The following is a 57,671-nucleotide window of genomic DNA, read 5'->3' on the forward strand; positions in this document are numbered from 1 at the left end:
TTGGTAGAGCCACTTGGTAAAGCCAGTCGGGTGCCGCCATTCAACAAGCAGCCCACCTGGCAGGCCGTAAAGCCCGAGCTGGTTACCTCCACCCGGTAGCTGCCCGTACTCAATCCCAGCCGCGCCCCTTCGTGCAGCAGCTCGAAGCGGCTGCGGTCGATGGTGGTGCGCCCGCCGTTGGTAAGAATGCCCACCTGCCGGGTGCGGTAGGCCTCGTAGTCGTACTTGGGGTAGACGGAGCTGTCGGGCTGCACGTAGGTGTCGCCCACCACGTACAGCTCATGGGTCTGGTAGCGAATGCCGGCGGTCACCTCTTCGCCGCTGCGCAGGTCCTGGGCCAGGGCGTCCTGCACCTGCGCCGTCAGCGGCAGCCGGCTCCCTTGGCCCGGGTCCCAGGCCGGAAACTCAAACCGGTTCTGCAGCGACTTGAGAATACCCTGTTGCATGGGGTCGCTTTCGGCGCAGATGCCGGCCAGGTAGAAGTTTCGGAAGGTATTCTTTTCGGCCTGCAGGTCCAGGGGATTACCAGTGCGGATGATTTTGCCATAGATACCAAAGAGGGCATTTTCGAAGGTGTTGTCTTCGATGGGCGTAGACCGCACGTTCCCATCGACGGCGATATGGCGCAGGGCCACGTGCAGGCCGTCGTCCCAGGGCTTGGCAAAGCGGGCCGCGTCGCTATCGAAGGTGCAGCGAAGCACGTAATCACTGCTGGTAGAAGAGCTTTGCGCCCGGTTCAGGTCCAGGCTCTGGCGGTTGTTCCAGAACGTGGTGCGGTCAAAGCGGAAGTACGGCGGTGTGTTACCGCCGGCATCGTCGAATACGATGCCATTGGTGCTGTGCTCAACCCGCGTGTGCGGCTCGGCCTCTACGCCGCCCGCGTCGCTTGTTACTTCCACCTGGTCCCACATCTCGCCGCAGGCGGCCGTGATAGCAGCGCCCACCTGCAGCGTCAGGGTGGCCCGGTCGCGCAGCACCAGTCGGGCATTTTTGCCCATGAGCAGGGTGCAGCCCGGCGGCATCACGAATGCCCCGGAGCTGAACTCTACCGTGGCGCCGTCGGGAATATGGTAAAAGGCGTTCTGGTTGAAGGTGTAGCTGCTGTACGAGGGGTTCGTAAGCTCGTCCTGTATAAATACGACATCCCGTAGGCAGCAGCCGGCAATTACCTCTACAATAAAGGTGGTTGGCGCGCCACAGCCGCTGCTCACCGTATAGGCAGTGGTGATGCTGGGTGCCACGGTAATGCTGTTGGCGGTAGACGAAAGCACCTGCCCTCCGCTCCAGTTATACACCAGCCCATCGCCGCCGCTGGCGGTCAGGGTTACCTGAGCACCACGGCAGACGCTGTTGTCGCCGGCAATCACTAGTGGGGCACAGGGCAGCGCCGCGCAGGAGCCCACCGGTGTAGTGGGCACGCAAGAGCTGCCGTTGCCATAGGGGTCGGGTGTGCTGGAAATATACCCCAGAGGGCGCCAGCCCCAGGTTTTCATGCTGCCGTTGGTTTCCACGCTAGTAAACATCAGGCCGCTGCCTTTAATCTTTACGCCCGCGCTAAACGACGGGCCAGGGCCGGGAGCAGGCCGGTCCTGCTCGGTAGAGCAGGTACCAAAGTAGCCCAGGTCGTTGCTGCCCCACATCTTGGTGGCTCCTGTTGTTCCCGGGAGCACCGCACAGCTGGTATGTTCCGTGGCCGCGATATCTACAGCACCCAACGCCCCCCAGATTACCTGGGGGCTCGGCTGGTCGCTGTAGCTGCCGTTGCCCACGCTACCATACAAATTGTAGCCCCATCCATACACAAAGTTATTTTGCCCCAGCGCTAGTCCATGGCTAAACCCTGCCACAATCTTTATAACCGGGCTGGATGGACTGGGCATTACAATGGCCCCCGGGCCCAGAATGGCCCCAATGGCGGCACCTTGCCCCAGCTGTCCGTGCCCGTTGTAGCCCCAGGTATATACCTGACCGTTGCTGCACAACGCCATGACAAAGTCGGAGCCCGCATCAATGGCCGTAACCGGATAAGGAATGCCGGTTACCTGAGCAGGGAGGTAGCGGTTGGGCCCGCTGGCCCCGGTACCAAGCTGTCCCAGGTTATTACGGCCCCAGGTCCAGACGCTCCCATCGGTGCCCAATGCAACCCCGAAATCCAGCCCGGCCGCTACATCTTTTATCGCGGCCGGAAATCCGGCCACCCCGCTGCCTACCAGTGTTGGGGTCGCGGTTGACGTCACGGTGCTGCCGATACCCAGCCGGCCATTGCCATTGTTGCCCCAGGCCAGCAGCTGCCGCTGTCCCGGTATCTGTTCCTTAATGGCGAAGCTGGTGGCCGTGCCTACCGCCACACTGACGATGTTGGTAAGACCTACCCCAGAAAGAGTAGCGGGATAAGTAGTAGGATTCGCCAGGGGACCTAGCTCACCGGCTGAATTGGCTCCCCAGCCTTGTACGGTGCCATCCTGGCACACCAGCAGCGCATGGGAGCTAGGTGTTCCGCTACCACCCGGCTGGCTGGACTGTGCCTGGACCGCATGGCTGCTCATCATCCCAGCCAGCAGCACCAGCAAGCAGATAAAGCCGTGATAATGGGGGGGGGTAGCAAGGCTACCAATCGTAGTAAAACGTTTTTTCATGCAGCAAGAGAGAAAAGGTGAGCGGAACAGATGTATCGCTGCAATGGTAAGTAAAAACCAGCACTTTTCCTTCTATCCCGAGCGGCTTCCTGCATTAATATAACATAGCGTCAGGGAAAGGCTACCTGCCTCATTCCCATACGCAAGTACTGCCTCAGTTGCTGCTCCGCTGACCGAGCAGGCTTTCCGCGGCAACAGGCCGTTCCGCTGGCGCAGGTAGCCGGGCAGGCCCCGCCTCTACCCCACGCAAAAAGGCCCCCGTCCGGATACCGGACGGGGGCCTTATAACAAGCAGCAAGGGTCGGCACGGGCCCGGGCGGTGGTGGTAGAGTCATATACCCCGCCCTGGGCGGCGCGGCCCGCTGCCGCGCCGGCTTAGCCGGCCAGGGTGGCGCGGTGAGCCGTTATCTGGGCTATGAGGTCTTGGACCAGGGGCAGCTGCGGCGTGAGCAGGGCTTGCTCCAGCTCGCGCTCCACCAGCTTCTCGGGGCCTACGCGGCGTTGCCGCGAGAGCAGGGCATCGCGGCGGTCGGTTTTGATGCGCAGCTCGTCGCCCAGCTCGTCGCGCTCGCGGCCGGCGGGCAGGGAAGCCAGGGCCGGGGCCATGGCCGTGAGGTAGGTGTTGAGGCTGCTCAGCTCGTTGCTGATGCTGGTGGCCGTTTCGGTGGTGTTGCCCACGCTGCGGTCGGTGGTGGTGTCGCGGAAGCTGAGCGTGCCCAGCTTCTTGTTGGCGGCGGCCAGCACGGCGTCGCACTGGGCATAGGTGGTCAATAAACTTAGCGAGTAAGCCATGTCAGGTAGAATTTAATGGTAAACATTTGACGACTCGCCGCTAATGTAGCTATTGATTTTAATATTCCATCATTGCCCTGCCATACGATTTTGTCGACCGCTTTGAAGGGCAACATCCGAGCTAGTTTCGGGTGGGTTAGCGAACCCCAACGGGGTTCCGTAGCCCCCGTTTGCGGTATCCCCTAAGCCCTGCTCCAATACGGAACCCCGTGGGGGTTCGTCGTTCCAGGTGAACTTCCTGACCCCGGGTAGGCTGGCGCCAACCCGGGGCTAGACTATTGAACCCCGTTGGGGTTCTTCTACATGTACTGCTAGTATACCCCTTCGCTTCTGCCCTCATTCATCAAGCAGGGACTTATTGGACTTGTTGGATATGTACGGCGGACTCTGTGAGTCCGCGCGCCTGAATGCTAGTCCGTGCGAGCTCCCGGAGTCCGCGGTACGGGCAGCAAGGCGGCTTGCAGGGCGGCGGCTTCGGCTTCCAGGGCATGCAGGCGGGCCTGGGCCAGGACGTGCTGGCCGGGGCTGAGGGGCGGCGGGGCGGCCTGGGTATGCGTTTCCAGCCCGGCCAGCCAGTGCAGGTCGGCGGGGGGATTGGGCGTGGCCCCGGGCCAGCGGGCGGCGCTGGCGGCGTCGGGCAGCGCCGCCAGGGCCGGGCGCAGCACCGCTACGGCCCAGCGGCGGCGGGCGGCGTGCCGGGCCGGGTCATCCTCCTGTCCCAGCTCGTAGCGGGCTTTGGTGAGGAGGTAGCGGCAATGGTCCAGGCGCTTTTGCAGCAGCTGGGTATCGGCCGCGCTCAGCAGGGGCGAGTCGTGGCGCGCGGCGAAGTCGGGCGCGGCCGGGCCCAGCCCATCGGGCGGCGGCAGCTGCCGGGCCAGCACCCACAGTCGGTAGCGGGGCGCCTCGGCCAGCTCCCGGCGGCCCGCCTCTACATTGGCCAGCTGGGCACGGCTCACTCCAACAAACCGGGCCAGCTCGTCCTGGTTCAGGCCGAAGTGGGCCCGCACGGCTGCGGCCAGGGTTGGGGAAGGATAGCAAGGACGGCCCATAAGCACACAGGTGACATGAAAGGTGGGAAGCGCTTGAAACAAATGATGCAGAAATCCATCATTTGTTTCACCAGTGGGGGGCTCAGCGTTGAAACAAATTATATAAAATAAAATAATTTGTTTCAATGACGTGGGGGTGTAGCGCGGAATTTCATTCCGCGTTTCCGCACGGTTTCTGCCGCCCAAACGGCGCAGCGGCGCGGAATGGGATTCCGCGTTACGGCTTATCTCTACTTTGGCAGGTTCACTTTTTGAGCAAATGAGCGGCTAAGGCGGCACCGTTTTACCCCACCCCCGCCCCCTCCCCTCCGGGAGAGGGGAGCCAAACAACACCCAAAAACGGTAGAACGCACCCCTCCCCCAGAGGGGAGGGGCTGGGGGTGGGGTCCAGCGACAGGGCCACGTGCTAACCTGCCAAAGTAAAGTTATTTGGCCGGGCTGGTCCAGGGGCTGCCTGGCAGGCGGAAGCGCCAGGGCAGGGCGGCGGCTTCGGGGCCGGCATATTCCAGGCCCACGCGGGCACTGGCCACGATGTCGGCCGCGGCTACGGGCTCGTCGTGGTCGGCTAGCCAGAGCGTGGGGCCGGTGAGGGGCTGCCCGCTCAGGGCCGGGGTGATGCCCAGGGCCTGGCTGAGCACGCCGGGGCCGGCCGTGAGGCGACGGCCAGGCGCTGGCAGGCCGCGGCGGCGCAGCATCTCCTCCACCCCCAGCCGGGGCTCAATGGCCCGGATGAGCACGGCATCGGGGTGCGCCGCATCGTGGGTGGTGAGGTTGAGCAGGGCGTGGCCGCCGTACACGGTGTAGATGTAGGCGTGGCCCCCGGGCCGGTACAGCCCCCGCGCCTGCTGCCGCTTGCGCTGCAGGTGCAGGGCCAGGGAATGGTCGCCCTCGTGGCTATAGGCCTCGGTTTCGACAATGCGCCCGCCCGTGACCACGCCCCCGATGTTGGTGTAGAGGTGCTTGCCTAGCAGCTCCCGGGCTATCTGCAGCACATCAGGCCGCTGGTAGAAAGAGAGGGGGAGCATGTTGGGTGATGTGCTGATGTGCTGATTTTTTGATGTGCTGATGGTTTGATGTGCTGATGTGCTGATGTGCTGATGTGCTGATGTGCTGATGTGCTGTTAAAAAAGAACGTCATGCTGAGCGGAGCGGAGCGCAGCCGAAGCATCTTGCCCGCGGCAGTAATCCAATCGAAAGGGTTTACTCTCGTGGTAAAGATGCTTAGCCTACGGCTGCGCCTTCGCTCAGCATGACGTTCTTTTTTAACAGCACATCAAAAAATCAACACATCAAAAAATCAACACATCAGCACATCAAACCATCAGCACATCAGCACATCAGCACATCAGCACATCAAAAAATCAGCACATCAAACCATCAGCACATCAGGAAACCAGCCCTTTTTCCAGCAGGTACTCGGCAATCTGGACGGCGTTGGTGGCGGCGCCTTTGCGGAGGTTGTCGGCCACTACCCAGAGGTTGAGGGTGCGGGGCTGGGTGCCGTCGCGGCGCACGCGGCCTACCAGCACGGCGTCGCGGCCGTGGCTGTCTTTGGGCATGGGGTACTGGTTTTGCAGGGGGCTGTCGACCACCTCCACGCCGGCGGTGTGGCGCAGCTTCTCGTACACGTCCGACACCGAGAACTCCTCGGCAAACTGCACGTTGACCGACTCGGAGTGGCCGCCCATTACGGGGATGCGCACGCAGGTGGCCGTGACGCGAATGCCCTCGTCGCCCATGATTTTCTTGGTTTCGTTCACCATCTTCATCTCCTCCTTGGTGTAGCCGTTGCTTTCGAACACGTCGATGTGGGGCAGCACGTTGAGGTCGATGCGGTGGGGGTAGGCCGGGTCGGTCACGGGCTGGCCGGCGCGCTCCAGCATGAGTTGGTCGACGGCCTTTTTGCCGGTGCCGGTCACGCTCTGGTAGGTGCTCACCACGATGCGGCGCACGCGGTAGGCCTTGTGCAGCTCGCTCAGGGCCAGCACCAGCTGAATGGTGGAGCAGTTGGGGTTGGCAATGATTTTATCGTCGCGGGTAAGCTCGTGGGCGTTGATTTCGGGCACCACCAGCTTCTTGTCGGGGTCCATGCGCCAGGCCGATGAGTTGTCAATAACGGTGGTGCCCACTTCGGCAAAGCGCGGGGCGTGCAGCTTCGACACCGAGCCGCCGGCCGAGAAGATGGCAATGGCCGGGCGGGCGGCAATGGCGTCGTCCATGCTCAGCACGGGGTATTTCTTCCCCTGAAACTCAATCAGCTGGCCCACGGATTTCTCCGAGGCCACGGGCAGCAGCTCGGTGAGGGGAAAGTTGCGCTCGGCCAGCACGGCCAGCAGCTCGGTGCCTACCAGGCCGGTGGCACCTACAATAGCAAGTTTCATAAAAGACTGGAATAAGAAAGAAGCAGCGAAGCTAAGCCGGGCAGCCGACAATCCGGCCGGCGGCGGCTTCCGGCTCAAAAGCAGCACAACAACCGCCGCCGGCCCAAGTAGTTCCCCAAGCAGCCGCCCGGCATAGGAGGAATGTCGCTAAAAATGGATTACTTGGGGTTAAATACCCCTATATCCATTTTGCATCTACCCGGCTTGCTAATGAAACTATTCCTACTGCTTTTGCTGCTGCTTCCCACCCTGGCCCTGGCCCAGCTGCGCGACGACTTCGCCGACGGCAACTTCACGGCCAACCCCGCCTGGACCGGCGACGTGGGCAGCTTTCAAGTGACCAGCAACCAGCTGCAAAGCAACGGCCCCGCCGTGACGGGCTCCCAGATTCAGCTGGTGACGGCCTGCCAGGCCAGCACGGGCACGGTGTGGGAGTTCTGGGCCAACCTGCGCCTGGCCACCAGCTCCAGCAACCTGGCCGACGTGTGGCTCATGGCCTCGCGCCCCGACCTGCGCGACCCGCACTGCGCCGGCTACTTCGTGCGCCTGGGCGGCACCGCCGACGAGGTGAGCCTGTTTCGCAAAGACTCGGCCCGCAGCGCCACCATGCTCATCGACGGGCAGGACGCCACCCTGCCCGGCACCAACAACGTGGTGCGGGTGCGCGTCATCCGCAGCACGGCCAACCAGTGGAGCCTGGAGTACGACCTGGCCGGGGGCCGCAACTTCGTGGCCGAGCCTGCCTCGCCCATCGACGCCACCCACCAGCGCAGCGTGGCCCTGGGCGTGTCGCTGCTGTACTCCTCGGCCAACGGCCGCAACTTCTACTTCGACGACTTCGTGGTGAGCGACGCCACCGCCCCCCAGCTGCTGCGCGCCGTGCCCCTGAGTGCCCGGCAGGTGGACGCGGTATTCAACGAGGCCGTGGCCCCGGCCAGCGCCGGCAACGTAGCCGCCTACCGCCTGCAGGGCGGGGCCACGCCCGGCACGGCCCAGGTGCTGCCCCACAACCCCGCCGTGGTGCGCCTGACCTTCCCCGCCGACTTCGACGCCCAGAACGTGCTGGAAGCGCGCAACGTGGCCGACCTCTACGGCAACACCGCCGCCGGCCCGCTCACGGCCAGCTTTGGGGGCCCCACCTTGGCCCCGCTGCCGGGGGAGCTGGTCATCTCCGAAATCTTCGCCGATGAAACGCCCCAGGTGGGCCTGCCGCTGTCGGAGTACCTGGAAATCCACAATCGCACGGCCACCAAAACCCTGAGCCTGCGCGGCGTGCGCCTGAGCAAGCCCGGCAGCAGCACCGTAGCCGCCTTCGCCGACACCATGCGCCTGCGGCCGGGCGAGTACGCCATTGTATGCGCCAGCACGCGGGTGGCCCAGTTCGCGGCCTACAATGCCAAGGTGTACGGCCTCACCAACTTCCCCTCCCTCACCAATGCCGGCGACCAGCTGGTGCTGCGCAGCCGCACCGGCAGCACGCTGTTTGAGATAACCTACTCCGACACCTGGTACCGCGACGCCGTGAAGCGCAACGGTGGCTGGAGCCTGGAGATGATAGACGTGAGCAACGTGTGCGCCGGGGCCAGCAACTGGATAGCCAGCAACGACCCCAGCGGCGGCACCCCCGGCCGCGCCAACTCCGTGCGCGCCGTTAACCCCGACACCACGCCCCCTGCCNTTAACCCCGACACCACGCCCCCTGCCCTGCTGCGGGCCGAGCAGCTCAGCCCCACGCTGGTACGCCTGCACTTCTCCGAGAAGCTGGACAGCGCTTCGGCCGCCACCACCAGCCGCTACTCCCTGTCGGCGCCGGCCCCGGGCGTGGTGAGCGCCACGCCGGTGGGACCCGATTTCCGGGCCGTCGACCTGGCCCTGAACGGTACCCTCTCGCCCAGCCAGCGCACCACCATCACGGTGCAGATGGCCACCGACTGCGCCGGCAACATGAGCGGCCCGCTGCAAACCATCAACTTCGTGGAGCCCGCCGTGGCCCCGGTCCGGGGCGAGCTGGTCATCTCCGAAATCCTGGCCGATGAAACCCCGGTGCTGGGGCTGCCGGAGTCGGAATACCTGGAAATCCACAACCGCAGCGCCACCCGGGTGCTTAGCCTGCAGGGCGTGCGCCTGAGCAAGCCCGGCACGTCGGGCAGTGCCGTGTTTCCGGATACGGCCCGCCTGCGGCCGGGGCAGTACGCCATTGTGTGCGGCAGCACGCGGGTGGCCCAGTTCGCCGCCTTCAACGCCAGGGTGTACGGCCTCACCAACTTCCCTGCCCTAACCAACGCCGGCGACCAGCTGCTGCTGCGCGGCCGCGACGGCAGCACCCTGTTTGAAATAACCTACTCGGATAGCTGGTACCGCGACGCCCGCAAGAAAGAGGGCGGCTGGAGCCTGGAGATGATAGACGTGAACAACGTGTGCGCCGGGGCCAGCAACTGGATAGCCAGCAACGACCCCAGCGGCGGCACCCCCGGCCGCGCCAACTCCGTGCGCGCCGCCAACCCCGACACCACGCCCCCTACCCTGCTGCGCGTGGTGGCAGTAAATGCCACCACGGTGCGCCTCACCTTCTCCGAAAAGCTCGACAGCACGGCGGCCGCTACCACCAGCCGCTACTCCCTGACGGCCCCGGCTCCCGCCATCAGCAGCGCTGCCCCCGTGGGCCCCGACTTCCGGCAGGTAGACCTCACGCTGGCTTCGCCCCTGCTGCCCAGCCAGGGCGCCAGCCTGCGGGTGCAGATGGCCACCGACTGCGCCGGCAACGCCAGCGGCCCCCTGCAAATAGTCAACTTTGCCCTGCCCGAAGCGGCCGTAGCCGGCGATGTTGTCATCAACGAAGTGCTGTTCAACCCCCGCACCGGCGGGGTGCGCTTCGTGGAAGTGCTCAACCGCAGTACCAAGTACGTGAGCCTGCAGGGCCACCAGTTCCTGCGGGGCCGGGTAAACGGCCGGGCCACGGCCACGCCCATCACGCTGGAGCCCCTGGTGCTGGCGCCGGGCCAGCTCCTGGCTTTCACGCCCGGCATTGAGAATATTCAGCTCAACTACCCCACCAGTCACGAGCTGGCCAACCTGTACCAGGTCGCCTCCCTGCCCGCCTTCGCCAGCACCGTCGACACGGTGCTCCTGCTCAACGGCCGCGGCATCGCGCTCGACCAGCTGGCTTATAGCAAAAACATGCACCTGGCGCTGCTAACCACCCAGGATGGCGTGTCGCTGGAGCGCATCCGGCCCAACGGCCCCACGCTGCCCAGCAACTTCCACTCGGCGGCCAGCACCGTGGGCTATGCCACGCCCGGCCGGGCCAACTCCCAGGCCCAGGACACGCCCGGCGGCAACCAGGACCTGAGCGTTGACCCCGAGGTATTCACGCCCGACGACGACGGGCAGCAGGACTTTACCACCCTCAACTTCCAGCTCGACCAGCCCGGCTACGCCGCTTCGGTAACCGTGTACGACGCCCTGGGCCGCCTCACGCGCCGCCTGCTGCGCAACGAAACCCTGGCCACCAACGGCTTCGTGCGCTGGGATGGCCTGGACGAGCGCGGCCGCAAGGCCAGCGTGGGCTACTACATCCTGCACGTGGAGCTGTACCGCCCCGGCGGCGGCGAAAAGCGCGACTATAAAAAGACCGTGGTGGTCGGGGCGCGGTTCTAAGGTGCCCTTGGTTGGGTGAAAAGTGAAGAGGTAGCTGATGATGGCGCGGGGCTCGTCCCAAAGTGCCCTGCGGAAATGGCGGATGTAGAGACGCAACCGAAGGTCAGCGCAGCTAACATTTTGCGTCTCGGCGTTGAACGACCCGGCAGATTGAGCAGATGGCCCAGCCCCGGTTCTAACGGCGCGGTCCCGGAGACGCAAAATGTTAGCTGCGCTGACCTTCGGTTGCGTCTCTACTTCGTTCAGGTCTCGCAGACCATTTCGCGAAAAGTATAACTACCACCAACTCCCCCACTAAACCCGGGCCCGGCTTTTCCATCGAAGGGCCATGGACAGCACCCGGCAACTACAGCACCTTTACTGGCGGGCGGGCTTTGGCCCCCGGCCGCAGGACCTCACGGCGGGGCTTAGTCCGCGCAAAGCCCTGCGGCAGCTGCTCCGGGACTCCGAGAAGTTCGAGCCGCTGCAAGTGGCCGCGCTGCCGGGCAGCGCCGAGCCCACCATGGCTGCGCCTGCCCCGGGTGCGGCTCCTCGCAGTGAGCAAACCCCGGAGCAGCGCAAAGCCCGCCGGCAGGCCGCCCGCGACGCTTACCGGAGCATGAGCACGGCCTGGATGCGCCGCATGGCCGAGTCGCCGGCCCAGCTGCGCGAGAAGATGACCCTGTTCTGGCACGGGCACTTTGCCTGCCGCGTAAGCCAGCGCCCCGAGGCGGCCCTGCAGCTGCACAACACCATGCACCGCCTGGCCCTGGGCAAGTTTCCCGAGCTGCTGCTGGCCGTGAGCCGGGAGCCGGCCATGCTGCAGTTTCTCAACAACCAGCAAAACCGCAAGCAGCAGCCCAACGAGAACTTCGCCCGCGAGCTGATGGAGCTCTTCACCCTGGGCCGGGGCCACTACAGCGAAACCGACGTGAAGGAGGCCGCCCGCGCCTTTACCGGCTGGGGCTACGACGACAGCGGCAGCTTCCGGTTTCGCGCCCGGCAGCACGACGACGGCCTGAAAACCTTCCTGGGCCACACGGGAAACCTGACGGGCGAAGACGTGCTGCGCATCCTCCTGGAGCAGCCGCAGGTGGCCGTTTTCCTGACCACCAAAATCTACCGCTTCTTCGTCAACGACCAGCCCAGCCCCGCCAGTATCGAGCCCCTGGCCGCGGCTTTCCGGCAGAGTGGCTACGACCTGGCCGACCTGCTGGAGCGGCTGTTTTCGGCCGACTGGTTTTACGAGCCCGCCAACATCGGCACCCGCATCAAGTCGCCGGTGGAGCTGCTGGCCGGCATGCGCCGCAGCCTGGGCGTGCGCTTCGAGCAGGAGCAGCCGCTGCTGGCTTTGCAGAAAGCCCTGGGGCAAACCTTGTTTATGCCGCCCAACGTGGCGGGCTGGCCCGGCGGCCGCAGCTGGATAGACTCTTCCTCGCTGCTGCTGCGCCTGCAGCTGCCCACCGTGCTGTTTCGCAATGCAGCCTTTGCCGTGGCCCTGAAAGACGACGACAACGACCTCAGCCCCAACGCCAGCCTGGCCGAGCGCAGCATCGGGGCCGCGCCGGACGCCCGGCTGGCCCTGGCCCCGCTGCAGGCCCTGCTGGCCGGCACGCCCCCGGAAAAGCAGGCCGGCCGGCTGGCCGGCTTCCTGCTGCAGGTTCCCCTGCGGCCCGAAGCCCTGGCCCTGGTACAGCAGCAAGCCCGGGCAGCCGCGCCACCAGAGACACTGCGCAATACCCTCATCGGCCTGCTAAGCCTGCCCGAGTACCAGCTAGCCTGATAGCACGACAAGCTCCCCTCCTTTTTTAAAGAGGGGACGCCAAGCCGACAGGCCTGGCTGGGGTGGTTAACGTCGTTGAACGATACCCGAACGATTAATACCCAACGACACTCCAAAGCCCTGACGACGTCCACCACCCCCGTTTCAGCCTGCGGCTGAAACATCCCCTCCTTAAAATAAGGAGGGGAGTTTTTTCGCTTTTCTTACCCTTCTCCGCTATGCAACGCCGTAACTTCCTCCGCACTTCCGCCCTGGCCAGCAGCTTGCTGCTGGTGCCCAAGCTGCTGCACGCCCTCGACCACGGCTCCGGTCTGAGCCGGCTGCGCGACGCCGGGGGGCGCCGCCTCATCGTGGTGCAGCTGGGCGGGGGCAACGACGGGCTGAACACCATCATTCCCTATAAAAACGACTTGTACTACCAGGCCCGGCCCACCCTGGCCATCCGCGAAGCCGAGGGCATTCTGGCCCTGGACCAGGACCTGGGCCTGCACCCGGCCATGCGCGGCCTGAAGGGCCTGTACGACCAGGGCCAGGTGGCCATTTTCAACAGCGTGGGCTACCCCAACCCCGACCGCTCGCACTTCCGCTCCATGGACATCTGGCAAACCGGCTCGGCCGCCGGCCAGAGCCTGAGCACCGGCTGGCTGGGCCGCTTTCTCGACGCCGACTGCGCCGGCTGCTCCCATTCCTACAGCGCCCTGGAACTCGACGACACGCTCAGCCTGGCGCTCAAAGGGCAGTCCCGCAAAGGGCTGGCCCTGAAAAACCCCGACAAGTTCCGGCAGCTTACCAAAAGCCGGGCCGTGGCCGCGGCCACCCAGGCCCACCCCCACCACGAGCCCCACAGCGAGGTAGACTACCTCTACCAGACCCTGGCCGAAACGACCTCCTCGGCACAGTACCTCTACGACAAGGCCCGAATCTATAAGTCGCCCACGGCCTACCCGGCCTCGGAGTTCGGCAAAAGCCTGAAGACCACCGCCGAGCTGATTAACTCCGGCGTGGAGTCGCGGGTATTTTACCTGGCCCTGCCGGGCTTCGACACCCACGTGCGGCAGCAGGAGCAGCACCGCCGCCTGCTCACCGACCTCTCCGATGGCCTAGCAGCCCTGGCCGCCGACCTGCAGCGCAGCGGGGAGTGGGCCAACACCCTGGTGCTGGTGTTTTCGGAGTTCGGGCGCCGCGTGCAGCAGAACGCCAGCAACGGCACCGACCACGGCACGGCCAACAGCGTGCTGCTGCTGGGCGGCAGCCTCAGGCAGCGCGGCATCCTCAACGCCGCCCCCGACCTGGCCAGCCTCGACCAGGGCGACCTGCGCCACCAGGTCGACTTCCGCGGCATCTATGCCACCATCCTCAAAGACTGGTTGGGCGGCGATGACGCAAAAATTTTAGGCGCTGACTTCAAGCGGGTTACAGGCTTCGTCTAGCTTATAGATTTTAGCTCGGCAATATCCTTTTGGAAAAGCTGGTCGTAAAGGCAGACATCTTTCCACATTCTTTCCACCTTTAATCTACCTTCCCAATGAAAGCCATATCCCCCACGCTGCACGGCGTAATCGACTACCTGACGGTAGGCTTCCTGGCCCTGGCGCCCACCATTTTCGACCTCGACGGCACGTATGCCACGGTGTGCTACATCCTGGCAGCCGGCTACCTGGTAATTACCCTGCTCACCAACATGCCGCTGGCTATAATGCGCGCCATTCCCTTCAAGGTGCACGGCCGGCTGGAGCTGATTAGCGCCCTGGCCCTGCTGGCCTCGCCCTGGCTGTTCGGCTTCGCCGACGACAACGAAACCGCCCGTAACCTGTTTGTAGGCCTGGGTGTGGCCTTCCTCGGCACCTACTTCCTCACCGACTGGAACGCGGAAACCCACGCGGCCAACAACCACAACCACGGCCGTACTATCACGGGCAAAGGCCCGCAGATGGCTTAACCATTCTGAGTAAGATTTTTAAGCCCGGCTTCTGAAAGGAGGCCGGGCTTTTTTATTGAGCCCGCGCCATCACGCCTCCTGCGCGACACAAGTCGGCAAGCCTGCCCGCTTCATTATGTTATTCTAAACAAAAACCTTAGCTTGCTGGCCTATCTATCCATAAAAAGTCTGCCATGCCGGCCCCCGACGCCCCTCTTTACCCACTTAGCCCAGCGGCCGTGCCGGCAGGCTTTACCCAACCCAGCGGCCGCTACAAGTGGCTGGTAGCCGCCATGCTGGTAAGCATTGTGCTCTTTATTGGCTTGTACCTGGCTTTGCTGGCCGGTGCCGTCGGGCTGGTATACCTTACGCTTACTCTCCATTTTGAGAGCTATGGCCTCTGGAGCGGCCTGTTCCACCTGGGCTGCATTTTGGCGGCACTCATGCTGGTAGTCTTTCTGGTGAAAGCCGTATTTAAGCGCAGCCCCTCCAACGGCCTTGCCGAGCACCCCCGCCTGACGGCCGAGGCCCACCCGGCTTTGTTTGACTTCGTGCACCGGCTGTGTGCCGAGGTGGGCGCCGCCCAGCCCAAGTACATCTGCGTCAGCTCCGAGGTGAATGCCGCCGTCTTCTACGACAGCTCCCTGCGCAGCCTGTTCTGGCCCACGCGTAAAAACCTGCTCATCGGCCTGGGTTTGGTCAATGGCCTCAACCTGTCGGAGTTCAAGGCCGTGCTGGCCCACGAGTTCGGCCACTTTGCCCAGCGCAGCATGCGCCTGGGCAGCTACGTGCACACCGCCAGCCGCCTGCTGCACGACATGGTGTACGAGCGCGACAAGTGGGACGAGATGCTGCTGCAGTGGCGCGCCCTCGACATCCGCCTCTCGGCCGGCGCCTGGCTGATTTCGGGGCTGGTGTGGGTGGTGCGCAAGCTGCTGGAGCTGGCTTACCAGGGTATTCACTTGGTGCACGCCTCGCTGTCGCGGGAGATGGAGTTTCAGGCCGACCGCGTGGCCGTGCGCCTGGCCGGCTCCCGGGCGATGTGCGACGTGCTCTACCAGCTGGAGCCGGTCAGCAATGCACTGGCTTCGGCCACGCAGCAGCTGGGCCTGGCCCTGGAGCATGGCCTGGCCACCGACGACGTGTTTTTCCACCAGTCGCGCTACCTGCAGGAGCAGCTGGCGCTGCGCCCGGCGCCGGCACCCGCCGCGGCCGGGCAGCCCCTGCGCCGCTTTGCCCCCGACGAGCTGCGGGTGTCGGCCATGTACGCCAGCCACCCGGCCGACTACCTGCGCGAAGAGCAGGCCCAGCGCGTGTTTATCGACGGCCCCAGCGACGACCGCTCGCCCTGGCTGCTCTTCCGCCAGCCCGAGCAGCTGCGCAAGCTGGTTACCCGCACCTTGTACCCGGCCTTTGAGCCCGGCACCGAGCCCGAGGTGCAGCCCGCCGCCCAGGTCGAGGAGTTTCTGGCGGCCGAGCGGGCCGAGCTGGAGTATGCCGCCCATTATGCCGGCACCTACGACAACCGCTTCGTCACCTTGTTCAACCCCCTCGAGCTGCAGCGGCTGGCCGATGAAGCCACCCTGCCGCCCGGCACCCTGGCCGAGGCCCGCGCGGCCCTGTACGGCCCGGAGCTGCAAACGCGCACCGCGGCCCACAGCACCCGCCTGGCCGACCTGCAGAAGCTGGCCCTGTTTCAGCAGGGACTGGCTAAAAGCCCCACCTTCGTGGTGGCCGGCACCAGCTACCCGGCAAAAGAAGCGGCAGCCGTTGCCGCCCGCCTCGAGCAGGACTGCGAAGGCCACAGCAGCTGGCTCGCGGCATTCGACCAGCAGGTGCTGGCCGTGCACTGGCGCATGCTGGCCAGCCAGCCCGAGCGCCGTGAGGACTGGCTGGCGCGCTTTAGCTTTCACTACGCTATTCAGCGGGCGTCGCGGGCCGTGCGCGAGGCCCGGGCCAGCGCCGGCCAGGCCCTGCAGGAGCTGGAGCAGCGCGGCGACCTGACGGAAAAGGACGTGGCCAGCTACAGCAGCCGCTTCGAGCAGAGCCGCATGGCCCTGGAGCATGCCTTGCTGGAAGCCGGCCCGGTACCTATGCTGCCGCTCACCCACCTCAGCCGCTTCGCCACCCTGGCCGAGTACGCCCGGCATGACCTGACACTCCCCGGCCCGGCCCAGTTCAACGGCGACTGGATAAACAGCTTTTTCGCCGTCCTCAACACCATGGAGGAGCGGTTGCGCCGCGTCTACTTCAAAAACCTGGGCGTGCTGCTGCGCCTCGAAGAAGACCTGGCTGCGGCGCATACGGTGCCCGTAGCCGCGGTTAGCCCGGCTCTATCGGCGGTGTAACCCTTATTGTATAGAACAATTGGGTGGATAAGCGGCTTCCCTTAAGCCCGGCTCCGGCAAAACAAGCCCGGCTTCTCTACGGAAGCCGGGCTTGTTCTTATACTTATTGCGAAGTGGTTTGCGAAAAACGAACGATGTAGAGACGCAACATTTTGCGTCTCCGGGGCTGCGCCGTTAGCACCGGAACCGGGCTAACTGCCCGTTCTGCTGGGTCGTTCAACGACCAGACGCAAAATATTAGCTGCGCTGACCTTCGGTTGCGTCTCTACTTCCAGCAGATGGCTTGCGCAATTCGCCTTGTGAGGAGGTTAATACACCATTCAGCCCCTGTAAAGGCACTTTGGTTTTACCTCGCTAGAACAATTAGTAGCACGAAAGCGAATACACTGTTGATGGGCGCCATACCTGGCCCACGACAGCATTTCACCCCCGTTTACTTTTCCGTTCATGAAGCGTATTTACCTTGTTGGTCTCGCCCTGGCGGGGAGCCTGCTCAGCGGCTGTGCATCCATTGTGAGCAATACCCGCTGGCCCGTGACCATCAGCAGCACGCCTGCCGGAGCTACGGTCACCGTTCTGGGCCGCGACGGCCTGGAGGTGTTTTCCGGGCCTACCCCCGCTGCCGTGCTGCTGAAGTCGGGCGCCGGCTACTTTCAAAAAGCAAAGTATACCCTCAAGTTTACCATGCCCGGCTACGAGCCCAAGACCATGAACCTGGAGGCGGACATAAACGGCTGGTACTTCGGCAACCTGTTTATCGGCGGGCCTCTCGGCCTGCTGATAGTAGACCCGCTTACCGGGGCTATGTTCCGCATCGACCAGCGCGAAGTGCAAGCCAGCCTGACCCAGGCCCAGGGCCTGCACCTGCCCTATACCGACGTCAACGGCCTACAGATTGTGTCTATTACGGACATTCCCAGCACCGAGCGTCATTTGCTTATTCCAATTAACTAGCCTGGCTTTTCTCCCGTCAGGTGCTGGCCGGGAAAACAAGCTCAGCCCCCAAACACCGACCCGGCCAGGGCCAGCACGGCGCGGCGGGTTTCCTCGGCCTGCTCCAGGTAGGACTGGTGCCCGCTGCCTTCCAGGAACAGGGCGTGCCCGGTGCAGGGCATGGCGGCCTGCTTCACGGCATCGTCGAAGGGCACGGCTACGTCGTGCTTGCCGGCCACCAGCAGGATGGGGTACTCGGCCTCCTTCAGCACCTTGGTGCGCTCGGGGCGGGCCGCCATGCCGCGCATGGCCCCGGTAATGGTTTCCACGGGCGTGGCCTTGCCAATTTCCTCCAGCAGCAGGCGGGCTTCCGTCAGCCGGTCGCGGTTGTGGGGCGCAAACAGGGGGCGCACGAAGCTTTCCATGAACTTCTCGATGCCATGGCGCTCCACGAAGCTGATGTTTTTCTCGCGGTTGGCCTTTTTCTCCTCGGTGTCGGCCAGCGCGGTGGAGTTGATGAGGGCCAGGCCCGCCACCCGCTCGGGCCAGCGCTCGGCCAGGGCCAGGGCCACGTAGCCGCCCATGCTGTGGCCCACCAGCAGCACCGGGCCGGGACAGCCCTTCTTGTTCAGGTAGTCGATAACGTAGCGCGCCTGGGCCTCCATGGTGAAGTCGGGCACGGCGGCCCGGTTGGTGCCATGCCCGGGCAGGTTGGGCATCAGCAGGCGGTAGGTATCCGGAAACGGCCGGGTGAAGCCGGTCCATACCTCGCGGCTTTCGGCAAAGCCGTGGAGGAAGACGATGGTGGGCGGGGTGGAAGGTGCAGCAGCCATAATGCACAAAAGTAGGGGCCGGGGCCGGCTGCGCCGCCATGCCGCCAGAGTAGTAAGTGGCCGGCTGGGTGCCCCTTGCCCGCTACTTGCTCAGTAATTCAGCTCGTATACCCGCCGGAACTGCTGTTCGATAATGAAACCCGGCGTGCTGCGCATGATGAGGTCGCGCAGCACGCCGGGGGCCTGCTGCAGGTAGCCTACCCGGCCCAATAGGCGGGAGGTACGCTGCACATGGGTGGCCCGGGCCCAGCGCAGCTGCTGCATCGCCGCGAAGGCCTGCTCCGCGCTGGGCTCGCGCTGCAGGCACTGCGCCAGCACGTAGGCATCTTCCACGGCCTGGCAGCCGCCCTGGCCCATGTAGGGCGTAGAGGCGTGCGCGGCATCGCCAATCAGGCACACTTTACCCCGGCTCCAGCTGGAAATGGGGTCGAAGTCGGCTATTTCATTGCGAATGATGCGGCTTTCATCGGCCTGGGCCAGAATATCGGGAATGGGGTAAGCGAAGCCGGCAAAAAGCCGCTGCAGGCGCGCTTTGAGCTGAGCCCGGTCCTCGCCGATACTATCGGCAGCTACCACCGCAAACCAGTCGACCAGCCCATCGGCAATTTCCGAGAAGCCAAACCGTACGCCCCGCCCCCAGGCCTCCATAATGACCTGCTTATAAGCCGGCCGCAGCTGTATGGGCGTCATGCCCCGCCACACCAGGTGGCCCGTGCTGCGAAAGCGCACCTCCGGAAACAGCTGCCCGCGGACAGGGGAATGAATGCCGTCGGCGGCGATAACGAAAGCCCCGCGCAGGCTGCTGCCATCCGTGAAGCGCACGGTAACTTCCTCTTCGTCTTGCTGCAGGCCTGCATACTCTCTGGACAGCAGCACGGTCTGGGAGTCCAGCTCGCCCAGCAGAATATCCTGCAGCACTGCCCGCCGGATGGCCGTAGTGGTAAAGCCGAACTGCTCCCGAATCCGCTCCTGGTTGGTGCGCAGCAAGGGGCGCAGGCGGGCATCCACAATCTGAATGTCGCGTAGGGGTACGCCCCCGGCATTTACCCGCCCGGCCAGGCCCAGGCGGTCGAATACCTGCATGGCGTTGGGTGCCATCCAGATGCCGGCCCCGAGCGGCAGTATCCGGGGGGCGGCCTCGCACACCTGCACGGCCAGGCCGCGCTGCTGCAGCGCAATGGCCGCGGTAAGCCCGGCAATACCGCCGCCAATAATTAAGCCGGGAAGCTGCATAGCAAGCACATGTCTGGCCCTAAAAATACAGCATCCGGCTGCTGCGCTACCGGCGGCGCCTGGCGGGGGCTGCTGGCGCCGGGGCCGCGGGCGCGGGGACTGGCGCCTCCTCCACCTTCACCACGGGCTGCTTGCTCAGCACCTTGCCATCGGCCGTTTCGAGCTGGGCCACGAAGGCGGTGCCGCTGGGGTAGAGGTGGTTGAAAAACAGCTGCATCCTAAAGCTGCCCGGCGGCAGGTACTTGCGCTCCAGAATTTCCTCTACCAGCGTGCCATCGGTGAGGCGCACCCGGATGCGGGCGTTACGCGTCAGGTTTTTCACCTCAAACGGGAAGTTGAACACCACTTTCTCCGGCTCCGTCACTTGTTCCGACGTATTGGCATCGACCTTCACTTCCTTCAGCACCTGCCCGCTGGGGCTCAGCAGGCGGATGGTATACACCGGCGTCTCATCGATGTCGACAATGGAGTTCAGCCCTACCGTGTAGTGCACCACGCCGGGCGTGAGGCGGCGGTCTTTGAGCAGCTCATACATCTCGCTGCCGTCGGTATCGTACACCTTCAGCGTGGCCACCTGGGCCGTGGGGCTGTGGTAGAGCAGGGTAGCCCGCTTGCTGAAGGTCTTCACCGACGGGCGGTTGTCGTTGCTGGCGCGGGCCCGGGGCACGGCCCGGCCCGTCACCTTCCCAATATAGGCCAGCACGTTTTTGGCGCCGCGCAGCAGCTTGGAGTCCACGCTTACCTCCCGCAGGCTGCCGCCGTCCGACAAGGACCACACAAACATCTGCCCGTAGTATTCGGCCAGGCCGGGGTACTTCTGCAGGGAGTCGCCCAGGGGCTGCAGGCCTTTGCCGGCCAGGCCCTGCAGCGCATAGCCGCCATTCTCCCGGGGCGAGTAGTCGTGCTGCTCCATGCAGAAAGCCCACAGGGGCACTTCCTTGCTGGCCCCGGGCGCCAGCACCAGCAGCTTCTGCTCGAAGGTGAAGATGTCCTGGGCACCGGCATCGTCGGCGGCAAAGTGCAGGCCCGGCGGCACCCGCAGCTTTAGCTCCTGCCCGGTGAGGTTGGTCAGAACGCAGCGCAGCTTGTCGGGCCCCAGGCCCAGGGCCCGGGCTTCTACCTTCACTTTCTGCTGGCTCTGGGCCGTCAGCAGGTTAAGGGGCGTCACGGGCCCGGCCTGGGCGAGGCGGGCCAGGAGCAGAAAAACGACGAGCAGTAAGGAGGCTTTCATGGGCATCAGGCTTTGGGGTTTGTGCAACGCCGCTGGCTGCCGTTGTAGTATGCCGGGGCGGGCAAGCCTTGCTGATGCAAGCAGGGAAAAGTACAACAATGCTGCGCTGTTACACTTAACGCGAAGTGGCTTGCGAAAACGAACAATGTAGAGCCGCATCATTTTGCGTCTCCGGTACTGCGCCGTTAGCACCCGAGCCGGACCACCTGCCCGTTCTGCTGGGTCGTTCAACGACCAGACGCAACACGTTAGCTGCGCTGACCTTCGGTTGCATCTCTACTGCCAGCAGAGGCTTGCGCAATTCGCCTGGTGAGGATTTAAGGAAGCCGCAAAACCCTGGGCAGCAAGAGCGGCAAGCCAAGCTGAGCCTGCTGTGTAGAACAGTATAGACCTAAACGCAAAAAGCCCCACAGCATAAGCGGCGGGGCTTTTTGTTAAGTAATTGGGCTTTGAGTCCCTCCTATCCTGCTTACGGCAGCTCGGCGCCGGTAAAGGTGCCGGTAACCTCACCTATCACCGGGAAGGTAACCCGGAAGCTGCCGTTGGCGCGCTGCGACTGCGTACTGTAGGTGGTAGTGCCGCTCGCGGCGCTGCCGCTGTTGCCATCCAAGGCCGCTTCCAGGGTGTTGGTGCTGTAGGGCTGGGCAGTGCCGTTCTTGCTGAAGCTTAGGGTAAGCACCTTGCCGCTATTGAGCTTGCCAATGATTTCCATAGCCGCCGCGCTGCTTTGGTAGTTGGCACTGGTCACCAGCGCGTCGCGCAGCTCGTAGCTGGGGGCACCGGCTTCCGACACCATCACTCTTACCGGCCGGCCCACGGGGGGCGTAGCGGCCGGCTTGGGCTCGTCCTTACTGCAGCTGCCGAGGACGGCTACCAGCGCCAGGGCGCCAAAGGTGTTTTTCAGATTCATAGAGCAAATATCGTTTAGCATGAATGAGCTGGTGGGCACAGGCCAAGGCCCGGCGGCAGTAGGAGCCGGCCAGCAATGGCGCTGTGTGGAGCTAACACCACTTCCTTGTTAAACGTGCACGCTGACGGATTTTGCCGCCACCCGGGCCCCCATTTCCCGCACGGCCTGGGCAATGCCGGCCGCGTCGAAGCCGCACTCCTTGTACAGCTCGTCCTGCGAGCCGTGCTCTACTATCCGGTCGGGTATACCCAGGCGCTGCACCGGCAGGTGTAGGTTGTGGTCGGCCAGGAACTCCAGCACAGCCGAGCCGAAGCCGCCCTGCAGGCATCCGTCTTCCACGGTCACGATGGCGCGGTAGCGGCGGGCCACGTCGCGCAGCATCTCCTCGTCCAGGGGCTTGCAGAAGCGCATGTCGTAGTGCCCCGTGTCCAGGCCTTCGGCCAACAGCGCTTCAGTAGCCTTCACGGCATAGTTACCGATGTGGCCAATGCTGAGAATGGCCACGCCGCCCTCGGCCCCCTCGCGCACTACGCGGCCCGTGCCGATGGCCAGGCGCTGCAGGGGCGTGCGCCACTGCGGCATCACGCCCTCGCCGCGCGGGTAGCGGATGGTGAAGGGCCCCGCATTCTCGGGCAGCTGGGCCGTGTACATCAGGTTGCGCAGCTCCTGCTCGTTCATGGGCGCGGCCACCACCATGTTGGGGATGCAGCGCATATAAGCCAGGTCGTAGCAGCCGTGGTGGGTGGGCCCGTCGGCCCCGGCGAAGCCGGCGCGGTCGAGGCAGAACACCACGTGCAGGTTTTGCAGGGCCACGTCGTGCAGCACCTGGTCGTAGGCGCGCTGCATAAACGAGGAGTAGATGTTGCAGAACGGCACCAGGCCCTGCGTCGCCAGGCCCGCCGAGAAGGTCACGGCGTGCTGCTCGGCAATGCCCACGTCGAAGGCGCGGTCGGGCATGGCCGCCATCATGATGTTCAGCGACGAGCCCGAGGGCATGGCCGGCGTCACGCCCATGACTTTGTCGTTGGCCTCGGCCAGCTCCACCAGCGTGTGCCCGAATACGTCCTGGTACTTGGGGGGCTGGGGCTTGTCGGGCACCTTCTTGTAAATCTCGCCCGTGATTTTGTCGAACAAACCCGGGGCATGCCACAGCGTCTGGTCTTTCTCAGCCAGCGCGTAGCCCTTGCCTTTCACCGTTACGCAGTGCAGCAGCTTGGGCCCGGGAATGGACTTGAGGTCGTTGAGGATGGTGACGAGGTGCTGCACATCGTGCCCGTCTACCGGGCCGAAGTAGCGGAACTTGAGGGCTTCGAACAGGTTGCTCTGCTTGAGCAGGGTGGCCTTCATGGCCGCCTCCACCTTGCGGGCAATATGCTGGGGGTTGGGCCCGAACTTGCTGAGCTTGCCCAGCACGTTCCACAGCTCGTCGCGCACCTTGTTGTAGGTGCGGGAGGTGGTGATGTCGGTGAGGTATTCCTTGAGCGCGCCCACGTTGGGGTCGATGCTCATGCAGTTGTCGTTGAGGATAACCAGCAGGTTGGAGTTGGCCACCCCGGCGTGGTTGAGGGCCTCGAAGGCCATGCCGGCCGTCATGGCGCCGTCGCCAATCACGGCAATGTGCTGCCGGTCCTTCTCGCCCTTGTAGTCGGAAGCCACCGCCATGCCCAGCGCGGCCCCGATGCTGGTGGAGCTGTGCCCTACCCCGAAAGCGTCGTACTCGCTTTCGCTGCGCTTAGGAAAGCCCGACATGCCGTGGTAGCGGCGGTTGGTAGGAAACCGGTCGCGGCGACCGGTCAGAATCTTGTGCCCGTAGGCCTGGTGGCCCACGTCCCACACCAGCTGGTCGTAGGGCGTATTGAACACGTAATGCAGGGCCACCGTCAGCTCCACTACACCCAGGGAAGCGCCAAAGTGCCCCCCGTAGATGCTGACGGAGTCGATGATAAACTCGCGCAGCTCCGTACTGAGCTGGACTAACTGCTCGGGGCTGAGCTTTTTAAGGTCGTCGGGCGAATTAATCGCCGCCAGGAGCGGGCCGGGTTCAACTATCATCGGGGCAGGCGTCGGTGAAATGAGACGGTATACAACCGCCTGGCCGGTAAAAAGATTGTAAGGCCGCCGCAAAGGTACGAAACCCAAATGGGAGCGGTTGTCAGCGGTGCTATAAGTTAAAAGTCACGAATGATGAGTCGGACAGCACGTTAGGCAAAGAGGGAGCGGATGTTCTCAGACCACCCTAAGCAGGCCGGCAGGCGGCCGCCCACAAAGGCCCAGGCAGTATGGGTATCTGCTCAATGCCTTCTTCTGCCTGGGTAGCATGCTCAACTCATAACTCATAGTTCTTAACTCCTAGCTCCCTTCCTCTACCTTTGCCGTATGCCCCAGATTCAGACCGGCGACGAGCAATTCCTGCGTAAGCTGCGCCCATCGCGCATTGTGCTGCCCGTACTTATCGGCCTGGCCGTGGTGGGCTTTATGTTCTGGCGCAGCTACAAGCCCGGCGAGCTGGCCCCCCTGGCCAATGCCCGCTGGGAATGGCTGCTTATCACCTTTCTGGTGCTCATTGCCCGCGACCTGGGCTACATCTACCGCATCCGCCACATTGCCGAGCGGGAGCTGAATTACCGGCAGAGCCTCGACGTCATCATGATTTGGGAGTTTGCCTCCTGTGTGCTGCCCTCGGCGGTGGGCGGCACGGCCGTGGCCTCGTTTATCCTCAACAAGGAAGGCATTCCCCTGGGCCGCTCCCTGGCCTACGTAATGGTGACGGCCCTGCTCGATAACCTCTACTACGTGCTGATGGTGCCGCTGGTGGTGGCCCTGGCCGGCTCGGCCCTATACCCGCACGAGGCGCTGCAGGGCGGCTTCATCGCCACGCTTCGAGTAGCTTTTATTGTTAGCTACCTTGCTGTTACGGCCTACGCCTCGCTTATGCTGTACGCTATTTTCGTGAATCCTTACTCGGTGCGCAGCCTGCTGATTAAGATGTTCTCGCTGCCCTTTTTGCGGCGCTGGCAGGAGCGGGCCGCCCACCACGGGCAAGACATGGTAGAAGCCTCCGTGCAGCTGCGGGGCAATGGGCCGGCCTACTGGCTGCGCGCCAGCCTGAGCACCGCCTTTGTCTGGACGGCCCGCTACGCCATTATTGGCTGCCTGATTGCGGCCTTCGTGCCCATGAACATGGACAACTTCCTGTTCATTTTCGCCCGCAACATCACCTACAAAGTCATTTTGCTGGTGGCCGTCACGCCCGGCGGCGCTGGCATCGCCGAGGGAGCATTCCCAACCTTTTTCGGCAAGTTCATTGGCACGGCCACGCTCACCAGCTTCATGGTGCTGCTCTACCGGGTGGTTACCTACTACCTGTACCTGGTGCTGGGCAGCATCTTCCTGCCCCGCTGGGTATCCCGGGTGTTTAGCCGGCGCCCGGCTCAGGCCTAGCAGCCCAAGGCAAAGGCATGCGGCAGCAGCCTCAAGCCACCAAAAGATTAATGGTGTTCGTGCTGCACTGGCAGGCACAGGTGCTTTGCCCGGGCTGCCTCAACCCAGCGCGCCCAGACCATAGCCTTGCCTTTCAGCGCCTGCAGACAGAATTGGCACGCAGCATTTTCGCTGGCTAAGTGAGCGAAAAGCGGCTATTCACTTATCGACCCAGCGCTAAAGGTTTTTTATTGGGATAGGCATACTAAAACCCCAGCTTAATAGTTATACTATCAAATCAGCTAGTCAAACCATCATTCTTTTCTGTGAATGGTGACGACGTCCAGCGCCCCCCGTCCCGATAATCTCGCTTTTTTTGGGTGGCGAGGCGCTTTCCGCAGTGTTTCCACGGCTTATGCAGCTGCAGAGCCAGGCTTAGCCTAGTGTTTTTTCGTTCACCATTCCCAGCGAGCCATGATACTGTTCAACCTACTCACGCTGAATGCCCAGCACGCCCAGGCTGCCACCCACCTGCTTCTAACCGAGCGCCTGGCCACCGATGTTTTCGTGGATGAGGCCATTGCCAACCACCGGCTTACCCCGGCGGGTACTGTGGGTACCCAACCACGCTACAGGGTAATTTTCCTAACCAAGGCACTGCTCTACCGGCAGATTGAAAGCCTGCTTAACCAGGAATTTCCCAACAACGACTTTCGTATTTATACCACTGCCGTTACGCACGTAAACGACGCAGAGGCCGAGCAAATCCGGGCCCTGCGGCTGGTGTAGGCTTACCCTTGGAACGTACGGGCATAAAAAAAGCCCCGTGCCAAGGTTGCGGCACGGGGCTTTTACGTGGATTTGTCAGCACTAATCCGCTTTGAGCAGCATTCGTGAGCCATCAGTACCAACCAGGGTGAGCTTGTCGTCGGTCAGGGTTTCTACCGTGAAAGTCATGCTGGTCGCCGAACCGCTAGGTGTGAGGGTAATGGTTTTGCCGGCCTGGTCGAAGGTGTAATTGCCGCTCATGGCGCCAGATGGCCGGGTCAGGGTGAAGGTGCCATTGGCGAACATCTGCAGGCGCTCTTCCTTCTGGTCGTCGGTCTGCTTTACTTTATCGCCGGAGGCATCGAGCTCTTTGCTGGTTTTCCATACTTTGCTATCGGTGCCGTAAAGCATGTTTACACCTTCCACCTTGCCTTTGTCGTTGCCACAGGAAATGGTGAGAAAAGACAGCAGCAGCAAAAAAGTTGCGAGGTAATGGAAAGGAGAAAAGGGCTTGGTTTTCATTGGAGAGGGCATAATTGTGTGAAAGGAAAGAACCGGTATGCTTCGGCTTTTCGGCTTACGTGAAGAAAAAAAAAGGGTTTTTCCAGAAACTTTGTTAATTTGCCCCCGTAAATGGGTCCGGTTCAGCCGCCGCACGGTGGAGGTTCAGTCGAATTTCTCTTCAATTTAACCAGAAGAAGACCCATGGGACTTTTTGATTTCCTCAATAACAAAGGCGAAGAAAAGCCCGTACAACCGGCCGCTCCGCAGGCAGCTCCAGGCGCTGGCACCGATTTTTTCGGAAATAACAAAACCGAAAACAATGGGACCACGTATACGGTTGTTAGCGGCGACTCGCTCTCTAAAATTGCTAAAAACCACTACGGCGACGCAGCCAAGTGGCGACAGATATATGAGGCCAACAAGGCCACAATCGGAAATAACCCTGACCACATTGAAATCGGCCAGGTGTTAACGATACCTAGTCTCTAGGTACTTTTTTGCAGAAAAAAGGTGAGAAAAGCCACTCTGTTTCAGGGTGGCTTTTTTGCGTTTATTGAGGAGAGATGAAAAATTCTCAGCTGCGTTGCTTGCGCGTTTCAATTTTTCTCTTCTACCTTTGCCCTACCTAATGGGTACTCTCCCGCTCGCGGCGGGAAAGTTTTTCAGATTTTATACAGAAGCGGCGAGAGACTAGGCTCCCTGACCCGCTGGCAACCATCGACCGCGCGAAAGGTGCCACGTCCTACCCACCAGCCCCGGCTGTAGTGGGAAATATGAAACGAGTGCCATGGCAAACTCCCCTGTTTCCGCTTTTTTCGTCCCCTCGTTGACCACTGTGCTGCGCACTATGGTAATGCCGGGATTTTGTGCTTTGGCTCCGTGTGGCCAGGCTGCTACTTCGGCACGCATGCGAATGTGCTGTTGTAGCCCGTGCTGTTGCTGCTAGGCTGATTCCGGCTTAGCCCCACCCCTACTTTCTGGTTTTATCGATGGCTGACCCTGGCAGCCGCAGGCCTTTGCATGGCTTGCGCTGCCCGCAGCCCTCCCAACAGCACGGGCTTTCCCTGGGGTTCTGATTGCGCACAAAAACAGCCTAAACAAGCTGTGAAGCGCTTTTTCCACCATCATTTCTTGGGTTTTTCCCTCTCTCAAACTCGCATCATCATGTCTAAGCAAGCCCTTCGTTTCGAAACCCTGCAACTCCACGCCGGCCAGCAGCCCGACCCCACTACCGGCTCCCGCGCCGTGCCCATTCACCAGACGACCTCCTACGTGTTCAAAAACGCGGAGCACGGCGCCAACCTGTTTGCCCTGAAGGAGTTCGGCAACATCTACACCCGCCTGATGAACCCCACCACCGACGTGTTTGAGCAGCGCGTGGCAGCCCTGGAGGGCGGCGTGGCAGCCCTGGCCGTGGGCTCGGGCCAGGCGGCACAGTTCATTGCGCTCAACAACATCCTGCAGGCCGGCGACAACTTCGTGTCGACCTCCTTTCTCTACGGCGGCACCTACAACCAATTCAAGGTGGCGTTCAAGCGCCTGGGCATTGAGGCGCGCTTCGCCGACGGCGACGATGCCGACTCCTTCGAAGCGCTGATTGATGGCAACACCAAGGCCCTGTACCTGGAAACCATCGGCAACCCCGGCTTCAACATTCCGGACTTTGAGCGCATTGCCGAAGTAGCCCGCCGCCACGACCTGCCCCTGATTGTGGACAACACCTTCGGCGCGGGCGGCTACCTGTTCCGCCCCCTGGAGCACGGCGCCAACATCGTGGTGGAGTCGGCCACGAAGTGGATTGGCGGGCACGGCACCAGCGTGGGCGGCGTGATTGTGGACGGCGGCACCTACGACTTCGGCAACGGCAAGTTTCCGCAGTTCACCGAGCCCAGCGAGGGCTACCACGGCCTGATTTTCAACGACGTATTTGGCAAGAACGGGCCGTTCGGCAACATTGCCTTCATCATCCGGGCGCGGGTGGAGGGCCTGCGCGACTTCGGCCCGGCCATCAGCCCCTTCAACTCCTTCCTGCTCCTGCAGGGCCTGGAAACCCTGAGCCTGCGCGTGGAGCGCACCGTGGAAAACGCCCTGCGCATTGCCGAGTGGCTGGAGCAGCACCCCCTGGTGGAGCGTGTGAACTACCCCGGCCTGGCCAGCAGCCCCTACCACGACCTGGCCACCAAGTACCTCAAGCGCGGCTTTGGCGGCGTGCTGTCGTTCGTGATTCGCGGCAGCAAGGAAGCAGCCTCGGCATTTATCGACAACCTGAAGCTGGTCAGCCACCTGGCCAACGTGGGCGACGCCAAGACGCTGATTATCCAGCCCTCGGCCACTACCCATCAGCAGCTTTCCGAAACCGAGCAGCTGGCGTCGGGCGTCACGCCTACCCTGCTGCGTCTGTCGGTCGGCATCGAGCACTTCGAGGACATCCGTGCCGATTTGGAGCAGGCCTTTGCGGCGGTGACGGTGGAGGAGCCGGCGCTGGCCTAGTGCTTTTTCACCGCAGAAGACGCGGAGCCTTTCGCAGAAGAAGCGCAGAAGACAGAACAGCTTCTGCGCTTCTTCTGCGGTGAAAATCAAACAGAACACGCTATGAAAGACCAACTTTTTGAGCTTCCCAGCCCCTTTCTGCTGGAATCGGGCGAGGAGCTGCCGGGCGCGCACGTCGCCTTCCGCACCTGGGGCCGGCTGAACGAGGCCCGCGACAACGTGGTGTGGGTGTGCCACGCCCTGACGGCCAACGCCGACGTGCTGGCCTGGTGGCCCGGCCTGTTCGGCCCCGGCTGCTTTTTCGACCCCGCCGACTGGTTTATCGTGTGTGCCAACGTGCTGGGCTCCTGCTACGGCAGCACCGGCCCAACCGATACCAACCCGGCTACTGGCCGGCCCTACTACCAGGCATTCCCCCTGCTTACCATCCGCGACCTGGCCGCGGCCCACGAGGCCCTGCGCCAGGACCTGGGCCTGACGCGCATCCACACGCTGATTGGCGGCTCCCTGGGCGGGCAGCAGGCGCTGGAGTGGGCCGTGCAGCAGCCCGAGGTGTTTGAACATCTGGTGGTTATTGCCACCAATGCCCGGCACTCGGCCTGGGGCATTGCCTTCAACGAAGCCCAGCGCCTGGCCATTGCGGCTGACCCCAGCTACCAGGCCGGGCAGCCCGACGGCGGCGACGAAGGCCTGCGGGCCGCCCGTGCCGTGGCCCTGCTCAGCTACCGCGGCTACGAGGCCTACGCCAGCTCGCAAACCGACCCCGACGACAGCCGGCTGCTGGGCCACCGGGCCAGCTCCTACCAGCGCTACCAGGGCGACAAGCTGGTGGCCCGCTTCAACGCCTACAGCTACGTGGCCCTGAGCCACAGCATGGACAGCCACCACCTGGGCCGCGGACGCGGCGACATCGCCACGGCGCTGAGCGGCATCCGGGCCCGCACGCTGTTGCTGGGCATTACGTCCGACGTTCTGTTTCCGCTGAGCGAGCAGCAGGAGCTGGCCCGCCACATTCCCGGCGTAATGTATGCCGAGCTGGACTCGCGCTACGGGCACGACGGCTTCCTGCTCGAAACCGCGGGCATCACTCATTTTTTAGAGCTGTTTTATGTACCAACCTTCGCTCACTGACCTGACCGAGCCCGCCAAGCTGCGCGTAGGCCTCATCGGCTTTGGCTGCGTGGGGCAGGGCTTTCATACCATTCTCAGCCAGCTGCCGGAAGCGGAGCTGGTAGTAGCCCGCATTGCCGTAAAAACCCCGGGCAAGGCGCGGCCGCTGCCGGCCGAGCAGTTTGAGTTTGATGCCCATGCCCTGGTGCAGGACCCGGAGCTGGACGTGCTGGTGGAAGTAATTGACGACGCCGACGAAGCATTCCAGCTGGTGAGCGCCGCCCTGCGCCTGGGCCGCCGCGTGGTGACGGCCAACAAAGCCATGCTGGCCCGGCACCTCAATACCCTGCTGCGCCTGGAGCTGGACTACGGCGGCACGCTGCTCTACGAAGCAGCCGTGGCCGGCAGCATTCCGGTGCTGCGGACCCTGGATTCCTACTTCGGCAGTGAGCCGCTGCTGGCCCTGAGGGGCATTCTGAATGGCTCTTCCAACTACGTGCTGACGCGCATGAGCGAAGAAGGCAGCGACTACGCCACGGCGCTGGCCGAGGCCCAGCGGCTGGGCTTCGCCGAAACCGACCCGGCCCTGGACATGGCTGCCTTCGACCCCCGCTCCAAAGCCGTGCTGCTGGCCGCGCATGCCTTTGGCACCCTGGTTCATCCGGAGCGGGTACTCAACCTGGGCATCGAAAACATTACGCCTGCCGACCTGGAATACGCCGCCGCGCAAGGCAAGAAAATCAAGGTAATAGCCGAAATCCGGCAGGCTGGGCCGGGCAGCGTCAGCCTGGCCGTGCTGCCCCGGCTGGTGGACGCGCAGTCGCCGCTTTATGCCGTGGAGCGCGAGATGAATGGCATTGAGCTGGAAGCCGCCTATGCGGGCAGCCAGTTCCTGCGCGGCAAGGGCGCGGGCAGCTTCCCCACCGGCTCGGCCGTGCTGGCCGATGTGCGAGCCCTGCAGCGCGGCCAGCGCTACGAGTACAGCAAGCTGGGCGCCGACGACCGGCCCCGCCTGGCCCCCAACCTGGAAACGGAAGTCTACCTGCGAGCCAGCAGCGCCGAAGCGTTGGAGGAAGTAGCCCAGTGGCTGGAGCTGCCAGCCCCCAATGGCCAGCATTTCCTGACGGGCACCGTGCGCCTGGAGGCGCTGCTGGCCCGGCGCGATGCCCTGCGCGAAGCCGGCGTTTTTGTGGCCGGCATTGGCGAGATACAACCGGCGGCTCTACCCGTGGCATCTATCCAAGAGGCCGCCGTACTAGCCGCCTGATAAGCACAGCAAAGGCTTTTTCGGCCGTAACCACTCATTAAAGCATTTTTCAGGTTAGTGGATAGAGTTAAAAGTGGAGAGTTAAAACCCGAAAGGCCTTTTTAACTTTTAACTCTCCACTTTTAACTTCCTCTAAGACCAGTCTTTAACGCTGCTATTTATACTCGACCTTAACGGGTAGCTGGCCGGGAACCCTGATGGAATAGATACCTGCCCGGAGGGTGCCGCGCAGCATGTCCAGGTTTTGTACCCGGGGGTTGAAGCGTCGCACTACGCGGCCGGCAGCGTCGAGCAGCTCGGCTTCGATGGGCAGGGTCCAGTCGGCTGGCAGCACCACGTGCAGCCGGTCATCGCCCGGAGCGGGGCGGGCCTGGGCCGTAGCGGCGGTTGCCAGCACGGGCTTAACCATGGTGCCGGGCTTGCGCAGCAGCGGGCGCAGGAAGTCGCGCATGCCCCAGAACGTACTGTCGGCATACGCGTGGCTGCGCGCCGAGCTGCCCTCGAAGGGAATGTGGCCGGCCCCGCGGAAGCAAAGCAGGCGGTTGGGCACGCCCACGGCCGCAGCCTGCTGGTGCAGGCGGCCGCTGCCCACCACGTACTTCGGCGGCAGCTTGCACCCCACCCGCCCTTTGCTGAAGGGAACGGTAGCGTCGGCGGTGCCGTGGGCGCTGAACAGGGGCACCTCGCCCGCCTCGATGCAGCTGGCGCTTTCGGTGGCGCCGCTCAGGTTGAGAACGGCCAGCACGGCGCTGCTGTAGCCGGGGTGGCCGCTGCTGCCCTCGATGCCGCCGAGCGCGGCCAGGTTCAGGTAGGCCGGCACCTCGCCGGCGCGATTCAGGTAGCCGGTTTGCAGGGCCATGTACCCGCCGGCCGAGGAGCCGCCGACCACGATGTAGTTCGGGTGCACCCGGAACCTGCGGGCCGTGGCGGCATCGTGCCGGAAGAAGCGCACGGCCGCCCGCATGTCCTGCATGCCGCGGAGGGTAGCCCGGGCAATGTTCACGGTGTCGTAGGGATGAAACAGCAGGCGGTAGTCGATGCTGGCCGTGACGTAGCCCAGCCGGGCGAAGCGGGTGCACACGTCCACCATAAACTGGTCGGTGCGCGTGCCGGTCACAAAGCCGCCCTGGTGCGCGAAGATGATGAGCGGCCGCTGCCGCAGGGTGTCGCCCACCGGCTCATACACGTCCATGAGCAGGGGCTGATTGTTGCCGCTGAAGTTTACCGCCGAGCCGTAGGTAACGCCGGAGGTTACACTTACCCGCGGAAAGACGGGCCGGTAGTAGCGCCCCCGGGTGGTATCAATCTGAGCCGAAACTGTTTGCAGACCGGCCAGCATCAGGGCTGTAAAGACCAGAAAAACAGACTTCATAAGTCAGAAGGCTAGGTTGACGAGAAAGATACAGGCCAGATGGCAGCGCTGCCCAGGCAGCGCAACACAACTTACTTACTTTTTCAAACAACTGCTACGGGAGCAGTGCGCCTACAACGAAAGTTAGCGTGAGTACTGTATGCCGCGCCCGCTACTGCAGCAGCACTTGGCGCACCACGGTGCTGCCCTCTGCCTGCAGGTGCAGCTGGTACAGGCCGGGCTTTAGCCCCGGCACCTCTACCCGGGCACTCAGGGGCTGGCCGGCTTTGACCGGCAGCATCTGGCGGTGCACGGTCTGGCCCAGGGCGTTGGTGAGCCATAGAACAGCAGCGCTGCCGGCGCCTGCTTTCGCAGTACTGGGCAGCTCTACGTGAAATGCTCCCGTAGCCGGGTTGGGGTATACCTGCAGCCGGTTGCTGAGGGCCTGCGCCGTGTTGGTGGGTCGGGCCGGAGTCAGCTCCAGGAAGAAGCGGCCCGGGGCGGCGGTGCCGGCCAGGGTGAAGCGGTAGACGGTGCCGGCGCTCAGGGCGGTGCGGGAACCGGTCAGCGCATCGGTGAGGGTAATGGCGGTGCCGGGAGCAAAGCGCTGCAGGTCGGCCGCCGTGAGGACGTAGGTGCCGGGGCGGGGCACCGTGAGGGCCAGCGGCACCCGGGCTGCTTGCTGCGGCGCCAGCCCGTTGATGGCCAGCTCCTGCCCGCCGGCCACCACAGCCAGGTTGAGGGCGCTGGGGTTGGGCAGCTTGGCTGCGTCGAACTGCGCGTCTACTGCGGCGGTAGCCCCGGCTTCCTCGTAAATTATGGCTTCGTCGAAGGCAGCGGGGCTGCTGGCAGCGGCCAGGGTCAGGCGCAGGCGGGGGCGGGTATCGGCCGCCAGTCGCTGCACGGTGTTCACGTTGGCCGCCGCGAAATCACTGATGCGGGAGCTCAACGGGAAGGTGAGGGTGACGGGCGAAGTGGCCAGGGAGCGCACAAAGAAGCCCTGCCCCAGCGGAACGGTAGAGGCATTGCCCATGCCGTTGATGTACGTACGGTACTGCCCGCTATACTGCCCGGTGCTCACAAACACGTACATGGCCCGGCTCATGCCGGCGGGCACGGTTACGTTGTCCCAGTTCAGGGCCGAGGGGAAGGGGTTGCCCAGCAGGTGCCAGCCCGCAGTCGGCGATACCGCCGCGCTGAGCGTGACGCTGATGTCTTCGTTGTTGCGAAGAAGCTGGCCGTTGAATCCCACTGTTTCGCCGCCGGGCATGTTCACGGTGTAGCCCTGCCCGCGTACCAGGGGTACGGCCCCACTGCCGTTGGCGACGGGTACAAACCAGCCCTTATCGAAGTCCGAGTAATTGGTAGCGGGCGAAGTAGCCACCCGCTGCTGCTCATAGTCGAATACCGTAGGGAAAGGACGCACCAGCTCGGGTTGCTGGGCCTGGTTATAGGCCGGGTTGAGCACCGGCGTAAAGTTGGCCGTGGCCAGGCTGGCCGTGGTGACGCCGTCCAGGGGCGGAGCCAGGTGGCGGTAACCCAGGCCCGGGTTCACGCTGGGGTCGATGTAGCGCTGCACGGTGAAGGGGTTGGTGAGGATGCCCGGGCCCGGCGCCACCAGGGCCGTTCCGTCCGGGCCCGAAAGCAGGGTCAGGGTGCGGGTGCTGTTGTTCAGGGTGCCGCTGGTGGGCAGCAGGCGCTGGCTGATGCGCAGGCTATTGGTGAGGGTGAGCTGGCTGCCGGCGGTCAGGGCCATTTCCAGCTCGCGCACCTGGGCGGGCAGGCCGCTGCCGGTAATCTGGCTGGTGCTGCCGTCGTAGGCGTAGCTGGCATCGGGGCTGAACGTGCGGGTGCCGGTGTTGCGGATGGCGCCGGTAGCGCCGCTGGCTGCAATGCCGTCGGGGCTGCAGATGCGAAGCCTCGCTCCGGCCTGCAGCTCGAAGCTGCCCGGGCCATCTACGGTGAAGCAGCTGGTTTGCAGGGCGCCGGGTGCCTGGCCTGCCTGACTGCGCACGATGAGCGCGCCGTACACAGTGATGTTGCCCGTCAGCTGGGCCGGCCCGCTGTTGATGGTAATGTCCTGGTAGGAGCCGCCGGCCACGCTGGTCGCCGTATTGATAACCAGGCTGGGGTAAGCCGCGGTGACGGGCGCCAGCAGCGGGCGCAGAAAGTCGCGGATGTCGCGGAAAGTGGTATCGGCGTAGGCCAGCTGGGCCGAGTTGGTCCCGTACTGCGGAATGTGGGGCGCCCCGCGCAGGGTGCGCAGGCGGTTGGGCACGCCCACGGCCGTGGCCTGCGGGTGCAGGAGGCCGCTGCCCACCACATACTTTGGCGGCAGCCCGCCCCCTACCCGGCCCTGCAGGTAGGGCACTACGGCATCGGCGGTGCCGTGAATGCTGTACAGCGGGACGTCGCCGGGCTCGATGTAGTCGGCCCGCTCGGTAGCGCCGCTCAGGTTGAGCACGGCCAGCACGGCGCTGCTGTAGCCGGGGTTGCCGCTATTGCCTTCAATGCCGCCCAGGCTGTTGATACCTACATAAGCAGGCACTTCACTCACCTTATCCAGGTAGCCCACCTGCAGGGCCATAAAGCCTCCGGCCGAGGCCCCACCCACCACAATGCGGCTGGGGCTGATGCGGTAGAGGTTGGCCGTGGCCGCATCCTGGCGGAAGAAGCGCACGGCGGCGCGCATGTCCTGCATGCCCCGAATGGCGGCCTTGGCCACATTCACGGTGTCGAACGGAAAGTATAGTAGCCGGTAGTCGATGCTGGCCGTGACGTAGCCCAGCTGGGCGAAGCGGGTGCACACGTCCACCATGTATTGCTCGGTGCGGCTGCCGGACACGAAGCCGCCCTGGTGGGCAAAGATGATGACGGGCCGCTCGGGCGCCGTGTCGCCAGTGGGCTCATAGATATCCATGAGCAGCTGCTGGGTAGCGCCGGAGAAGGTGACGGCCGAGCCATACACCACGCCCTGCGTCACGGTCACGCCCGGGAAAATGGGCTGGTAATAGCGGCCGCCGGTGGTATCGATGGGCGTTTGGGCCAGGGCGGCAGCGCCCGCGCCGAAAACCAGCATCAGCAGGCAGAGTAAAGTAGCTCTCATAGGGCAAGGGGTTGGCAAAAGGAAAAGTCAGTGCTCGATGCTTGACGTAGAACAAATAACAGAAGTTGACTTCTAACGCATTATTCTTTACCTGATTTTTCGACGCAAGCGGCCGATAGGCTCAGCGGTTTTAGGCCGAGGGCATTACTGGACCGCAGCCGTTATTTGCAGGCGCGTTTGATTTTCCCTATGCCCGTTCAATTCCCTCCCGCCCTGCGCCCTGGTCAGCGCGTGGCCATAGTCAGCACCGCCCGCAAGATTACCGCCGAAGAGCTGGCGCCCGCCATTCGTATTCTTACTGAATGGGGCCTGGAGGTGGTGCTGGGCGAAAGCATTGCCCAGGCGCATCACCAGTTTGCCGGCGACGACGCCCTGCGCCTGCGCGACTTCCAGCGCCAGCTCGACGACCCCGGCATTCAGGCCATTCTCTGCGCCCGCGGCGGCTACGGCACCGCCCGCATCATCGACGGGCTGGACTTTTCCACCTTTATCCACCAGCCAAAGTGGATAGCGGGCTTTTCCGACATCACCGTGCTCAACTGCCACCTGCTGCGGCTGGGCTGGGCCAGCATTCACGGCGTGATGCCGGTGCTGTTTGGGCAGGCTGGCGGCGAGATGGCCCTGGAAAGCCTGCGCCGCGCCCTGTTTGGGGAAGCGCTGGTGTATATGGCTCCTGCCCTGCCCCTCAACCGCCCTGGCGTGGCCAGCGGCGAGCTGGTGGGCGGCAACCTCAGCCTGCTGCACACCATCACTGGCACGGCCTCCCAGGTCAGCTTTGCCGGGCGCATCCTGTTTCTGGAAGACCTCGACGAGTACCTCTACCACATCGACCGCATGATGCTGCACCTGCACCGCAGCGGGCAGCTGCACAAGCTGGCCGGCCTGGCCGTGGGCCACTTCTCGCAGATGCGCGACAACACCGTACCCTTCGGTGCCGAGGCCTATGAGATTATCGACTACTACGCCCGCCAATACAGCTTCCCGGTAGGCTACGGCTTCCCCATCGGCCACGAGCCGACCAACGGCGCCGTGGTGGTAGGCCAGCAAGCCCGCCTCACGGTAACAGCCGAAGGCAGCCGCCTGGAAACGGTTAGAAGCTGAGAGAGGCATGCTTAAAAGAACGTCATGCTGAGCACAGCGAAGCATCTTGCCCGCAGCAGTAAATCCAGTTAAAAGGTTTACTCTCGTGGTAGAGATGCTTCGACAAGCGGACGCCAGATGAGCATGACGTTCTCTTTAATTATTGACTAAAGCGCTTCAGCCTAATGCAGCGGCCGCTTTTTCACCAGCCCGCCGCGGGTGTCGCGCACGCTGTGCATCACCACGAAGGCTTTCTCGTCGATTTTGTTGATTTCGGCAGTGAGCTGGCTTACTTCCAGGCGCGTCACCACGGTGAAGATGATGTCGACGGTGTCGCGGATATGGCCCCGGGAACCGTAGCCGCGCTTGCCGGCATACACAGTGGCGCCCCGGCCCAGCTTCTCGGTCACCATCAGCCGGATTTGCTCGCTGTGCGACGAGATGATGGTGACGCCGGTGTACTCTTCAATGCCTTCAATAAAGAAGTCGACGGTTTTGGCGGCCGAGAGGTAAGCCAGAATGGAATACAGCGCCGTTTCGACGGACAGCAGCCAGGCCGCTACGGCGAAGATTAAGATGTTAATCAGCAGGATGATGTCGCCTACCGAGAGCGGCGTGCGCTTGCTGATGTACACGGCCAGCACTTCGGTGCCGTCGAGCACGGCCCCGCCGCGCATGGCCAGGCCGATGCCGGCCCCAAGAAAGAAGCCACCAAATACGGCAATCAGCAGCTTGTCCTCGGTGAGGGTGGGAAAGGAGATGACCAGCAGCACCAGGGCCAGCGCCAGCACCGTTACCAGGGTGCGCAGGGCAAAGCCGCGCCCCATCTGGTAGTAGCCCATCACGATGAAGGGAATGTTGATGAGCACAATCAGGGCCGACAACGACAGGCCCGTGAGGTGGCTCACCAGCAGCGACATGCCCGTAACGCCGCCATCGATGAAGCCATTGGGCAGCAGAAAGCCTTTCAGTCCCAGGGCCGCCGAAAACACGCCGGCCACCAGCAGGCAGCCCTGTATCAGCTTGCGGCGCAGGCCCCAGCCGGTAAAGAAAGACTCTTCGCCGAAGGGTTCGAAGGAAGGGGGCCCGGCACCGGGCCCGGCACCGGCCTGCTTGCGCATGCGCAGGCGGTGCAACACAATATGGGGAAGAAACATAGGAAGCAAGAATGTGCAGGGCCGCTGCTTCGCCACAACATGGCAGAGCTGCCGGGCCGTATGGCGTGCCCGGGAGGGTTACCCGCGATAAATCAGTAAAACCACAACTGCCAACGGCAGCATCAGAGCAGCTTCTGGCTTGATGTACATTTTTGCACAGAGCTGATTCGAAACTACGCTGGATGGGCTGCGCCGGACTCTGGAAAACAAGAGCAGCCTAAGGCGCGTTGGGAGAGAGCGATACCCGCAGCAGCCGCTCCCGATAGCGACCTATAGCCGGCTGGGGCCGCGCCAAGGGCGAAAGCAGCCAGGCTACTGGCCAGGCTGCTGCCCAGCTCAGCGGCAGCGGTGTGCAAACCGGTGGAACAAACAATAAGCCCGGGACGGCGGCAGCCTCCGGGGCAATGACATCGGGGCGGAAATACTCGAAGTTGAAGGGTACCGCATGCCCGCGCAGGCTTTCTGCCGGCGCCACCGCGTGCTCAGGTCGTGCCGCTGCTACTGCTGTGCCAGGTACCAGGCCCGCCACAGCCAGCAGCCAGGCAAACAGCCAGGCCAGCAAGTGCGGCGCTTTGGATGAAGGAACGGGCATACGGCAAGCAGAGAAGCATTACATGGCGAGCTTCTTATACGGAAACTATCGTTTTTTTAACCAGCTGCTCCGGCAATTCGCTGCTTGCGGACTCAGCTCTTCGGCCGGCTGCATTCACCTGCACCGTGCACTAAACCGCTCAGGCCGTCGAAGGGCGTTACTGCCACCTTGCCATTAGCACGATGTTAGGCGCTACCTGCACCGCCGGCTTGGTAAGTGACTGTGGCCAGGGTGGGTTGAGAGGACAGCAGGCCTGCCAGGAGAAAAAGAAGCTTCATAAAATTCCGGACGAGTGCCCCTATACAGGCAGCGCGAAGCTGGGCATAAAAAAGCGCCGCAAGCGGCCGGACGGGGTGTCGGCTGCTTGCGGCGCTGCTACCAGATGGGCGGGCTTTAGTTCAAATACAGCACCTGCGTCACGGTCTGCCCCACGGCCTTCAGCGTTTTGCGGTCGATGACGTCCATGTTGTCGGTGGTGGCGTGGTGGTAGTTGGGGAAGTACTGGTTGGGGTTGTTGGGCAGGTGGTCGATGATGTCGACCGTAGGAATGCCGGCCTGGTTGGTGTACACGTGGTCGTCGGTGATGCCGGGCGAGTCCTGGAACAGGAAGTAGTCGGTGTAGCCCAGGCGGGCGGCCGTGTTCCAGATTTTGTCCAGGGCCTGGCGGGCGCTGTTGCGCGACAGCTCCTCGCGGCTGAACTTGGCGCCGCGGGCCCCTACCATGTCGAACAGCACGCCGTACTCGGCCTTGTAGCCGGCCGGCACCAGGTTCTTGGCCCAGTACTGCGAGCCCAGGCACCAGGAGTCGCCGGCGCCTTCGAGCTGGTTTTTCAGGTTCTGCTGGGTGCCCGAGTCGTGGCCCCAGTCTTCGGCGTCGAACAGGATGAAGTCGACACCCACGGCCGGCGCCAGGCTGTCGGGCTGCGCGGCCAGGATGCGGGCCATTTCCAGGGCCACGGCCACGCCGCTGGCGCCGTCGGAAGCTCCGTCGAGCGGCGCATTTTTCTTGTTGGGGTCGGCATCGGCCCAGGGGCGGGTGTCCCAGTGGGCAAAGATGGCCACGCGGCGGGCGGCCTGGGGCTGGTACTGGGCAATGATGTTGCGGGCCCGTAGCATGGTCCCGTCAAAGGTCATGGCCTGAAAGGGCTGCTCCTTCACTTTCAGCCCCCAGCCCTTGAACCTGGCCACGAGGTAGTCGCCGCAGGCCTGGTGGGCCTTGGTGTTGGGCACGCGGGGCCCGAAGGCAACCTGCTTGGCCGTAAAGGCATAGGCTGAGTCGGCGTTGAACACCGGGGCCTTGGGCAGCGGCGCTTCGACGGGTGTGTCGGCCGTTTCGACGTTCTTTTTATCGGGGCAGGCCGTGAGCAGGAACAAGCCGGCCAGGGCCGCCAGGGAAAGGCGAAGTTTCATAATAAAGCTATTAGCTCTGATAGTTAGGCGCATGGCCGTCAGCTAACACCCAAGGGCCGATTAAAGGCCCATGCTATTAGCTAACAGCTAATTAAGAGTTACTCTTCGCTGTAGGCCCACTCCACACCAGACTTGGTGTCTTTGATAACGATGCCCTGGCCTTTGAGTGCCGCCCGAATCTGGTCGACCTTGTCGTAGGCCTTGGCCTGCTTGGCCTCGGTGTAAAAGCCCAGCGTGAGCTCCAGCAGCTGCTCGGCGTCGGCGCGGGGCTCGTCGTGCAGGCCCAGGATGTCGACCACCACGGTGCGGTAGGCTTGCACGGCCTCCTGCAGGGCTTCGGCGCTGACATCGGCCAGGGCCGCCGGCGTGGTGGCCAGGGTGTTGAACTTGCGGAGCAGGTTGAACAGGCTGGCAATGCAGCGGGCCGTGTTCAGGTCGTCGTTGAGGCCGGTGAACAGGTCGGCGCTGAGCTTCGCTAGTTCCTGGTTGCCGGTTTCTGGTTTCTCGTTGTCGTTTAAACCAGAAACCAGCGCCAAGGAACCCGCAACCAGCTTATCCAGCAGGCGCAGGCCGTTCATGAGCTTGCGGTAGCCTTTGCGGGCGGCCTGCAGCGCCTCGTCGCTCACGTCGACGGGCGAGCGGTAGTGAGCCTGCAGCAGGAAGAAGCGGGCCACCATGGGCGAGTAGGCCTGGGAGAGCCCGCCGGCCGGGCCTTTAAACAAGTCACTGATGGTAATGAAGTTGCCCAGCGACTTGCTCATCTTGGCCCCGTTCACGGTAATCATGTTGTTGTGCAGCCAGAAGCGGGCCTCGCTGGTGTGGCTGTGGCTGGCCTGGCTCTGGGCGATTTCGCACTCGTGGTGCGGAAACATGAGGTCGAGGCCGCCGCCGTGGATGTCGTACTCGGCGCCAAGGTACTTGCGGCCCATGGCCGAGCACTCGAGGTGCCAGCCGGGGAAGCCGTCGCTCCAGGGCGAGGGCCAGCGCATGATGTGCTCGGGGTCGGCCTTTTTCCAGAGGGCAAAGTCCAGGGGGCTGCGCTTCTCGTCCTGCCCGGCGAGGTTGTCGCGGGTGCCGGCCAGCTGGTCTTCAATGGAGCGGTTGGAAAGAATGCCGTAGCGGTGGGCCTGGTCGTACTTGGGCACGTCGAAGTACACCGAGCCGTTCACCTCGTAGGCAAAGCCGTTCTCGATGATTTCCTGCACCATCTGAATCTGCTCGGTGATGTGGCCGCTGGCCTGGGGCTCGATGTCGGGCGGCAGGCAGCCCAGGGCGGCCATGTTCACGCGGTAGCGGTTGGCGTAGTACTGGGCTACCTGCATGGGCTCCAGCTTCTGGGCGCGGGCGGCCTTCACCATGGGGTCTTCGCCGTCGTCGCCGTCGCCCTGCAGGTGGCCCACGTCGGTGATGTTGCGCACGTAGCGCACGGTGTAGCCGAGGTAGCGCAGGTAGCGGGTCAGAATATCAAACACCACCGGGCCGCGGGCGTTGCCCAGGTGCGCCTCGTTGTACACGGTGGGGCCGCAGAGGTAGAGGCCCACCATGGGCGGGTGCACGGGCTGAAATTCTTCCTTTTTACGGGTGAGGGTGTTGTAAAGCGAGAGCGACATGAAAGGCAGGGGGCAGTTAACAGTTAGCAGTTAACTGTTAACAGTTAGTAAAAGGCAGTTAGAAAATACGGGGCAGGCGCGGCCACTTGACCGTAAAATAGAAAAAAGGATACGACAAAGTTGCTGGCAATCGTCATGAAATGATACGAACAGCTTTTCTTCCAGATACCCGGATGCATGAAGCAAACGGAGCCAATAACTAGTCTCCCTGGCTTCTTTGTAAGCAATGGAAAGTTTACTTGTAAAATCAGCACTCGATATGGCCCCAGTAGCTTCCTCTGCATTTGCTCCTATGGAAGTGGCGCTGCGAACGAGCTGTTTCGACACATTAAATTCATGCTCCTTAGCCTGCAAATGCCGGTGAAGTTTCATCACTCGTACTGCGAAGGCAAAGGATTTTTGCAGCAACGGACCGGCTTGGTGCTTTGGCGTATCCACAGTCAAAGTTACTCGCCAGCTTTTACTAACTGTTCACTGTTCACTGCTAACTGAAATACGGTACAGTGCCTCCACCGGAAAGTGGTCGGACCAGAGGATTTCCTTGTGTACGCGGCAGCCCAGCACCTGCCAGTGGCGGGAGGCAAACTGGTTGTCGATGCGCAGGGCCGGCAGGCGGCCGTTGTAGGTCGCGCCGATGCCGGTGCCGGCCGTGGCCCAGGCATTCTGCAGGTGGTCGGCCAGCTGGTCGTAGGTGTAGGAATAGGGCAGGTCGTTGAGGTCGCCGGCCAGCAGCACGGGGTAGGGCGAGCGGGCAATGCGGGCCAGCACGGTATCGACCTGCGTGCCGCGGGCCACGGCGCCGTTGCGGAAGCGCCGCAGCAGGTTGCGCCCCTTTTGCTGAAAGCCTTTTTTGCTGCCCGCGGCGGCCACGATGTCGTTTTCCTCCAGGCTCATGCTCTGCAGGTGCAGGTTGAATACCCGGATGGTATCGGCCCGGCGCCCGGGTGTAGCGGGGCGGGCCAGGTCGGCCCACATGGCGTGGTTATGGCTGGAGCGGGCAAAGCGGATGGTGCCGCGCCGCACTATAGGAAAGCGTGAGAAGATGGCCAAGCCGAACTCGGCGCCAATGCGGTTGGTGAGGGTCTTGGACACAAACGGATGGCGCCCCGACTGTGGCCCGATGTAGGCGCTTGCCTTGAACACCGACCCGTTTTCCTGCGAGCCGCGAGGCTCGTGGTAGTACTCCTGCAGGCAGAGCACATCGGCCGGGCTTTGGCTTAGCCAACGGATAAAGCCCTTGGATGAGGCAAAGTTCGGGTCACGTAGCTGGCCATACACGTTGAAGATGCGCACGTTGGCCGACAGCAGCAGCAGCTCATCCGGGGCCTGCGGCGTGAAAAAGGTGGACGCCGGAATATTTCCTTTTGCGGACTTCACCTGCAGCTGGGCCGAGGGTGGGGTGTGCAGCGGGTGCAGCGCCAGGCCACGCTGCACGTGGGGCCAGCACAGGCCCAGCGCCAGCCCCGGCAGCAGCGCCACCCGCCAGTTGCGCCGCAGCCAGTACAGCACAAGCAACCCCGTGAGCAGCAGCGCCAACGGCGTGGTAATGGCACCAAAGATGGTGGGCCAGAACACCGTACCCGGCACTTGCTGGCAGGCAATGGCCAGCAGCAGCCACAGCAGCACCAGCAGGGTTATCTTAAAGGCAAACGAACGACGCACAGCACAAGCAGCAAGGGCAACAAAGGTAGGGGCCGTACCTCTTGCCGGAAGGTAAGTAAGGAGTTCCACCGTTTGTCGCACGAATTTTGTGCGGCGCGGGTTGCCTCGCCATCGCACAGGCAACGCCTTGTGCCAGCTGATGGTCTACTACGCAACTTTACGGTTTTCTTCTGCGCTTCTGCCGCCCTGCGGCTTGCTTATGTTCCTACTTTTTCCTTTTAGCTGCCCGCCGCTGCGCAGGCTTATTCTCGGCGCACTAACCCTGGCCGCGCTGCCGCTGCCCGGGATAGCCGCTTCTACTCCGGGCGCCAGCCTGGAATTTATTCCAAACAAAGGGCAGTGGGATAGTCACGTGCGCTACGCGGCCCCGCTTTCTGCCGGCCGCCTTTTTCTACAGTCTACGGCGTTTACCTACTCCCTGGTAGATGGCAAAGACCTGCAGCATCATGGCACTCCCGAAGCGGCCGCCTCACCGGCCGAGGGCGAAAAGATGGTGGCAGGCCACGCCTATACCGTTCACTTTGAGCAGGCCAACCCGCGGCCGCGCATCACGGCCGAGACCCCTACCGCCGAAGTGCGCAACTACTTTATCGGCAGCGATGCCCGGCGCTGGGCCAGCAACGTGCCCAGCTTCCGGCGGGTGAAGTACGCGGAGCTATGGACTGGCATCGGCCTGCAGGTGTACGAAAACCAGGACCGCCAGCTGGAGTACGACTTCCTGCTGGCCGCGCAGACCAATCCCGCCCGCATTGCCCTGCGCTACGAAGGCGCCGACAACGTGCGCCTTGATGCCCGCGGCAACCTCGTAGTGAAAACCACGGTGGGCACGGTGCAGGAGCTGGCACCCAAGGCCTGGCAGACCACCGCGGGCGGGCAGCGCCAGCCCGTAGCCTGCCGCTACGCGCTGCAAGGCAGCACCGTCTCGTTTGTGCTCGGGGCGTATGATAAAACCCGGCCGCTGACCATCGACCCCACGGTGGTGTTCTCGTCGTTTACAGCATCGACGGCCGACAACTGGGGCTTTACGGCTACCTACGACCAGCAGGGCAACATGTATTCCGGCGGCATTGCCTTTTCCCTGGGCTTCCCTACCACCAATGGCGCCTTCAGCACCCGCTGGGCCGGCTTGAGCGACATCGCCATTATCAAGTACAACCCCGCCGTAACTGGCGCTGCCTCGCGGGTATGGGCTACTTACCTGGGCGGCATTCTCAACGATTACCCGCACAGCATGGTGACCAATGCCCAGGGCGAGCTAGTGATGCTGGGCAGCACCAGCTCGCGCGACTACCCCACCACCAGCGGCGCCATCAGCCGCAGCCACGCGGGCGGCAGCACCATCAGCCCTTTTGGCTCCAGCGATGCCACGTTTCAAATGGCGGGCGGCTCCGACCTGGTGGTAACCCGGCTGAATGCCACGGGCAGCCTGCTGGTGGCCAGCACTTACCTGGGCGGCAGCGGCAACGACGGCGTGCTGGCCACCAACTCGCCCCTGACGGCCAACTACGGCGACTCCTTCCGCAGCGACATCCTGCTGGACGGCGCCGGCAACGTATTTATTGCCTCCAACACCAACTCGCCCAGCTTCCACGGCTTCAGCGGCTACCGGGGCGGAGGCAGCGACGGCCTGCTGTGCAAGCTCTCGCCTAACCTGACCACGGTGCTGTGGGCCCGCTACGTGGGCGGCAGCGGAGCCGATGCCCTGTACTCGGTGCAGCTCGCCCCCCAGGGCCGGGTGTATGCCAGTGGCGGCACCACCAGCACCGGACTGGCCACCCCCGGCTCCTACCTGAACTCCTATCAGGGAGGGGACAGCGATGGGGTTGTGGTGAGCTACTCCGCCACGGGCGTGCAGGAAGCCGCTACCTACGTGGGCACTGCCAGCTACGACCAGGCCCAGTTTCTGCAGCTTGATGCCCTGGGCAACGCCTACCTGCTGGGCCAGACCACGGGTTCGTTTCCGCGCACGCCCGGGCTGTACGGCAATGCCAACGGCAACTTGTTTATCCAGAAGCTGAGTGCCGACCTGACGGCCAGCGCCTACAGCACGGCCTTTGGCGGCCCTACCCTGGTGCCCACGGCCTTTCTGGTCGACGACTGCGAGCGGGTGTACATCAGCGGCTGGGGCGGCCACACCAACGGCGGCTACCTGGGCGGCTCTACTTCCGGCCTGCCCACCACCGCCAACGCCGTGCGCGCCACTACCGACGGCTCCGACTTTTACCTGGCCCAGTTCACCCCCGGCATGACCCGGCTGGAGTATGGCAGCTTCTTTGGCATTGCCGGCGTTGGGCCTAATGGTGAAGGTGCCGAGCACGTAGACGGCGGCACCTCCCGCTTCGACAAGCGCGGCGTGGTGTACCAGGCCGTGTGCGGCGGCTGCCGCAGCCAGTACGCCTTCCCCGTGCCGCCCGGCGCCAACACTTACTCCCCCACCAAGGGCAACTCCGGCACCAACTGCAACAACGCGGCCTTCAAAATTGACTTTCAGCCCGTGGTGGCCAACCCCGGCCCGCGGCGCACCCTGTGCCTGGAGAACGGGCCGGTGGCCCTGGGCGGCAGCCCGGCGGGCGGCACCTGGACCGGCCCCGGCGTGCGCCTGACGGCTGCCGGCGGCTACGAGTTCGTTCCCCTGGCCGTAGGCGCCGGCCAGCACATGCTCACCTACACCGTGGCCACTACGGGCGTGTGCCAGGCCACGCTGCGGGTGCGCTACCTGGTAGCCCCGGCCGTGGTGCCAACCATGGCTACGGTACCGCCGCAGTGCGTATCGGGCGAGGCCATAACCGTGGCCGCCACGCCGTCCGGTGGCAGCTTCAGTGGCCGGGGCATGAGCGGCAACCGCTTTAGTCCGCAGGCTGCCGGCCCGGGCACCCACACCATTACCTACACCGTGAGCGACTCCCTGGGCTGCGGCACCACCAGCCAGCAGGTGATAGTATCGGCGCAGCCGCCCATTGCGGCCGGGCCCGATACCACCCTCTGCGCCGACCGCATGCGCCCCTTCCAGCTGCGCGGCCAGTCCCCGGCCGGTGGCACCTGGAGCGGCACCGGAGTTACCGCGGGCGGCTTGTTTACGCCGCCCAACACCAACAACCGGGGCGGCGTGTTCCGGCTCACCTACACCGTGGACCAGCCCCCCTGCCGCGTCACGGCCGTGCGCACCGTGGTGCTGGCCCCGGCCTCGTCCGTCGATGCCGGCCTGAACTTGCCCGTATGCGCCACCGCTCCCCAATACGCCGGCCTGGCGCCGTTCGACTGTACCCTCAACCCGGTGCTGATTGCGCCCAACGCCATTTACGAGTGGGACTTCGGCGATGGCAGCGCCATTAGCAACGAAGCCAGTCCGCGCCACCTTTTTGAGAAGCCAGGCACCTACCGGGTGCGTCTCACTGCCCGCTACGCCAACTGCGACGTGCTGACGCAGTTTGCGCCGCTGGAGGTGGGCAAGGTATTCGTGCCCAACATCATTACCCCCAATGGCGACCAGGCCAACGACACTTTCCGCCCGCTGTTCAGCTGCGAGCCGGCTTCGCTGAAGGTGTTTTCGCGCTGGGGCCAGCAGGTGTATGCCACCGACAGCTACGCCAACAACTGGCGGGCCGAAGGCCTGGCGGCCGGCCTCTATTACTACCTGCTGAAGGATATCGACGGGCGCACCGTAAAAGGCTGGGTGGAAGTAGTAAAGTAGCGTAGCCGGAAGCCCGTGCCGCGGCGCCTGCCCTTTCCAGCCAGGGTCACGAACCACCTGTAGAAAACGTCCCGCAGTCGGCCACGACCCGGGACGTTTTTTTGTTTCCCGCCTCAGCCCTCGCCGCTGGATAAGCGGCCGCTTAGCCGCTTTCTGCTACCTTCCTGCAGTAGCGGGGCAACTCGTGACCAGCCCGGTCCGATTACCCGACAGGCGCTGTCTTCTACCATCGGAGGCAGGCAGTAGTGACCTTTTCCCGTCTTATTCCTACCCATGCAAACACGCTACCTTCCCCTTTCTTTCCTGCTGCTCTGCGGCCTGCTGCTGGCCTTTTCTGGCCGCGCCCACAGCAGCTCGTCGGCTGGCCGCACCGTGGAATTTATCGAAAACAAAGGGCAGTGGGATGCCCGCTCCCGCTACGAAGCCGACCTGCGCGGCGGGCGCCTTTTTCTGGAAGCCACGGGCATGCGCCTGGTGCTGGGGCAGAATATCAGCCCGCCGGGGCACGGGCCGAAGGCTTCGGCAAACGCCCCGGCGCCCGACACGCCGCTGCGGGCCCACGCCCTGGTACTAGAGTTTGTGGGGGCCGCCGCAGTCCCCCTCCGCGCCGGGGAGCGCACCGAGGAGCACCGCAACTACTTCCGGGGTGCCGACCCGGCCCGCTGGGCCCACGACGTGCGCAGCTACCGGCAAGTACAGTACCCGGCACTCTGGCCGGGCATCGGCGCCCGCGTGTATGAAAACGACAGCCAGCAGCTGGAATACGACTTCGAGCTGGCCCCCAACGCCGACCCTTCGGCCATTGCCATTCGCCACCTCGGCGCCGAGGCTCTGCGGCTGGACGCGGAAGGCAGCCTGCAGCTGACCACCAGCGTGGGCACCCTCACCGAAAAAGCGCCCCAGGCCTGGCAGACCGATGCCCAGGGCCGGCGCCAGCCGGTGGCCTGCCGCTACGTACTCCGGAAAAACGTGGTCAGCTTCGCCCTGGGCCGCTACGACCGCCGCCGGCCCCTGACCATCGACCCGGTAGTGGTGTTTTCCACCTACTCGGGCTCCTCGGCCACCAACTGGGGCTTTACGGCTACCTACGACCAGCAGGGCAACCTCTACTCCGGCGGCATAGCCTTTGGCTTTGGCTTCCCCGTAACGCCGGGGGCTTTTCAAACCACCTTCGGCGGCGAGGCCGACATGGCCCTCATCAAGTACAACGTGAGCCAGAACGGCCCCGGCGCCCGGGTGTGGGCCACCCTGATTGGCGGCAACGACTGGGACTTCCCGCACAGCCTGGTGGTGAACAACCAGGGCGAGCTGCTGGTGCTGGGCAGCTCGGCCTCCCGCAACTACCCCGTAACGGCCACGGCCGCCCAGCGCCTGTTTGGCGGCGGCAGCTACGCCGACCCCTTCGGCATCGGCGGCACCTTTGGCGGCGCCTATGAAGTACCCAACGGCACCGACATCGTGGTGAGCCGCCTCAGCGCCACCGGCAGCGCGCTGCTGGGCTCCACCTTCCTGGGCGGCAGCAGCAGCGACGGCCTGGTACCGCTCAGCCCCTTCTCGACCCTGCCCCAGCTGCCGCACAACTACGGCGACCCGTTCCGGGGCGACATCGTGGTGGATGCCCAGGACAACGTGTACATCGCCTCCAGCACCACCTCCGCCAACTTCCCCGGGCGCAACAGCTTCGGCAACCTCTACAATGGCGGCTCCTCCGATGGCCTGGTGTGCAAGCTTACGCCCGACCTGAGCGCGGTGCTGTGGGCCGGCCTGCTGGGCGGCAGCGGCGCCGATGCGGCCTACTCCATTCAGCTGGAGCCAGGCACCGGCGATGTGTACGTAGCCGGCGGCACGCTCAGCGCCGATTTTCCGGTGACGGGGGGCGCCTATCAGGCCACCCGGTCTGGTGACGTCGACGGCTTTGTGGTGCGCATTCTGCAAAGCGGCAGCCGCATTACCCGGAGCACCTACCTGGGCACGTCGGCCTACGACCAGGCCTACTTCCTGCAGCTGGGCACCGACGGCGGGGTGTACGTGCTGGGCCAGACCATGGGCAACTACCCCGTCACCCCCGGCCTGTACAATACCCCCAACGGCACCCAGTTTATTCATAAGCTCGATGCCAACCTCAGCGCTACCCAGCTGGCCATGGTATTTGGCAGCGGTGTCCGCACGGTGAATATCACGCCCACGGCCTTCCTCGTCGACCGCTGCGACCGGGTGTATGTGTGCGGCTGGGGCGGCGACGATAACCTGGCCGGCTCTTTCAACACCAAGCCCTACCTGAGCCAGAACGGCACCACCTTCGGGCTGCCCACTACGCCGGGTGCCGTGCAAACGAACACCGATGGAGACGACTTCTACCTGGCCCAGTTTACCGCCGGCCTCACCGGCCTGGGCTACGGCACCTTCTATGGCAACACCGCCCCGAACAGCGAAGGCGACCACGTGGACGGCGGCACCTCCCGCTTCGACCCGCGCGGCATCGTGTACCAGTCGGTGTGCTCCTGCTTTTCCGGCACAGGCTTCCCCATGCCGGCGGGTGCCAACTCGTTTTCGACTACCAACGGCGACCCGTTCGGCTGCAACAACGCGGCCTTCGTCTTCAACTTTCAGCCCGGCATCGCCGCGGCCGGCGCCGACCAGACGGTGTGTGCGACAGCAGCACCCTTCCCCCTGGTCGGCAGCCCCGGCGGCGGCATCTGGTCGGGGCCCGCTGTGAGCGGCAGCGTAGCCACGGGCTTCACTTTTACCCCCAGCCCGGCCCTCACCGGGGTACAAACGCTGACCTACACCGTGGTCAGCACCGGCCTGTGCACCACCACGGCCAACCGCCGGGTCACGGTCACGCCCGGGCTTACGGCTTCTTTCACAGCCCTGCCGCCGCTACTCTGCAGTGACGCGACCACCCCACCCCCGCCGGTGCAGCTGCAGGCTTCGCCGGCCGGGGGCAGCTTCAGTGGCCCGGGCGTGAGCGGCAGCGTTTTTACTCCGGCTGCGGCCGGTAACGGCACCCACACCCTCAGCTATACCTACAGTAATGGCGGCTGCAGCATAACGGTGCCCCAAGCCGTGCAGGTGCTGCTGGTGACGTCCCGCCCCAACCAGACAGTATGCGCCAATGCCGCCCCTATTCCCTTGACGGGCTCGCCCGCCGGCGGCAGCTGGGCCGGGCCGGGCGTCAGCGGCAGCGTGGCTACGGGCTTTGTGTTTACGCCGGCCCAGGCCCCGGCGGGCCCAAGTCAGCTGACTTACAGTGTAACGGCTACCGGCACCGGCGGCACTACCTGCACGGCCAGCAGCAGCGCCACGATAAACGTGCAAGCCGTGCCCAGCCTCAGCCTGACGCCTCTGCCTCCGCTGTGCGTAGCCGCCGGGCCTCAGCCCCTGGTGGGCAGCCCGGCCGGCGGCATCTGGACTGGCCCCGGCGTGAGCGGCAACCCAACGGCCGGCTTTTTCTTTTCGCCCGCCATTGGCCCCGGCAGCTACCAGCTTACCTACACGCTGGGGGCTGCGGTTTGTCCGGCCACGGGCGTCTTGCCTGTAACCGTGGCGCCTACCCAGAGCGTGTCGGTGCCCGCCGACACTACCTTGTGCCCCGGCAGCACCCAGCCCTTTCGCCTGCGGGCCAGCCCCGCGGGCGGCAGCTGGGCCGGGCCGGGCGTCAGCGGCAGCGTGGCCGCGGGCTTTGTGTTTACGCTGCCGGCCAACTTCGCCGGCACCGCCAGCCTGGTGTATAGCGTAGCCGGCACCTGCCCTGGCACCGCTACCCGTCGGGTAGCCGTAGCGGCCGTGCCCCAGCTGCAGCCGACCTGGATGCCGGTAGCCTGCGCCGAGGACCGCCAGGCCCCGCTGACGGTGCGCTTTTCGACCCCCACCGCAGCCGGCGAGCTAAGCTGGGACTTTGGCGATGGCAGCGCGCCCGCCCAGGGCTTCGAGGTAAGCCACACCTACGCCGCAGCGGGGCGCTATACCCCACAAGCTACCCTGCGCTACCTCAATGGGCAGTGCCAGACCCAGGCCCGGCTGACGCCGGTAGAAGTGGTCGACCAGCGTATTCCCAACGTATTCACCCCCGGCACCGACGACCAGCTGAATAGCAGCTTCCGCCTGCCGCCGGGCTGTGCGCCCCGCATTCAGCTGTTCTCCCGCTGGGGACAGCGCGTATTCGAAGCCCCGGCTTATCAGAACGACTGGCGGGCCGAAGGGCAGCCCGCCGGCCTCTACTACTACCTGCTGGAGTACCCCGACGGCCGCCGCATTCGCGGCTGGGTAGAGGTAATCAAGTAGCCGCCTGGAAGCAGGAGCTAAGACCACGGGAGCCGAAGCTGCGCGCCAGGAGCTGGTTCTACACTCTTCCTTTGGTTTCCGGCCTACTCATCTGGCGCAACGCTTCCAGTACCCAGCGCACATCTGCCCAGCCGGGCAGCAGGTCGGCCCAGGTGGCGCCGGTAGCACGGCGGTAGTGCCAGAACAGGTAGCCGACGCTGGCCGCATAGGCCGCCGACATGCCCAGGGCGGCGCCCAGAATGCCCAGGCGCGGCACCAGCAGCAGGCAGGCCGGCACCGTCACCAGCAGGCCCAGCAGGGATGCGCGGTTGTTGACGCCGTAGCGGGCCACGCCGCCGAAATAGGTGCTGGCCTGCATGCCGGCCCCGTTTATCAGAATGCCCGGGGCCAGGCACCAGATAACGGCCTGAGCACCGCCGAACTCCGGCCCAAACACGGCCGCCAGCCAGGAGGCCGGCACGGCCGCCAGCACCAGCACGGCAGCCGCCGTAGCCAGCAGCGTGAGGCGGCTGCCGCGCAGGGCAGCATAGGTCTGCTCCTGCTTGTCGCGGGCATTTACCAGGGCCACGTACTGAATCAGGGCCGTGCTGCGCGGAATCAGCCAGATGGCCTCGGCCAGGGCCACCCCCACGGAAAGTATGCCCAGGGCCCGGGCGTCGGCAAAATAGGCGACGGCGTAGTAGCCCAAGCGGTAGTTGGCAAAGGAGAGGATATTGGAGAAGTGGGCGCCGCGGCTGTGGCGGGCCAGCTCACGGGCTACCGCCCGGCGCCGGCGCCGGCGGCTGGCCCAGGCATCGGGCAGCCGCCGCAGCAGCGCCAGGCTGATAAGCAGCGGCAAGCCAAAAGCCAGGTAGTTGGCGTAGTAAAACACGGGGACCTCCCGCCACTCGGCCGGGCCGAAGGCCAGGGCCAGGGCCCCGGCCAGCAGCAGGGTCTGTAAGGTCATCAGCCCATTGAAGGCCCGCTCCCGCTGCCGGCCCAGGAGCAGAAAGGTGTTGACAGAAAACCAGGCCTGCACCAGCGTGACGGCCGCCAGGTGGCCCACATACGCCGCCCCGACGGGCCGCAGCAGGCCCACCAGCAGGGCGCCTATGCCGCTCACCACCACCGCCCAGGAATAGGCCGGCCGCAGCAGCAGCCACAGGTTGCGGCCCGGCACCAGGTAAATCAGCGAGGAGCCGCCCACCAGGCCAATGAACAGCACCAGCGCCGCTACGTCGGTCACAAACAGGCTGACCTGCCCCCGGCCCGCCGCGCCCAGGTAGCGCGCCGTCAGCCACACCACCACGAAGCTGAGCCCGGCCGTGAGTACCCGTGCTGCAAAATGGTGGAGAATGCGCTTTATCATGGAGCCGCAAAGAACGGCAAACTCCCCTCCTTACCAAGGAGGGGACGTTGTCGCGCCAGCGACAACTGGGGTGGTTGAGGTCGTTGAACGACACCTGAACGACCTCCCCACTACGAAGCTCACAACATCAACTCCCCCAAATTCAGCTTTAGCCAAAACATCTCCGCCCCAGAAAAGAAAGCGCGTTTACCAGATGCTATTCTCCCAGCACGGTTTGGTACAGCTGCCCAAACGCCTGCCCCACGGCCTGGGGGGCGCAGCGGGCGGCAACATCGGCCCGCAGCCGGCCGGGCTCGAAGGAGGCCGTGCCGCTTAGCACCGCGTTCAGGGCGGCTTCCAGCGCTGGCTCGTCGTCGGGCGTCACCAGCAGGCCAAAGCTGCCCTCGGGCTGAAACAGCTCGGGCACGCCGCCGGTGCGGGTAGCCACCACCGGGCAGCCGCAGGCCCGCGCTTCCAGCAGCACGCAGCCAAAGGTTTCGGCCCGGCTAAACGAAACAAGGGCCGTGGCGCGGGCCATCTCGGCGGCCACCTCCGCGTGGGCCAGCTTGCCCAGAAACACCGCCGTGCCGTCGGCCAGCAGGCCCAGCTCGGCGGTGTAGGCCTGGAGCGGCTGCTCATCGGGCCCGTAGCCGGCAATGCGCAGCTGCAGGCCCGGCCAGAGGCCCCGCAGCCGGGCTACCACCCGCATCACCCCTGACAGGTTCTTTACCCCGTCGTGAAACGCTGACACGTGCAGCAGGGCCGGCGTGGCCCGCACCTCGGGCCCCACCGCCTCCGGCCGAAACAGGTCGGTATCGACCACGTTGGCAATAACGACGGAGCGGGGGTTCACAAAGCCCAGCCGGGCCATGGCCTGCCGCAGCCCGTCGGATACCGTGTGCAGCGCATCGGCCCGGCGCACCACGGCCCGCGTGAGCACGCGCCGCAGCCAGCCGATGCCGGCCGAGCGCAGCGGCAGGTACAGCGTCCAGTGCTCGGTGATGACAAAGGGAATGCCGTGCAGGGCTTTCAGCGCCCAGGCAAACAGGCCGGTGCGCAGCAGCACGTGCACGTGCACCAGGTCGGGCCGCTGCCCCCAGTGCCGCCGCAGGCGCCGGTAGCCGCGCAGCAGGCACCAGAAATACAGCAGCAGCTTCAGGGGCTTATCGAGCAGGGACATGCCGGTGGGTGCCGCCCGGTAGTAGTAACGCAGCGTAGGTACCGGCCCGCGCAGGTCTTCTTCCGCATCGGTCAGCCCCGGCAAGGGGCCCCGCGCCACGGCGGCAAACAGCACCGCCACCTCGGCCCCGCCAAACTGCTCAATGGCCGCCACGTGCCGCCCCACGAAGTCGCCGTCCTGGTCGTCGTAGCGCTGCGGGTACCACTTGGGCAGCATTAGTACGCGGGGCCGTTTCAAGGGAGAAATAAGGGCTAAGTAATGAGGAATTGGCTGCAAAGAACGGTGCTGGCGAGCAGCCCCTGCCTGGCTCTTGCGTAGTTAAAAGGGAAGAGTTAGAAAGTAAACCACCTTTTTAACTCATCTCTTTCAACTGGGGCCTCAAAGCAAAAGCCTGCCCCGTTTCCGGAGCAGGCTTCCCTTAAGAGCAGAAAGTGGGTGAACTGCTACTTGCTAACTACGAAGCGCACCGACTGACTGGTTTCGCTGGTGGTAATGGTTGCGACGTACACGCCGCCGGGCAGGCCGGCGGGCAGGGCCAGCACCTGCGGGCCCGCACCGAAGGTTTTGCCGGCTACCACCGTGGCAACTTCGCGGCCGGTGAGGTCTAATACGCGTACCGTGGCCGCGCTGCCGCGCTTCAGCTCAAACGACAGGTTGGCAGCTTCCGTGCTGGGGTTGGGGTACACAGCCAGGCCTTGCAGCTGGTCGGAGCCGCTGCGGGCCGAGAGCGTGGAGCCGGGCCGGTTGTAGCAGGTCAGCTGGGGGTTGAAGTTGGTCCAGCCGGCGGCCCAGTTGGTGGTGCCGGCCGGGCCGAAGGCGCCGCGATACGCTACCGGCGTGAAGAAGCTGTTGGCCACCTTGGCATCGGCGAAGCTGGCGCCGGTGTTCAGGGGCGAGGCCGTGGGCAGCAGAAAGTTGGGCGAGGCGCCGGCGGGCGTGGTGGGGCCGAAGTTGTCGGCATTTAGGGCCAGGCTGCTGGCGTCGGCGTAGGTGGCATTGCCGCGGCTGGCGTTTTCGAAGTAGGCCTGCACGTTGTAGGTACCGCCCGAGTGCTGGGAGTAGTTGACCGTCATGCCGGCCAGCACGTTGTTCTTCAGCACCAGGGCGCCGCTGGTGGCGTTGGCCTGCGTGGCCGAGCCGTCCAGGGTCAGGCCCTGGGGCCAGCCGGTAAATACCGAGTTGAGCACCGAAATGGCCGTGTTGCGGCGCAGGTGCATGGCTCGGGTGAAGTTGGTGGCGGTGCGGTTGGCCAGGAAAGCGCTGATGTTGGAGAATACGGCCGAGGTCTGGGGCGTAGCTGTGGAGCCGCCCGCGTTGTTGTCCGACTCAATGGCCGTGGAGCCCGACACGTCGGCTTCGGCGGGGTCGCGCACGGTCACGGCAAACTGCACGTTGCCGGAGTAGCCGTTGTCGGAGTCGAAGTCGTCGTCGGTAGCCGCTACGGCCACCAGATACCTGGCATTCACCGTGCCGCCAAACCACTCGAAGGAGTCGTCGCCCGAGCCGTACACCTGCACGTACTCGATGGTGGTGCCGCTGCCCACGCCGCCCAGGGTCAGGCCGTTGATTTCGGAGTTGGGCTGAAAGGCCACGCCGGGAAACTCGATGCGCACGTAGCGCAGGATGCCGGAGTCGTCGGCCGGCTGGTTGCCGCCGAAGGTCGAGCCTACGCCACCCTCAATTACGGGGCTGCCAACCAGGTTCACCGGAGCGCGGCCGCAGATGATGACGCCACCCCAGTCGCCGCGATTGCGCTGGCCTACGGGCTCGTTCGAGGTGAACACGATGGGCCGCGCCGCCGTGCCGTTGGCAATGATGCGGGCGCCCTGCTCAATGATGAGCGTGCCCTTGCTCACTTTATCGCCCTTGATGATGGTGCCCGGCTCAATGGTGAGCGTGGCGCCGTTGCGCACGTATACAAAGCCATTAAGCAGGTAGATGTTGTTGCTGGTCCAGGTGGTGTTGGCCGTAATCTGACCCGATACGCCGATGGGCGCCGGCGCCTGCGGGTTGCATTGCGCCTGCACTTGTGCGGGCATAGCGGCGATAGCGGCAACGGCCAGAAAGGCGGAGAGTACAAGCTTTTTCATGAAGGCGAATTGATTGGTGAGATGCCGCTGCAAAGGTCCGGACAGCACAACGCCCGCCGGATGGGGCGGGCGTTATGTTTTGGCGGTGTTGAGGTTACGTTATTGTTAGCAGTGCTTTCAATGATGACTTAAAAATTCCAGGTCAGCCCCAGCGTGGAGTAGCTGCCGCGCTTGTAGGTGGCGAAGGAGCCCCGCTCGTTGTCGTCAATCCTGCTGTTGCGGTTGAAGTCGTAGAGCAGGCGCGTCGACTGGTTGAGGATGTCCTGAATGCCGGCCCGGATTTGCAGGTGCTGGCCTACCGTCTTCGTAATGGCCAGGTCGAACACGTGCCGCGGCATCTCAATCACGGAGTAGTTGAACTGCTGGTCGCCGATAAAGCGGAAGCGTTGGCCCACCACGTTGTACTGGGCCGACACCTGGAGTTTGTGCTCGTCGTCCTGGTAAAAGAGGCCGGCATTCACTACGTAGGGCGACTGCCCCTGCAGCGGGCGGTTGTCGAGGGCCAGGCCCCGGTTCTGCTCGGTGTCGGCCAGCTTCACCCGGCTGTGGATGTAGGAGGCGTTCAGCACCATGGAAAAGCGCTGCAGGAAGCGGCTGCCGCTGAGCTCGGCCAGCGACTTGCGCATCTCCACCTCGGCCCCGATGTCGTAGGCGTTGTCGGCGTTCTGGTAGGTGAGGTAGAGCTGCTCGGTGGGCACCGACAGCGTGGTTTGCTCGATGGCGTCGCGGAAGTACTTGTAGAACACCCCCACCGAAATCAGCTCCGAGCGGCTGGGGTAGAACTCGTAGCGCAGGTCGGCGTTGTAAATCGTGGCCGTGCGCAGCGAGTCGTTGCCGCTGATGATGGCGTTGCTGCCGAAGTCGAAGTAGGAGTAGCCCGCTACTTCCCGGAACTCGGGCCGGTTCACGGTCACGCTGCTGCCCAGGCGCAGCAAGGACCGGTCGTTGAAGTTGAAGGTGGCATTGAGCGAGGGCATGGGAATAAAGCGCTTCTCCTCATAGGCCGCGCGCTGCTCGTCGCCGCTCTTCAGGTACTTGCGGTTGTACTCCAGGCGCAGCCCGCCCGAGAGGCTGAACTTGTCGGAGATGGGGGCCACCACGCCCACGTAGCCCGCGGCCAGGGTGTTCTGGGCGTTGTAGCGGTCCAGGGGAGAAGTACCCTCGTCGAGCACGTAGCCGGTCTGGGCGTCGATGTTGGCCGGCGCGAAAATCTCTTCAATCGGTGCGTAGATGTCGCGGTTGAAGCGCGGCCCGCGGATGTAGGAGAAGTAGCGGTTGGAGAAGTTGCGCTCCTTCTGCTCGGCGTAGAAGCCCACCCGGATTTTGTACTGGCTGGCCCGGGTAGTGTCGCGCCCGGCCAGGCTGCGCTCCAGCTGCCCGCTGGCCATGTAAGTGTTTTCCTTGAGCTCGGAGAAGAAGCGGCTGGCGTCGTAGGGGTTGCCGCTGGGCGGAATCACCACGGCGTACCGGTCTTCGGGCAGGCCCTCCTCGGGCATGCGGCGCTGGTAGCGGTAGCGGCTGTAGTCGGGCTCGTCGCGGAACACGTAGTTGTAGCCCGTGGTCCAGGTGATGCTGGTGCGGTTGTGGGCCCCGGCCTGGTGGCTGCCTTGCAGCTGGCCCGCGTACACGGTACGGCTCTGGTAGTGCAGGGCGTTGTCGTCGCGCTCGAAGCCCTGGTCCAGGGTCTGGCCTACGCGGTGCACCACTTCATCGGTGGCGTACTGGTTCAGGAAGTTGCGAAACTCGAAGCGGGTGCGGTCGCTCACGCGCACCTGCCAGTTGTGGATAAGGCCCAGGCGCACGGCCGAGGTGGCCTGCACGTCGTTGTACTCGTACTGCTTGCGCGGGCCGTTGGTGGCTTCGTCCAGCTCCAGGGTAAAGCGCTGGCG

The 57,671-nt window shown here is 64.1% G+C and carries 38 protein-coding genes and 1 riboswitch (1 of these 39 running past the window's edge); of the genes, 15 read left to right on the top strand and 23 right to left on the bottom strand.

From position 1 onward, the window contains the following. The 5 genes from ABD919_RS04160 to ABD919_RS04180 form a co-directional block, all read right to left on the bottom strand. On the bottom strand, positions 1–2,636 hold a 2,636-nt coding region (locus tag ABD919_RS04160), incomplete at its 3' end, for an RCC1 domain-containing protein (protein ID WP_345234069.1). Between the two features lie 375 nt (positions 2,637–3,011). After that, entirely contained in the window at positions 3,012–3,428 is a 417-nt protein-coding gene (locus ABD919_RS04165; RefSeq protein WP_345234071.1) for a hypothetical protein, read from the bottom strand. Between the two features lie 410 nt (positions 3,429–3,838). Continuing rightward, positions 3,839–4,477: a helix-turn-helix domain-containing protein gene (locus ABD919_RS04170; RefSeq protein ID WP_345234073.1), complete on the bottom strand. Its 639-nt coding sequence runs from the start codon at positions 4,475–4,477 to the stop codon at positions 3,839–3,841. Between the two features lie 425 nt (positions 4,478–4,902). Further along, positions 4,903–5,502: a DNA-3-methyladenine glycosylase gene (locus ABD919_RS04175; RefSeq protein ID WP_345234075.1), complete on the bottom strand. Its 600-nt coding sequence runs from the start codon at positions 5,500–5,502 to the stop codon at positions 4,903–4,905. 360 nt (positions 5,503–5,862) lie between these two features. Further along, positions 5,863–6,858, bottom strand: a complete 996-nt coding sequence (locus tag ABD919_RS04180; RefSeq protein WP_345234076.1) for an aspartate-semialdehyde dehydrogenase — start codon at positions 6,856–6,858, stop codon at positions 5,863–5,865. Between the two features lie 1,551 nt (positions 6,859–8,409). Between ABD919_RS04180 and ABD919_RS23935 the strand changes: the two genes are divergently transcribed. The 6 genes from ABD919_RS23935 to ABD919_RS04210 all read left to right on the top strand — a co-directional run bounded on the left by ABD919_RS23935 (position 8,410) and on the right by ABD919_RS04210 (position 17,497). Then, positions 8,410–10,515 carry a lamin tail domain-containing protein gene (locus ABD919_RS23935; protein ID WP_425556396.1) on the top strand — a complete coding sequence of 702 codons (2,106 nt, stop codon included), beginning with the start codon at positions 8,410–8,412 and terminating at the stop codon, positions 10,513–10,515. Positions 10,516–10,843: 328 nt separating this feature from the next. Further along, entirely contained in the window at positions 10,844–12,277 is a 1,434-nt protein-coding gene (locus ABD919_RS04190) for a DUF1800 domain-containing protein (protein WP_345234080.1), read from the top strand. Between the two features lie 218 nt (positions 12,278–12,495). Continuing rightward, the gene (locus ABD919_RS04195; protein ID WP_345234082.1) at positions 12,496–13,707 is read left to right on the top strand and encodes a DUF1501 domain-containing protein; all 1,212 of its coding nucleotides are present in this window, start codon (positions 12,496–12,498) and stop codon (positions 13,705–13,707) included. Between the two features lie 95 nt (positions 13,708–13,802). After that, on the top strand, positions 13,803–14,216 hold the full coding sequence (locus tag ABD919_RS04200; protein ID WP_345234083.1) for an SPW repeat domain-containing protein: 414 nt from the start codon (positions 13,803–13,805) through the stop codon (positions 14,214–14,216). A gap of 173 nt (positions 14,217–14,389) precedes the next feature. Next, the gene (locus ABD919_RS04205; RefSeq protein ID WP_345234085.1) at positions 14,390–16,543 is read left to right on the top strand and encodes a M48 family metallopeptidase; all 2,154 of its coding nucleotides are present in this window, start codon (positions 14,390–14,392) and stop codon (positions 16,541–16,543) included. 447 nt (positions 16,544–16,990) lie between these two features. Then, positions 16,991–17,497, top strand: a complete 507-nt coding sequence (locus ABD919_RS04210; protein WP_345234087.1) for a hypothetical protein — start codon at positions 16,991–16,993, stop codon at positions 17,495–17,497. 41 nt (positions 17,498–17,538) lie between these two features. On the opposite strand, the gene ABD919_RS04215 is transcribed toward ABD919_RS04210, so the two are convergent. The 5 genes from ABD919_RS04215 to dxs all read right to left on the bottom strand — a co-directional run bounded on the left by ABD919_RS04215 (position 17,539) and on the right by dxs (position 23,735). Next, positions 17,539–18,309 (bottom strand): alpha/beta fold hydrolase, encoded by a 771-nt coding sequence (locus ABD919_RS04215; protein WP_345234088.1) that lies wholly within the window; start codon positions 18,307–18,309, stop codon positions 17,539–17,541. Positions 18,310–18,399: 90 nt separating this feature from the next. Continuing rightward, positions 18,400–19,542, bottom strand: coding sequence for an FAD-dependent monooxygenase (locus tag ABD919_RS04220; protein WP_345234090.1), 1,143 nt, complete (start codon positions 19,540–19,542; stop codon positions 18,400–18,402). Between the two features lie 46 nt (positions 19,543–19,588). Further along, a complete protein-coding gene (locus ABD919_RS04225) occupies positions 19,589–20,773 on the bottom strand; it encodes a hypothetical protein (protein ID WP_345234092.1) in 1,185 nt (394 codons plus the stop codon). Between the two features lie 469 nt (positions 20,774–21,242). Continuing rightward, positions 21,243–21,683 (bottom strand): hypothetical protein, encoded by a 441-nt coding sequence (locus ABD919_RS04230; RefSeq protein ID WP_345234094.1) that lies wholly within the window; start codon positions 21,681–21,683, stop codon positions 21,243–21,245. Between the two features lie 108 nt (positions 21,684–21,791). Next, on the bottom strand, positions 21,792–23,735 hold the full coding sequence (gene dxs / locus ABD919_RS04235; protein ID WP_345234096.1) for a 1-deoxy-D-xylulose-5-phosphate synthase: 1,944 nt from the start codon (positions 23,733–23,735) through the stop codon (positions 21,792–21,794). 324 nt (positions 23,736–24,059) lie between these two features. Between dxs and ABD919_RS04240 the strand changes: the two genes are divergently transcribed. Both ABD919_RS04240 and ABD919_RS04245 read left to right on the top strand, forming a co-directional pair. Further along, a complete protein-coding gene (locus ABD919_RS04240; RefSeq protein ID WP_345234098.1) occupies positions 24,060–25,124 on the top strand; it encodes a lysylphosphatidylglycerol synthase transmembrane domain-containing protein in 1,065 nt (354 codons plus the stop codon). Between the two features lie 453 nt (positions 25,125–25,577). Further along, positions 25,578–25,892: a hypothetical protein gene (locus tag ABD919_RS04245; protein WP_345234100.1), complete on the top strand. Its 315-nt coding sequence runs from the start codon at positions 25,578–25,580 to the stop codon at positions 25,890–25,892. A gap of 81 nt (positions 25,893–25,973) precedes the next feature. Here the strand turns inward: ABD919_RS04245 and ABD919_RS04250 are convergent, their stop codons facing one another. Continuing rightward, positions 25,974–26,393 (bottom strand): hypothetical protein, encoded by a 420-nt coding sequence (locus ABD919_RS04250; protein WP_345234102.1) that lies wholly within the window; start codon positions 26,391–26,393, stop codon positions 25,974–25,976. A 183-nt stretch (positions 26,394–26,576) separates the two neighbouring features. On the opposite strand from ABD919_RS04250, the gene ABD919_RS04255 reads away from it, so the two are divergent. From ABD919_RS04255 to ABD919_RS04270, 4 genes are all read left to right on the top strand, one after another. Further along, positions 26,577–26,864 (top strand): LysM peptidoglycan-binding domain-containing protein, encoded by a 288-nt coding sequence (locus ABD919_RS04255; protein WP_345234104.1) that lies wholly within the window; start codon positions 26,577–26,579, stop codon positions 26,862–26,864. A 177-nt stretch (positions 26,865–27,041) separates the two neighbouring features. After that, positions 27,042–27,155: riboswitch (SAM riboswitch) on the top strand. A 384-nt stretch (positions 27,156–27,539) separates the two neighbouring features. Next, positions 27,540–28,865, top strand: coding sequence for an O-acetylhomoserine aminocarboxypropyltransferase/cysteine synthase family protein (locus ABD919_RS04260; RefSeq protein WP_345234106.1), 1,326 nt, complete (start codon positions 27,540–27,542; stop codon positions 28,863–28,865). 102 nt (positions 28,866–28,967) lie between these two features. Next, positions 28,968–29,996, top strand: coding sequence for a homoserine O-acetyltransferase MetX (gene metX / locus ABD919_RS04265; RefSeq protein WP_345234107.1), 1,029 nt, complete (start codon positions 28,968–28,970; stop codon positions 29,994–29,996). Further along, positions 29,974–31,242 (top strand): homoserine dehydrogenase, encoded by a 1,269-nt coding sequence (locus ABD919_RS04270; RefSeq protein WP_345234109.1) that lies wholly within the window; start codon positions 29,974–29,976, stop codon positions 31,240–31,242. Before metX ends, ABD919_RS04270 begins: the two co-directional genes overlap by 23 nt. A 154-nt stretch (positions 31,243–31,396) precedes the next feature. Here ABD919_RS04270 and ABD919_RS04275 read toward each other — a convergent pair whose 3' ends face one another. Continuing rightward, on the bottom strand, positions 31,397–32,614 hold the full coding sequence (locus ABD919_RS04275; RefSeq protein WP_345234111.1) for an alpha/beta hydrolase: 1,218 nt from the start codon (positions 32,612–32,614) through the stop codon (positions 31,397–31,399). Positions 32,615–32,765: 151 nt separating this feature from the next. Continuing rightward, the gene (locus tag ABD919_RS04280) at positions 32,766–35,699 is read right to left on the bottom strand and encodes an alpha/beta hydrolase fold domain-containing protein (protein WP_345234113.1); all 2,934 of its coding nucleotides are present in this window, start codon (positions 35,697–35,699) and stop codon (positions 32,766–32,768) included. A gap of 189 nt (positions 35,700–35,888) precedes the next feature. Here ABD919_RS04280 and ABD919_RS04285 point away from each other — a divergent pair, with 189 nt between their 5' ends. Next, entirely contained in the window at positions 35,889–36,800 is a 912-nt protein-coding gene (locus ABD919_RS04285) for a S66 peptidase family protein (protein WP_345234115.1), read from the top strand. A gap of 161 nt (positions 36,801–36,961) precedes the next feature. Here the strand turns inward: ABD919_RS04285 and ABD919_RS04290 are convergent, their stop codons facing one another. The 6 genes from ABD919_RS04290 to ABD919_RS04315 form a co-directional block, all read right to left on the bottom strand. After that, positions 36,962–37,936, bottom strand: a complete 975-nt coding sequence (locus tag ABD919_RS04290) for a YitT family protein (protein ID WP_345234117.1) — start codon at positions 37,934–37,936, stop codon at positions 36,962–36,964. 217 nt (positions 37,937–38,153) lie between these two features. Continuing rightward, entirely contained in the window at positions 38,154–38,528 is a 375-nt protein-coding gene (locus tag ABD919_RS04295; RefSeq protein ID WP_345234119.1) for a hypothetical protein, read from the bottom strand. Between the two features lie 393 nt (positions 38,529–38,921). Beyond that, a complete protein-coding gene (locus ABD919_RS04300) occupies positions 38,922–39,938 on the bottom strand; it encodes a M28 family peptidase (protein ID WP_345234121.1) in 1,017 nt (338 codons plus the stop codon). A 98-nt stretch (positions 39,939–40,036) separates the two neighbouring features. Then, positions 40,037–41,548, bottom strand: coding sequence for a cysteine--tRNA ligase (cysS, locus tag ABD919_RS04305; protein WP_345234122.1), 1,512 nt, complete (start codon positions 41,546–41,548; stop codon positions 40,037–40,039). 30 nt (positions 41,549–41,578) lie between these two features. Next, on the bottom strand, positions 41,579–41,986 hold the full coding sequence (locus tag ABD919_RS04310) for a four helix bundle protein (RefSeq protein ID WP_345234124.1): 408 nt from the start codon (positions 41,984–41,986) through the stop codon (positions 41,579–41,581). Between the two features lie 33 nt (positions 41,987–42,019). Then, complete coding sequence (locus tag ABD919_RS04315) at positions 42,020–43,210, bottom strand: endonuclease/exonuclease/phosphatase family protein (RefSeq protein WP_345234126.1); 1,191 nt, start codon at positions 43,208–43,210, stop codon at positions 42,020–42,022. A 199-nt stretch (positions 43,211–43,409) separates the two neighbouring features. Here ABD919_RS04315 and ABD919_RS04320 point away from each other — a divergent pair, with 199 nt between their 5' ends. Together ABD919_RS04320 and ABD919_RS04325 are read left to right on the top strand one after the other, a co-directional pair. Then, positions 43,410–46,901: a DUF7948 domain-containing protein gene (locus ABD919_RS04320; RefSeq protein WP_345234127.1), complete on the top strand. Its 3,492-nt coding sequence runs from the start codon at positions 43,410–43,412 to the stop codon at positions 46,899–46,901. A 273-nt stretch (positions 46,902–47,174) separates the two neighbouring features. Continuing rightward, a complete protein-coding gene (locus tag ABD919_RS04325; RefSeq protein WP_345234129.1) occupies positions 47,175–51,185 on the top strand; it encodes a DUF7948 domain-containing protein in 4,011 nt (1,336 codons plus the stop codon). A 58-nt stretch (positions 51,186–51,243) separates the two neighbouring features. On the opposite strand, the gene ABD919_RS04330 is transcribed toward ABD919_RS04325, so the two are convergent. The 4 genes from ABD919_RS04330 to ABD919_RS04345 all read right to left on the bottom strand — a co-directional run. Further along, positions 51,244–52,533, bottom strand: a complete 1,290-nt coding sequence (locus ABD919_RS04330) for a lipopolysaccharide biosynthesis protein (protein ID WP_345234131.1) — start codon at positions 52,531–52,533, stop codon at positions 51,244–51,246. 196 nt (positions 52,534–52,729) lie between these two features. Continuing rightward, on the bottom strand, positions 52,730–53,929 hold the full coding sequence (locus ABD919_RS04335; protein ID WP_345234133.1) for a glycosyltransferase: 1,200 nt from the start codon (positions 53,927–53,929) through the stop codon (positions 52,730–52,732). 206 nt (positions 53,930–54,135) lie between these two features. Beyond that, the gene (locus ABD919_RS04340) at positions 54,136–55,782 is read right to left on the bottom strand and encodes a T9SS type A sorting domain-containing protein (RefSeq protein WP_345234135.1); all 1,647 of its coding nucleotides are present in this window, start codon (positions 55,780–55,782) and stop codon (positions 54,136–54,138) included. A gap of 128 nt (positions 55,783–55,910) precedes the next feature. Next, a protein-coding gene (locus ABD919_RS04345; protein ID WP_345234137.1) for a TonB-dependent receptor crosses the window boundary here: on the bottom strand, positions 55,911–57,671 show its 3' portion. It continues 1,032 nt past the right edge of the window; 1,761 of the gene's 2,793 nt are visible here — the last part of the coding sequence; its start codon lies beyond the right edge, outside the window — the gene reads right to left on this strand; it ends in the stop codon at positions 55,911–55,913.

It is taken from the genome of Hymenobacter saemangeumensis, from assembly GCF_039541835.1.
Lineage (GTDB): Bacteria > Bacteroidota > Bacteroidia > Cytophagales > Hymenobacteraceae > Hymenobacter > Hymenobacter saemangeumensis.

Bases quoted from the DNA above. Each gene is read 5' to 3' on its own strand.
- ABD919_RS04280 (WP_345234113.1), bottom strand. From the start codon at position 35,699: ATGAGAGCTACTTTACTCTGCCTGCTGATGCTGGTTTTCGGCGCGGGC.
- ABD919_RS04165 (WP_345234071.1), bottom strand. From the start codon at position 3,428: ATGGCTTACTCGCTAAGTTTATTGACCACCTATGCCCAGTGCGACGCC.
- dxs (WP_345234096.1), bottom strand. From the start codon at position 23,735: ATGATAGTTGAACCCGGCCCGCTCCTGGCGGCGATTAATTCGCCCGAC.
- ABD919_RS04275 (WP_345234111.1), bottom strand. From the start codon at position 32,614: ATGAAGTCTGTTTTTCTGGTCTTTACAGCCCTGATGCTGGCCGGTCTG.
- cysS (WP_345234122.1), bottom strand. From the start codon at position 41,548: ATGTCGCTCTCGCTTTACAACACCCTCACCCGTAAAAAGGAAGAATTT.
- ABD919_RS04250 (WP_345234102.1), bottom strand. From the start codon at position 26,393: ATGAAAACCAAGCCCTTTTCTCCTTTCCATTACCTCGCAACTTTTTTG.
- ABD919_RS04245 (WP_345234100.1), top strand. From the start codon at position 25,578: ATGATACTGTTCAACCTACTCACGCTGAATGCCCAGCACGCCCAGGCT.
- ABD919_RS04170 (WP_345234073.1), bottom strand. From the start codon at position 4,477: ATGGGCCGTCCTTGCTATCCTTCCCCAACCCTGGCCGCAGCCGTGCGG.
- ABD919_RS04225 (WP_345234092.1), bottom strand. From the start codon at position 20,773: ATGAAAGCCTCCTTACTGCTCGTCGTTTTTCTGCTCCTGGCCCGCCTC.
- ABD919_RS04195 (WP_345234082.1), top strand. From the start codon at position 12,496: ATGCAACGCCGTAACTTCCTCCGCACTTCCGCCCTGGCCAGCAGCTTG.
- ABD919_RS04215 (WP_345234088.1), bottom strand. From the start codon at position 18,309: ATGGCTGCTGCACCTTCCACCCCGCCCACCATCGTCTTCCTCCACGGC.
- ABD919_RS04190 (WP_345234080.1), top strand. From the start codon at position 10,844: ATGGACAGCACCCGGCAACTACAGCACCTTTACTGGCGGGCGGGCTTT.
- metX (WP_345234107.1), top strand. From the start codon at position 28,968: ATGAAAGACCAACTTTTTGAGCTTCCCAGCCCCTTTCTGCTGGAATCG.
- ABD919_RS04295 (WP_345234119.1), bottom strand. From the start codon at position 38,528: ATGCCCGTTCCTTCATCCAAAGCGCCGCACTTGCTGGCCTGGCTGTTT.
- ABD919_RS04230 (WP_345234094.1), bottom strand. From the start codon at position 21,683: ATGAATCTGAAAAACACCTTTGGCGCCCTGGCGCTGGTAGCCGTCCTC.
- ABD919_RS04340 (WP_345234135.1), bottom strand. From the start codon at position 55,782: ATGAAAAAGCTTGTACTCTCCGCCTTTCTGGCCGTTGCCGCTATCGCC.
- ABD919_RS04220 (WP_345234090.1), bottom strand. From the start codon at position 19,542: ATGCAGCTTCCCGGCTTAATTATTGGCGGCGGTATTGCCGGGCTTACC.
- ABD919_RS04325 (WP_345234129.1), top strand. From the start codon at position 47,175: ATGCAAACACGCTACCTTCCCCTTTCTTTCCTGCTGCTCTGCGGCCTG.
- ABD919_RS04260 (WP_345234106.1), top strand. From the start codon at position 27,540: ATGTCTAAGCAAGCCCTTCGTTTCGAAACCCTGCAACTCCACGCCGGC.
- ABD919_RS04210 (WP_345234087.1), top strand. From the start codon at position 16,991: ATGAAGCGTATTTACCTTGTTGGTCTCGCCCTGGCGGGGAGCCTGCTC.
- ABD919_RS04285 (WP_345234115.1), top strand. From the start codon at position 35,889: ATGCCCGTTCAATTCCCTCCCGCCCTGCGCCCTGGTCAGCGCGTGGCC.
- ABD919_RS04290 (WP_345234117.1), bottom strand. From the start codon at position 37,936: ATGTTTCTTCCCCATATTGTGTTGCACCGCCTGCGCATGCGCAAGCAG.
- ABD919_RS04200 (WP_345234083.1), top strand. From the start codon at position 13,803: ATGAAAGCCATATCCCCCACGCTGCACGGCGTAATCGACTACCTGACG.
- ABD919_RS04320 (WP_345234127.1), top strand. From the start codon at position 43,410: ATGTTCCTACTTTTTCCTTTTAGCTGCCCGCCGCTGCGCAGGCTTATT.
- ABD919_RS04330 (WP_345234131.1), bottom strand. From the start codon at position 52,533: ATGATAAAGCGCATTCTCCACCATTTTGCAGCACGGGTACTCACGGCC.
- ABD919_RS04175 (WP_345234075.1), bottom strand. From the start codon at position 5,502: ATGCTCCCCCTCTCTTTCTACCAGCGGCCTGATGTGCTGCAGATAGCC.
- ABD919_RS04180 (WP_345234076.1), bottom strand. From the start codon at position 6,858: ATGAAACTTGCTATTGTAGGTGCCACCGGCCTGGTAGGCACCGAGCTG.
- ABD919_RS04240 (WP_345234098.1), top strand. From the start codon at position 24,060: ATGCCCCAGATTCAGACCGGCGACGAGCAATTCCTGCGTAAGCTGCGC.
- ABD919_RS04300 (WP_345234121.1), bottom strand. From the start codon at position 39,938: ATGAAACTTCGCCTTTCCCTGGCGGCCCTGGCCGGCTTGTTCCTGCTC.
- ABD919_RS04205 (WP_345234085.1), top strand. From the start codon at position 14,390: ATGCCGGCCCCCGACGCCCCTCTTTACCCACTTAGCCCAGCGGCCGTG.
- ABD919_RS04255 (WP_345234104.1), top strand. From the start codon at position 26,577: ATGGGACTTTTTGATTTCCTCAATAACAAAGGCGAAGAAAAGCCCGTA.
- ABD919_RS04270 (WP_345234109.1), top strand. From the start codon at position 29,974: ATGTACCAACCTTCGCTCACTGACCTGACCGAGCCCGCCAAGCTGCGC.